The 56205-nt window shown below is 72.2% G+C and carries 45 protein-coding genes (1 of these 45 only partly in view); 22 read left to right on the top strand and 23 right to left on the bottom strand.

What is annotated here, in order from left to right; all coding sequences use genetic code 11:
* Window positions 1-1818, top strand: partial view of a sensor domain-containing protein gene (locus tag HNQ58_RS00225; RefSeq protein WP_183946771.1) — the 3' portion only. The gene continues 942 nt to the left of window position 1, outside the view; the window shows 1818 of its 2760 coding nt (coding positions 943-2760); its start codon lies off the left edge, out of view; its stop codon occupies window positions 1816-1818.
* A gap of 12 nt (window positions 1819-1830) precedes the next feature.
* Here HNQ58_RS00225 and HNQ58_RS00220 read toward each other — a convergent pair whose 3' ends face one another.
* Window positions 1831-2046: a hypothetical protein gene (locus HNQ58_RS00220; RefSeq protein ID WP_183946770.1), complete on the bottom strand. Its 216-nt coding sequence runs from the start codon at window positions 2044-2046 to the stop codon at window positions 1831-1833.
* 89 nt (window positions 2047-2135) lie between these two features.
* The gene (locus tag HNQ58_RS00215; RefSeq protein ID WP_183946769.1) at window positions 2136-4082 is read right to left on the bottom strand and encodes a S9 family peptidase; all 1947 of its coding nucleotides are present in this window, start codon (window positions 4080-4082) and stop codon (window positions 2136-2138) included.
* A gap of 95 nt (window positions 4083-4177) precedes the next feature.
* Between HNQ58_RS00215 and ubiA the strand changes: the two genes are divergently transcribed.
* The gene (gene ubiA, locus HNQ58_RS00210) at window positions 4178-5098 is read left to right on the top strand and encodes a 4-hydroxybenzoate octaprenyltransferase (RefSeq protein ID WP_183946976.1); all 921 of its coding nucleotides are present in this window, start codon (window positions 4178-4180) and stop codon (window positions 5096-5098) included.
* Between the two features lie 234 nt (window positions 5099-5332).
* Here ubiA and HNQ58_RS00205 read toward each other — a convergent pair whose 3' ends face one another.
* Window positions 5333-6067, bottom strand: a complete 735-nt coding sequence (locus HNQ58_RS00205; protein ID WP_183946768.1) for a ComF family protein — start codon at window positions 6065-6067, stop codon at window positions 5333-5335.
* An 89-nt stretch (window positions 6068-6156) separates the two neighbouring features.
* Between HNQ58_RS00205 and bioB the strand changes: the two genes are divergently transcribed.
* The 5 genes from bioB to HNQ58_RS00180 all read left to right on the top strand — a co-directional run bounded on the left by bioB (window position 6157) and on the right by HNQ58_RS00180 (window position 10706).
* A complete protein-coding gene (bioB, locus tag HNQ58_RS00200; protein ID WP_183946767.1) occupies window positions 6157-7206 on the top strand; it encodes a biotin synthase BioB in 1050 nt (349 codons plus the stop codon).
* Window positions 7207-7213: 7 nt separating this feature from the next.
* Window positions 7214-8386: an 8-amino-7-oxononanoate synthase gene (gene bioF, locus HNQ58_RS00195; protein WP_183946766.1), complete on the top strand. Its 1173-nt coding sequence runs from the start codon at window positions 7214-7216 to the stop codon at window positions 8384-8386.
* Between the two features lie 4 nt (window positions 8387-8390).
* Window positions 8391-9158 (top strand): pimeloyl-ACP methyl ester esterase BioH, encoded by a 768-nt coding sequence (gene bioH / locus HNQ58_RS00190; protein ID WP_183946765.1) that lies wholly within the window; start codon window positions 8391-8393, stop codon window positions 9156-9158.
* Window positions 9159-9353: 195 nt separating this feature from the next.
* Entirely contained in the window at window positions 9354-10232 is an 879-nt protein-coding gene (gene bioC / locus HNQ58_RS00185; protein WP_183946764.1) for a malonyl-ACP O-methyltransferase BioC, read from the top strand.
* Window positions 10233-10247: 15 nt separating this feature from the next.
* Window positions 10248-10706, top strand: a complete 459-nt coding sequence (locus HNQ58_RS00180; protein ID WP_183946763.1) for an isochorismatase — start codon at window positions 10248-10250, stop codon at window positions 10704-10706.
* Window positions 10707-10713: 7 nt separating this feature from the next.
* Here HNQ58_RS00180 and HNQ58_RS00175 read toward each other — a convergent pair whose 3' ends face one another.
* Window positions 10714-11688, bottom strand: coding sequence for a pyridoxal-phosphate dependent enzyme (locus HNQ58_RS00175; protein WP_183946762.1), 975 nt, complete (start codon window positions 11686-11688; stop codon window positions 10714-10716).
* 201 nt (window positions 11689-11889) lie between these two features.
* Between HNQ58_RS00175 and pepN the strand changes: the two genes are divergently transcribed.
* Window positions 11890-14499 carry an aminopeptidase N gene (pepN, locus tag HNQ58_RS00170; RefSeq protein ID WP_183946761.1) on the top strand — a complete coding sequence of 870 codons (2610 nt, stop codon included), beginning with the start codon at window positions 11890-11892 and terminating at the stop codon, window positions 14497-14499.
* A 24-nt stretch (window positions 14500-14523) separates the two neighbouring features.
* Here the strand turns inward: pepN and HNQ58_RS00165 are convergent, their stop codons facing one another.
* Window positions 14524-15456 (bottom strand): DMT family transporter, encoded by a 933-nt coding sequence (locus HNQ58_RS00165; protein WP_183946760.1) that lies wholly within the window; start codon window positions 15454-15456, stop codon window positions 14524-14526.
* 167 nt (window positions 15457-15623) lie between these two features.
* Here HNQ58_RS00165 and HNQ58_RS00160 point away from each other — a divergent pair, with 167 nt between their 5' ends.
* The 5 genes from HNQ58_RS00160 (at window position 15624) to HNQ58_RS00140 (ending at window position 23852) form a co-directional block, all read left to right on the top strand.
* Window positions 15624-16520: a hypothetical protein gene (locus HNQ58_RS00160; protein ID WP_183946759.1), complete on the top strand. Its 897-nt coding sequence runs from the start codon at window positions 15624-15626 to the stop codon at window positions 16518-16520.
* Window positions 16521-17229: 709 nt separating this feature from the next.
* On the top strand, window positions 17230-19107 hold the full coding sequence (mnmG, locus tag HNQ58_RS00155; protein ID WP_183946758.1) for a tRNA uridine-5-carboxymethylaminomethyl(34) synthesis enzyme MnmG: 1878 nt from the start codon (window positions 17230-17232) through the stop codon (window positions 19105-19107).
* A gap of 242 nt (window positions 19108-19349) precedes the next feature.
* Window positions 19350-21680 carry a Tex family protein gene (locus HNQ58_RS00150; RefSeq protein WP_183946757.1) on the top strand — a complete coding sequence of 777 codons (2331 nt, stop codon included), beginning with the start codon at window positions 19350-19352 and terminating at the stop codon, window positions 21678-21680.
* A gap of 152 nt (window positions 21681-21832) precedes the next feature.
* Complete coding sequence (locus HNQ58_RS00145) at window positions 21833-22420, top strand: DUF2062 domain-containing protein (protein WP_183946756.1); 588 nt, start codon at window positions 21833-21835, stop codon at window positions 22418-22420.
* A gap of 193 nt (window positions 22421-22613) precedes the next feature.
* Complete coding sequence (locus HNQ58_RS00140; protein ID WP_183946755.1) at window positions 22614-23852, top strand: sialidase family protein; 1239 nt, start codon at window positions 22614-22616, stop codon at window positions 23850-23852.
* Between the two features lie 27 nt (window positions 23853-23879).
* On the opposite strand, the gene HNQ58_RS13580 is transcribed toward HNQ58_RS00140, so the two are convergent.
* The 5 genes from HNQ58_RS13580 to glyQ form a co-directional block, all read right to left on the bottom strand.
* Complete coding sequence (locus HNQ58_RS13580; protein ID WP_183946754.1) at window positions 23880-27578, bottom strand: translocation/assembly module TamB domain-containing protein; 3699 nt, start codon at window positions 27576-27578, stop codon at window positions 23880-23882.
* On the bottom strand, window positions 27575-29332 hold the full coding sequence (locus HNQ58_RS00130; RefSeq protein WP_183946753.1) for an autotransporter assembly complex protein TamA: 1758 nt from the start codon (window positions 29330-29332) through the stop codon (window positions 27575-27577). The genes HNQ58_RS13580 and HNQ58_RS00130 overlap by 4 nt, the downstream gene beginning before the upstream one ends.
* 112 nt (window positions 29333-29444) lie before the next feature.
* Window positions 29445-31529: a glycine--tRNA ligase subunit beta gene (glyS, locus tag HNQ58_RS00125; RefSeq protein WP_183946752.1), complete on the bottom strand. Its 2085-nt coding sequence runs from the start codon at window positions 31527-31529 to the stop codon at window positions 29445-29447.
* On the bottom strand, window positions 31526-32194 hold the full coding sequence (locus HNQ58_RS00120; RefSeq protein ID WP_183946751.1) for an NYN domain-containing protein: 669 nt from the start codon (window positions 32192-32194) through the stop codon (window positions 31526-31528). Before HNQ58_RS00120 ends, glyS begins: the two co-directional genes overlap by 4 nt.
* Before the next feature lie 135 nt (window positions 32195-32329).
* Window positions 32330-33223 (bottom strand): glycine--tRNA ligase subunit alpha, encoded by an 894-nt coding sequence (gene glyQ, locus HNQ58_RS00115; protein ID WP_183946750.1) that lies wholly within the window; start codon window positions 33221-33223, stop codon window positions 32330-32332.
* A gap of 246 nt (window positions 33224-33469) precedes the next feature.
* On the opposite strand from glyQ, the gene HNQ58_RS00110 reads away from it, so the two are divergent.
* Both HNQ58_RS00110 and HNQ58_RS00105 read left to right on the top strand, forming a co-directional pair.
* Window positions 33470-34189 carry a glutamine amidotransferase gene (locus HNQ58_RS00110; protein ID WP_183946749.1) on the top strand — a complete coding sequence of 240 codons (720 nt, stop codon included), beginning with the start codon at window positions 33470-33472 and terminating at the stop codon, window positions 34187-34189.
* A 14-nt stretch (window positions 34190-34203) separates the two neighbouring features.
* The gene (locus HNQ58_RS00105; RefSeq protein WP_183946748.1) at window positions 34204-35010 is read left to right on the top strand and encodes a BPSS1780 family membrane protein; all 807 of its coding nucleotides are present in this window, start codon (window positions 34204-34206) and stop codon (window positions 35008-35010) included.
* A gap of 22 nt (window positions 35011-35032) precedes the next feature.
* On the opposite strand, the gene tatC is transcribed toward HNQ58_RS00105, so the two are convergent.
* The 4 genes from tatC to HNQ58_RS00085 all read right to left on the bottom strand — a co-directional run bounded on the left by tatC (window position 35033) and on the right by HNQ58_RS00085 (window position 37155).
* The gene (gene tatC / locus HNQ58_RS00100; protein ID WP_183946747.1) at window positions 35033-35782 is read right to left on the bottom strand and encodes a twin-arginine translocase subunit TatC; all 750 of its coding nucleotides are present in this window, start codon (window positions 35780-35782) and stop codon (window positions 35033-35035) included.
* On the bottom strand, window positions 35779-36120 hold the full coding sequence (gene tatB, locus HNQ58_RS13275; RefSeq protein WP_183946746.1) for a Sec-independent protein translocase protein TatB: 342 nt from the start codon (window positions 36118-36120) through the stop codon (window positions 35779-35781). Before tatB ends, tatC begins: the two co-directional genes overlap by 4 nt.
* Before the next feature lie 19 nt (window positions 36121-36139).
* A complete protein-coding gene (gene tatA, locus HNQ58_RS00090) occupies window positions 36140-36373 on the bottom strand; it encodes a Sec-independent protein translocase subunit TatA (RefSeq protein WP_183946745.1) in 234 nt (77 codons plus the stop codon).
* A 104-nt stretch (window positions 36374-36477) separates the two neighbouring features.
* Window positions 36478-37155, bottom strand: coding sequence for a lipid-binding SYLF domain-containing protein (locus tag HNQ58_RS00085; protein ID WP_183946744.1), 678 nt, complete (start codon window positions 37153-37155; stop codon window positions 36478-36480).
* 143 nt (window positions 37156-37298) lie between these two features.
* On the opposite strand from HNQ58_RS00085, the gene hemH reads away from it, so the two are divergent.
* Together hemH and HNQ58_RS00075 are read left to right on the top strand one after the other, a co-directional pair.
* Window positions 37299-38300, top strand: a complete 1002-nt coding sequence (hemH, locus tag HNQ58_RS00080) for a ferrochelatase (protein WP_183946743.1) — start codon at window positions 37299-37301, stop codon at window positions 38298-38300.
* Window positions 38300-39142 carry an alpha/beta fold hydrolase gene (locus tag HNQ58_RS00075; RefSeq protein WP_183946742.1) on the top strand — a complete coding sequence of 281 codons (843 nt, stop codon included), beginning with the start codon at window positions 38300-38302 and terminating at the stop codon, window positions 39140-39142. The genes hemH and HNQ58_RS00075 overlap by 1 nt, the downstream gene beginning before the upstream one ends.
* Before the next feature lie 16 nt (window positions 39143-39158).
* Here HNQ58_RS00075 and HNQ58_RS00070 read toward each other — a convergent pair whose 3' ends face one another.
* The 3 genes from HNQ58_RS00070 to ttcA all read right to left on the bottom strand — a co-directional run bounded on the left by HNQ58_RS00070 (window position 39159) and on the right by ttcA (window position 41889).
* Window positions 39159-39935 (bottom strand): M48 family metallopeptidase, encoded by a 777-nt coding sequence (locus tag HNQ58_RS00070; RefSeq protein WP_183946741.1) that lies wholly within the window; start codon window positions 39933-39935, stop codon window positions 39159-39161.
* Between the two features lie 65 nt (window positions 39936-40000).
* Window positions 40001-40912 carry a recombination-associated protein RdgC gene (locus HNQ58_RS00065; protein ID WP_183946740.1) on the bottom strand — a complete coding sequence of 304 codons (912 nt, stop codon included), beginning with the start codon at window positions 40910-40912 and terminating at the stop codon, window positions 40001-40003.
* 83 nt (window positions 40913-40995) lie between these two features.
* The gene (gene ttcA, locus HNQ58_RS00060; RefSeq protein ID WP_183946739.1) at window positions 40996-41889 is read right to left on the bottom strand and encodes a tRNA 2-thiocytidine(32) synthetase TtcA; all 894 of its coding nucleotides are present in this window, start codon (window positions 41887-41889) and stop codon (window positions 40996-40998) included.
* An 89-nt stretch (window positions 41890-41978) separates the two neighbouring features.
* Between ttcA and HNQ58_RS00055 the strand changes: the two genes are divergently transcribed.
* On the top strand, window positions 41979-42188 hold the full coding sequence (locus tag HNQ58_RS00055) for a YdcH family protein (protein WP_183946738.1): 210 nt from the start codon (window positions 41979-41981) through the stop codon (window positions 42186-42188).
* 36 nt (window positions 42189-42224) lie between these two features.
* Here HNQ58_RS00055 and plsB read toward each other — a convergent pair whose 3' ends face one another.
* The 3 genes from plsB to HNQ58_RS00040 all read right to left on the bottom strand — a co-directional run bounded on the left by plsB (window position 42225) and on the right by HNQ58_RS00040 (window position 48184).
* Window positions 42225-44744: a glycerol-3-phosphate 1-O-acyltransferase PlsB gene (plsB, locus tag HNQ58_RS00050; RefSeq protein WP_183946737.1), complete on the bottom strand. Its 2520-nt coding sequence runs from the start codon at window positions 44742-44744 to the stop codon at window positions 42225-42227.
* Between the two features lie 25 nt (window positions 44745-44769).
* Window positions 44770-45696 carry a hypothetical protein gene (locus tag HNQ58_RS00045; protein WP_183946736.1) on the bottom strand — a complete coding sequence of 309 codons (927 nt, stop codon included), beginning with the start codon at window positions 45694-45696 and terminating at the stop codon, window positions 44770-44772.
* Window positions 45697-46204: 508 nt separating this feature from the next.
* A complete protein-coding gene (locus HNQ58_RS00040; RefSeq protein WP_183946735.1) occupies window positions 46205-48184 on the bottom strand; it encodes a UvrD-helicase domain-containing protein in 1980 nt (659 codons plus the stop codon).
* A 197-nt stretch (window positions 48185-48381) separates the two neighbouring features.
* On the opposite strand from HNQ58_RS00040, the gene HNQ58_RS00035 reads away from it, so the two are divergent.
* Window positions 48382-49023, top strand: a complete 642-nt coding sequence (locus HNQ58_RS00035; protein WP_183946734.1) for a thymidine kinase — start codon at window positions 48382-48384, stop codon at window positions 49021-49023.
* On the opposite strand, the gene HNQ58_RS00030 is transcribed toward HNQ58_RS00035, so the two are convergent.
* The 3 genes from HNQ58_RS00030 to mutM all read right to left on the bottom strand — a co-directional run bounded on the left by HNQ58_RS00030 (window position 49024) and on the right by mutM (window position 53510).
* Window positions 49024-51873: a serine/threonine-protein kinase gene (locus tag HNQ58_RS00030; protein ID WP_183946733.1), complete on the bottom strand. Its 2850-nt coding sequence runs from the start codon at window positions 51871-51873 to the stop codon at window positions 49024-49026.
* Window positions 51874-51891: 18 nt separating this feature from the next.
* Complete coding sequence (locus HNQ58_RS00025) at window positions 51892-52455, bottom strand: ECF-type sigma factor (protein WP_183946732.1); 564 nt, start codon at window positions 52453-52455, stop codon at window positions 51892-51894.
* A gap of 242 nt (window positions 52456-52697) precedes the next feature.
* A complete protein-coding gene (mutM, locus tag HNQ58_RS00020; protein ID WP_183946731.1) occupies window positions 52698-53510 on the bottom strand; it encodes a bifunctional DNA-formamidopyrimidine glycosylase/DNA-(apurinic or apyrimidinic site) lyase in 813 nt (270 codons plus the stop codon).
* A gap of 169 nt (window positions 53511-53679) precedes the next feature.
* On the opposite strand from mutM, the gene HNQ58_RS00015 reads away from it, so the two are divergent.
* The 3 genes from HNQ58_RS00015 to HNQ58_RS00005 all read left to right on the top strand — a co-directional run bounded on the left by HNQ58_RS00015 (window position 53680) and on the right by HNQ58_RS00005 (window position 55608).
* Entirely contained in the window at window positions 53680-54879 is a 1200-nt protein-coding gene (locus tag HNQ58_RS00015) for a DesA family fatty acid desaturase (protein ID WP_183946730.1), read from the top strand.
* Between the two features lie 109 nt (window positions 54880-54988).
* Window positions 54989-55255, top strand: a complete 267-nt coding sequence (locus HNQ58_RS00010; protein ID WP_183946729.1) for a ribosomal protein L7/L12 — start codon at window positions 54989-54991, stop codon at window positions 55253-55255.
* Window positions 55255-55608 (top strand): EF-hand domain-containing protein, encoded by a 354-nt coding sequence (locus tag HNQ58_RS00005; protein ID WP_183946728.1) that lies wholly within the window; start codon window positions 55255-55257, stop codon window positions 55606-55608. Before HNQ58_RS00010 ends, HNQ58_RS00005 begins: the two co-directional genes overlap by 1 nt.
* Window positions 55609-56205 lie beyond the last annotated feature (597 nt).

Raw genomic sequence — 56205 nt, 5'->3', positions numbered from 1 at the left:
CCCTGCGATCTCGAGCTCGACCTGCACCGCGGCGATGGCGAGCTGCGGCAGCTGGTGGTGCGCGCCGAGCGCCTGTGCGATGCCGGCGGGCGGGTGGTGCGCCTGCTCGGCGTGGTGCAGGACGTGACCGAACAGCGCCGCGCCCACGAAGCGATGCGCTGGCAGAGCGAGCTGCTCAACCGCATTTCGGCGATGGGCCGGATCGGCGGTTTCGAGTTCGATCTCGATTCGGGCCTGGTGCATTTCACCGACCAGGCCTGCCGCATCCACGGCCTGCCTGCCGGTGAGGCCATCGCGCTGGAACAGCTCCGTGCGCTCTACGACCCCAACACCCGAGAGGCGATCGATGGCGCGATCCGTGCGTTCCGCGAACCGGGCCAGAGCATCGAGCTCAGCGGCGCGCTGACCACGCCCGACGGCCGCCGCGTCTGGGTGCAGGTCGTCGGCGAGCTGGAGCATCGCGACGGCCGCCCGCGGCGGATCACCGGCCTGATCCGCGACATCACCGTCGAGCGCGAGGCCGACGAGCGCATCCGGCGGCTGGCGCATTACGACAGCCTGACCGGCCTGCCCACCCGCGCCGCGTTCCGCCAGCAGGCGCTGGAGGCGGTGGCCGCCAGCGAGGACGGGCTGGCCCTGCTGTTCATCGACCTGGACCGCTTCAAGCTGGTCAACGAGGCGATGGGGCACCTGGTCGGCGACGAGCTGCTGCAGGCCATGGCCGAGCGCCTGCGCGGCTGCGTGCCCGGCAGCGGCATGATCGGTCGCCACGGCGGCGACGAATTTCTCGTGCTGCTGCGCGGCATCCAGCAGCCGGATGACGCCGCCGCCGTGGCGCAGCGGATCATCGACGCGCTCAGTCAGCCGCTGACCGTCGCCGGCCACGAGCTGCAGGTCGGCTGCAGCGTCGGCATCGCCCTGTCCGGCCCGCGCGGCGCCGACCTCGACGAGCTGCTACGCGCTGCCGACGCGGCGATGTCCCGCGCCAAGGACGCCGGCCGCAACACCTATCAGTTCCACGACGTCGCCCAGTTCGAGCGCGTGCAGCGGCGCATCCGCATCGAGCGCCAGCTACGCGGCGCGCTCGAGCGTGGCGAGTTCTCGCTGGCCTATCAGCCGGCGGTCAGCCTGCGCGACGGCCGCGTGCTCGGCATCGAGGCGCTGCTGCGCTGGCGGCCTGCGGGCGGGCTGCGCTGCGGGCCGGACGAGTTCGTCCCGATCGCCGAGGAAACCGGCGAGATCGTGCGCATCGGCGACTGGGTGCTGGCCGAGGCCTGTCGCCAGGCGCGCGCCTGGGACCGCGCCGGCCTGCGCTTCGGCCACCTCGCGGTCAATGCCTCGGCGGTGCAGATGCGCGATCCGCAGTTCGCCGCGCGGGTGATCGCGCTCTGCGCCGAGGCCGGCTGGCCGACCGAGCGGCTGGAGCTGGAGATCACCGAGTCCTCGATGATGATCGACAGCGAGGCCCTGCGCAGCGGTCTGGCCCTGCTCGAATCGCACGGCGTGCGGCTGGCGGTGGACGACTTCGGCACCGGTTTCTCCAACCTGCAGTACCTGCACCGTTTTCCAGTCAGCCACCTGAAGATCGACCGCGCCTTCACCTGGTCGATGCTGGAGGATCCGGCGGTGGCCGAGCTGACCCAGGCCATCGTCACCCTCGGCCACGCCCTCGGCCTGCGGGTGGTCGGCGAGGGCGTGGAGACCGAGGCCATGGCCGAGCTGCTGCGCGGCCAGGGCTGCGACGAGGCGCAGGGCTATCTCTATGCCCGGCCGCTGTCGGCCGACGCGCTGACCGCCTGGCTGCGCGAGCGCGGCTGAACGCCGGCGGGTTCAGCGGCGCGGGCGGTACAGCGCCGCGTCAATGCAGGCGATCAGGTTGCCCAGCCAGCCGAGCAGGGTGAAGGTGACCAGCCAGAGCACGCCGGCCAACAGCAAATAGAAGATCGCCGCCAGGATGCGGCCCTGCACCAGTTGCCCCAGCCCCGGAATGAACAGGCTGCACAGCGCGGCGATCACGTTGCCGGCGGAACCGGGTCCTGCGCTCATCGGTGTTTCTCCTTCGGGGCGGCCGTGGGCTTGTGCCCGATACTACCGGCCATGCGCCCGTTCCCGCACGGGAACGGGCGCGGCCATCGTCACGGCGTCGCCGGCTTGTGCTTCAGATGGGTGTCGAGAAAGGCCAGGATCGCGCCGTAGCCCGCGATCTGGTTCTTCTTCTTGGTGAAGCCGTGGCCCTCGTCGTCGAACACGACGTACTCCACCGGCACCTCGTTCCTGCGTACCGCCGCCACGATGTCGTCGCTCTCGGCCTGGATCACGCGCGGGTCGTTGGCGCCCTGCAGCACGATCAGCGGCTTGACGATGTTGTCGGCGTGGAACAGCGGCGAGGTGGCGATCAGGAACTCGCGGTCCTTCTCCGGGTGGCCGATCTCGGCGTACAGCGCCTGGCGGAAGCTCTCCCACCACGGCGGAATGCTCTCCAGCGTGCGGATCCAGTTGCTGACGCCGAAGATGTTCACGCCGACGTCGAATTCCTCCGGATGGAAGGCCAGCGCGCTCAGCACCATGTAACCGCCGTAGCTGCCGCCGATGATGCCGATGCGCTCGGGATCGACATAGTCCAGCGACTGCAGGTACTTCTTCGCCTCGATGGTGTCCCACAGCGGCTCGCGGCCGTGCTTGCGGTCGTCGGCGGCGAAGAAGGTCTTGCCGTAGCCGGAACTGCCGCGGTTGTTGATGCCGAGCACCACGTAGCCGTGGTTGGCCAGGTACTGGATCACCGCCGAATGCGCGCGGGTGGTCTGCCCGCCCGGGCCGCCGTGCACCCACACCAGCGCCGGCGCCTTGTTCTCCGCCGTGGCCTGGTGCGGCTTCCACAGGATGTTGGGGATCTCCATCCCGTCGAAACTGGTGAAGCGCACCACCTGCGAATCGACCAGATCGGCCGGGTCGATGGCCGGATTGAGCGAACGGGTGAGCTGCTTCGGCGCGCCGCCGAACTCCAGCACGTACAGGTCGTTGGGCTGGCGGTCGCCATTGAGATAGAAGGCCAGGCGCGCTTCCGAGCGCGCCAGCGTGGCGCCGCGGATCTCGCCGGCCGGCAGCGCCGGCAGCGGCAGGCGCTCGCCGCTGGCGGCGTCGTACAGGCGCACGCTGGTGCTGCCGTCCTCGTTGATCGCGGCGATGCGGTAGCGGCCGTTGTGCGAGTAGTGGCTGTAGACGATGTCCCAGTCCTCGACCTGGACGTCGGCGTGTTCGCCGCTGGCGAGGTCGTAGCGGCGCAGGCGGAAGAACTCGCTGCCGTCGTTGCTGGTGTACAGCAGGTGCGAGCCGTCCGGCGCGAAATCCTGGATCGCGAACTGCGCCGCACCCTGGTGCGGGCTCAGGTGTGTCAGCGCACCGCTCTGGCGGTCGAACAGGTAGATGTCGTTGTTGACCGTGGTGTCGGGCTTGGACAGGCCGATCCAGCGGCCGTCGCCGGAGATCGGTCCGGGCTGGTAGCCGGCCTCGTTGGTGTAGATGCGCTCGCGCGCGTAGGTCGTCGCGTCGTAGGCGTAGACATCGAAGTAGCGCGGGTCGCGCTCGTTGCTCAGCACGAAGAAGCGGCTGCCGTCGTGGCTGAAGCCGGCGAACATGGCCTTGAGTTTTTCGCCCGGCGTCAGGTCGCGCTCGCTGCCGTCGGTTTCGATGACGTACAGGTGGTTGAGCTCGTTGCCGCCCTGGTCGCGGGTGACCAGCACGCGGTCGTCGTGCGGGAAGTAGGCCACCGCGTAGTTGTTGTCGGTGCTGGAAGCGGTGACCGCCGTCCACTCGCCGCCGGTGACCGGCATCGAGTAGACGTTCCAGATGCCCGAGCGGTTCGACGAGAACAGGATTCTCGACTCGTCGGCCGAGAACGAGGCGCCGCTGACGCCGATCGACTCGACGAACTCCTCGATGCCGTACTGGCGGCTGGGCCGTGCGACTTCGGCCTGGGAGGCGGTGGCGGCCGGCGCGCCATCCTGGCGCGAACAGGCGGCCAGGCCGCCGGCGAGGCTGGCGGCGACGAGAAGCGCCAGCGCGGTGCGTGCGGTCGGTGTCATGCGGTGTCTCCCCGGGGTGGAGCGCCGATGATGCGCCGTCCGGGGGCGGCGTGGATAGGGCGAAGGTCATGGCCGCCCTGCTAACCTTCCGCCCCATGCCTTACGAGCGTTACGTCTCCGAGCAGCCCCGGCCGCCGGGCCCAGCCGTCCCGCGCTGGCGCGAACGTCTCGGCCAGTACTGGAAACTGGTCCGCGGCGATCGCCCGATCGGCGTGCTGCTGCTGCTGTGGCCGACCTGGTGGGGCCTGTGGCTGGCGGCCGAAGGCTTCCCGCCCTGGCACCTGTTCGCCATTTTCACTGCCGGCGTCTGGTTGACCCGCTCGGCCGGCTGCGTGATCAACGACTACGCCGACCGCTGGCTGGACCCGCAGGTCGAGCGCACCAAGGGGCGCCCGCTGGCCACCGGCGCGGTGAGCGGGCGCGAGGCGCTGGCCTTGTTCGCGGTGCTGATGCTGGCCGCCTTCGCGCTGGTGCTGCTGACCAACCGGCTCACCGTGTACCTGAGCGTCGTCGGCGTGTTCCTCGCGTCGAGCTATCCCTACCTCAAGCGCCACACCTACCTGCCGCAGGTGTATCTGGGCGTCGCCTTCGGCTGGGCGATCCCGATGGCCTTCGCCGCCGTGCAGGGCACGGTGCCGCCGATCGCCTGGCTGCTGTTCCTCGCCAACGTGCTGTGGGCCACCGCCTACGACACCTGGTACGCCATGGTCGACCGCGAGGACGACCTTGCCGCCGGCGCCAAGTCCACCGCCATCCTGTTCGGCGAGGCCGACCTGATCGCGCTGGCCGTGCTCTACACCGGGTTCCTTGCCGCGCTGGCGCTGCTGGGCCTGCGCGCCGGCCTCGGCGGCTGGTATTACGCCGGCCTCGCCGTGGCCGCGCTGCTGGTGCTGTGGCAGTTCCGGCATGCCCGCGACCGCTCGCGGCAGCGCTGTTTCGAGGCCTTCCTGCACAACAACTGGGTCGGCATGGCGGTGTTCGCCGGGCTGGCCTTCGATCTGCTGCTGCGCGCCTGATCCGGCAGCGGCGGCGGGCTTTCGTCGCGCCAGCGGCACGGCCTGGCGCGGACATGACTGCCGGCCGGCGGGGGCGCGGCGGGGGTGCGCTACAGCGCGCTCCCTTTCCGGAGCGTCCCCATGCGCCTGCCGATCGCCTGTCTCGCCCTGCCGGCACCCCGGTGCAGAGGCGGAAGGCGGTGATCGGCTCCGGGCGCGATCCGAAGGCCGACATTCCCAGGCCCGCGCAGTGAGTCAGCGCCGCGCCGGCGCGCGCGCCGCCACCCACACGTCCACCCGCGCCACCCCGGCGCGGCGCAGCGCGGCCGCGCATTCGGCGAGGGTGGCGCCGGTGGTCATCACGTCGTCCACCAGGGCGACGTGCGGCGGCAGTGTGCCGGCGCGGACTTCGAACGCGCGCCGCACGTTGCGCCGTCGCGCCAGCGCGCCGAGTTCGGTTTGCGCGGCGGTTTCGCGCACCCGTGCCAGCGCGTCGCCGCGCAGCGCAATCCCGAGCGCCCGGCCGACCGGCCGGGCCAGTTCCAGTGCCTGGTTGTAGCCGCGCTCGCGCAGCCGGCGCGGGTGCAGCGGCACCGGGATCAGCGCCTGCGGGCGGTCGGCGTGGCGGGCCATGTCGAGCAGCCCGCGCGCCAGTGCGCGGCCGGCAGCGAGGTCGCCGTGGAACTTGAAGCGCGGCAGCAGCCGGTCCACCGGAAAGCCGTAGGCGAAGGCGGCCACCGTGGCGGCGAACGGCGGCGGTTTCTTCAGACAGCGCCCGCAGGCCGGCGCCGGGGCCGGCAGGGGCAGCGCGCAGCAGGGGCAGGCGACCCGGTTCCAGGGCAGGGTTTCGGCGCAGATGGCGCAGATATCGCGGCCGTTGGTGCCAGATTCGCCGCAGATCAGACAGCGCGGCGGCAGCAGCCAGCGGCCGAGGCGGTCACCGAGGCGGGCACCGAGGCGGGCACCGAGGCGGGCGATGCGGAGGGTCATCGGCCGTCAACTCCATCCGTGGGCGTTCGGTTGACAGGGGGGCGTCCCCTTCCCAGACTTGCCGCACTTTATCCGCCGCCGAGGCCGTCATGGCAACCGCCGCCGTTCCCGAGCTCCGCCACGACTGGCGCCGCGAGGAAGTCCTCGCCCTGTTCGAGCTGCCCTTCACCGAGCTGCTGCACCGCGCCGCCTCGGTGCACCGCGCGCATTTCGACCCGGCCGAGGTGCAGGTGTCCACGCTGCTGTCGATCAAGACCGGCGGCTGCCCGGAGGACTGCGGCTACTGCCCGCAGGCGGCGCGCTACCACACCGGCGTGCAGGCGCAGAAGCTGATGGACGCCGAGGCCGTCATCGAGAAGGCCAGGGCCGCCAAGGCCGCCGGCGCCACCCGTTTCTGCATGGGTGCGGCCTGGCGCTCGCCCAAGGACCGGGACATCCCCAAGCTCGCGGCCATGATCGCCGGGGTGAAGGCGCTGGGGCTGGAGACCTGCGCCACCCTGGGCATGCTCAGCGGCGAGCAGGCGCGCGCGCTGCGCGCGGCGGGCCTGGACTACTACAACCACAACCTCGACACCGCGCCCGAGTTCTACGGCGAGATCATCCACACCCGCGAGTACCAGGATCGCCTGGACACGCTCGGCCACGTCCGCGAGGCCGGCCTGAAGACCTGCTGTGGCGGCATCGTCGGCATGGGCGAGTCGCGCGGCCAGCGCGCCGGCCTGTTGCAGGCGCTGGCCAACCTGCCGGCGCACCCCGACTCGGTGCCGATCAACCGGCTGGTGCAGGTCGAGGGCACGCCGCTGCATGGCACGGCCGAGCTCGACCCGTTCGAGTTCGTCCGCACCATCGCGGTGGCGCGCATCCTGATGCCGAAGTCGATGGTGCGGCTGTCGGCCGGGCGCGAGACGATGAGCGACGAGCTGCAGGCGCTGTGCTTCCTCGCCGGCGCCAACTCGATCTTCTACGGCGAGAAGCTGCTGACCACCGGCAACCCCGACGTCGAGCGCGACCAGGCGCTGTTCGCCCGCCTCGGCCTCAGGCCGATGGCGGTGACGCAGGAGAGCGGCACCGTCCACGCCGACCTGCTTGCCGACGCGCCGGCCGGCGGTTGCGGCGGCGGCTGCGCCTGCGCCGCCTGATCGCGCCATGCCGCGGGTGTCGCCGGGCGAACGCCTCGCCGCCGCCGCACGCGAGCGCGTGGCGCGCGACGCGGTGCGCCGCCTGCACACGGTGAGCCGGCGCGAGGGCGCGCGCATCGAGATCGACGGCCGCCGGCTGCTCGACTTCAGCGGCAACGACTACCTCGGCCTGGCGGCGAATCCCGCCGCCGTCGCCGCGCTGCGCGAGGCCGCCGCGGCGCACGGCGTCGGCGGCGTCGCCTCGCACCTGGTCTGCGGCCACCACGCCGAACACGCCGCGCTCGAGCGCGAACTGGCCGACTGGCTCGGCTGGCCGCGTGCGCTGGTGCTCGGCAGCGGTTTCGCCGCCAACCTCGCCGTCCTCCAGAGCCTGCTCGGGCGCGACGACCTCTGCCTGCAGGACAGGCTCAACCACGCCAGCCTGATCGACGGCGCGCGCCTGGCCGGCTGCGTGCTGCGCCGCTACCCGCATGGCGACATCGAAACCGCCGCGCGCCTGCTCGCCGCGCACGAGCGCGGACTGGCGCTGCTCGCCAGCGACGGCGTGTTCAGCATGGACGGCGACGTCGCGCCGCTGCGCGAACTGGCCGCCCTCGCCGCGCGCGAGGACGCGCTGCTGTACATCGACGATGCCCACGGCGTCGGCGTGCTCGGCGAGCGCGGGCGCGGCAGCGTCGCCGCCGCCGGCCTCGGCCCGCGCGAGGTGCCGCTGCTGCTGGTCACCTTCGGCAAGGCGCTCGGCGGCTACGGCGCCGCGCTGCTCGGCAGCGACGCGCTCATCGACCATTTGCTGCAGACCGCGCGCCCCTACATCTACACCACCGCCACCCCGCCGGCGCTGGCCGCCGCGATGCGCGCCAACCTGCGCGCCGCCCGCGACGACGGCTGGCGGCGCGAAAAACTGCGCGCCCACATCGCCCGCTTCCGCGAGGGCGCGGCGCGGCGCGGCCTGCCGCTGCTGCCGTCGGATACGCCGATCCAGCCGCTCGTGCTCGGCGACAACGCCCGCACGCTGGCCGCCTCCGCCGCGCTCGACGTCGCCGGCTTCCGCGTCGCCGCGATCCGCCCGCCGAGCGTGCCCGAGGGCAGCGCGCGGCTGCGCATCACGCTCTCGGCCGCGCACGCGGAGGCCGATATCGACGCGCTGCTCGTGGCGCTGGCCGGCATCGTGGAGCACTGAGCGCATGCATATCGAAACCCGCGGCCATGGCCCCGCGCTGGTGCTGATCCACGGCTGGGCGATGCATTCGGGCATCTTCGCGCCGCTGGCCGAGCGGCTGGCGGCGCGCTTCACCCTGCATCTGGTCGACCTGCCCGGCCACGGCCGCAGCCCCGAGCGCGAGGGCCGGCTCGACCTCGCCGACATCGCGCGACGCATCGCCGCTGCCACGCCGCCGGCGCTGTGGCTGGGCTGGTCGCTGGGCGGGCTGGTCGCGCTGCAGGCGGCGCTGGCGCAGCCGTGGCAGGCGCGCGGGCTGGTCATGCTCTGCGCCAGTCCGCGCTTCGTCGCCGGCCCCGACTGGCCGCAGGGCGTGGATGGGTCGGTGTTCCGCCAGTTCGGCGACGGCCTGCGCGCCGATTACCACGCCACCATCGACCGCTTCCTCGCACTCGAAGCGCATGGCTCCGACCATATGCGCGAGGAGCTGCGCCGCCTGCGCGAGCACGTCTTCGAGCGCGGCGAGCCGGCCCCGCAGGTGCTGCATGAAGGCCTGCGCCTGCTCGACGAATGCGACCTGCGCGAGCGCCTGCCGGAGCTCGCCGTGCCCAGTCTGTGGATCGCCGGCCGCCGCGACCGGCTGGTGCACTGGCAGGCGATGCAGGCGGCCGCCACACTGGCCGCCGACGCCCGCTTCCTGCGCATCGACGGCGGCGGCCACGCGCCCTTCCTCACCCATCAGGACCAGATCGCCATGGCGATCGAGTCCTTCGCCGCGGAGTTCGCGCCGTGAGCGCACGCGCTTCTTCCTCCCCCTCAGGGGGAGGGCCCACGCGCTTCTCCCTCCCCCTCAGGGGGAGGGCCGGGGTGGGGGTGGTGGAGGCCGTGCCGCACGGGAGCGTAAACACCATCCCCACCCAGCCCTCCCCTTGAAGGGGAGGGCTTCAAAGCACAGCGTCCTCACGCCGGCTCCAGCCTTCAGCCACCCATGCCCACCTTCGACCTCCGCCACCTCAAGCACGCCTTCGGCCGCGCCGCGCCGAGCTACGAGGCCGCCGCCGCCCTGCAGAAGGAGGTCGAATCGCGCCTGCTCGAATCGCTCGACTACCTCGACGGGCGCGTACCGCAGGTGGTGCTCGACATCGGTGCCGGCCCGGGTCGCGCCTCGGCCGCGATGAAGAAGCGCTGGCCAAAGGCGCAGGTGGTCGCGCTCGACCTCGCCCTGCCGATGCTGCGCCAGGCGAAGAAAAAATCCGCCTGGTGGCGGCCGTTCCGGCGCGTGTGCGCCGATGCCGCGGCGCTGCCGCTCGCCGACGCCAGCGTGGACCTGATCTTCTCCAGCCTCTGCCTGCAATGGGTGGACGACCTGCCGGCGACGCTGGCCGGCTTCCGCCGCGTGCTCAAGCCGGGCGGGCTGCTGCTGTTCTCCACCTTCGGCCCGCGCACGCTGGGCGAATTGCGTGAGGCCTTCGCCGCCGCCGACCAGGTGCCGCACGTCAGCCCGTTCGCGCACATCCAACAGGTCGGCGACGCGCTGATCCAGGCCGGCTTCCGTGACCCGGTGCTCGACCAGGACCGCTTCACCCTCACCTATCCCGACCTGCCGGCGCTGATGCGCGAGCTGCGCGCCATCGGCGCCACCAACGCGCTCGCCGGCCGCCGCCGCACGCTCACCGGCAAGGCCCGCTTCGCCCGCGCCGCCGCCGCCTACGAGCCGTTGCGTCGCGACGGCGCGCTGCCGAGCACCTGGGAGGTGATCTACGCCCAGGCCTGGGGCCCTGCGCCCGGCGCCCCGCGCCGCGAGGCCGGCGCCGACATCGCCGCCGTGCCGCTGTCGGCGATTCCGATCCGTCGCAAACCGGGTTGAGGCAGAATCCCCCTCATGCACGCCTACCGGCCCCGTCCGCGCCGCTGCCTGGGTCTTCGCGACCTCGGTGGCTGGATGCTCAAGCACTACGAGATCAGCGTCGACGGCCTCTGGCCGGACGAGGCCGGCTTCGGCACCGCGCTGGCGCTGGCCGAGGCGGCGCTGCCGCAGCCGCCGCTGGCCCCGGGCCGGCTGGGGGTGGGCTTTCTGATCCTGCATCGCGGCCGCGACTGCGATTACCTCGTGTTGGCCTGGTGGGACCGCGAGAACGAGCTGCCGCTGCGTGTCTTCGTGCGCCCACACGGTGGCGGCGACTGGCGCGCCGCGCGCGACGGCGAGTCGTTCTGCGTCTGGGATCTGGAAGTGATCGGCTTCGAGCGCGACGCCTACGTCGCCACCGTGCTCAGCGCCAGCGATGCCGACCTGGCCCGCGCCGACTATCTGGTGCGGCTGCTGCCCGACGCCGCCGGCTGAAGCCGGCTCAGCCGGCGCGCGCGAACAGCGCCGGCAGCGCGTCCAGATCGACGTTGCCGCCGGACAGGATCACGCCGACGCGGCGGCCGCGGAACCGCTCGGGGTTTTTCAGGATCGTCGCCAGCGGCACCGCCGCGCTCGGCTCGATCACCAGCTTCAGCCGGTCCCAGACCAGCCGCATGGCGGCGATGATCTCGGCCTCGCCGGCGAGCAGGATGTCCTCGACGTGCTCGCGCAGGATGCGGAAGGTGAGCGGGCCGAGCTCGGCCCGCAGACCGTCGCAGACGGTGTCGGCGACGCGGCCGGTGATGCGCTCGCCGGCTGCGAGCGAATCGTGGGCGTCGCGCGCGCCTTCCGGTTCGGCGCCGAGCACGCGGATGCCCGACTCGATGCCGTGCGCCGCCAGCGCCGTGCCCGAGAGCAGGCCGCCGCCGCTGACCGGCGCGATCAGCGTGTCCAGCCCGGGCGCGTGATGCAGCAGCTCCAGCGTGGCGGTGCCTTGCCCGGCGATCACGCGGGCGTCGTTGAACGGATGGATCAGGCGGCCGCCGGTCTCGGCCAGCACCTGCGCGGTGGCGGCGTCGCGTGCGGCCTGGTTCACCTCGCAGGGCACGATGCGGGCGCCGAACGCGTGGATCGCCGCCAACTTGATCCTCGGCGCGTTGTGCGGCACCACCACCGTTGCGGGAATGCCGCGCAGTCGGCAGGCCAACGCGACCGCCGCGCCGTGGTTGCCGGAGCTCTGCGTGACCACGCCGCGCGCGGCTTCCTCGTCGCTCAGCGAGAACACCGCATTGACCGCCCCGCGGAACTTGAAGGCGCCGACTCGCTGCAGGTTCTCGCACTTGAAATGCAGCTCGCAGCCGGCCAGCGCGTCCAAGGAGCGCGAGCGCAGCACCGGGGTGAGCTGCGCGTGCGGCGCGATGCGCGCGGCGGCGGCGTGGATGTCGTCGAGAGTGGGGCGGTGGGTGGTGGGGTCCATGGGTCGGGCGTTGGGGTCGAAAGGCCTTCGAAGCATAGTCGTCATTCCCGCGAAAGCGGGAATCCCGTGCTTATCGGTGACCGGGAAAGTCACCGGGTCCGCGCTTTCGCGGGGACGAGGATCCTGTGCTCGCGCGATTCCCGCGATCCCGAAACCCCGCTTGAGTTAGCCTTGACGGCTCACGCCACGCACTCGCCGACCATGACCGAAGACGCCCGCATCGTCCGCCTCGCCGACTACCGCCCGCCCGCCTGGCGCATCGTCCGCACCGAGCTGGCCTTCGACCTCGACCTGGACGACACCGTGGTCGCGGCGCGGCTGGAACTGACGCCCGGCGAGTCATACGCGCCGGGCGCGCCGCTGCGGCTGGACGGCGAGGAGCTGGCGCTGCTGGACATCGCGGTGGATGGCCAGCCGCTGCCACCGGCACGCTATGCGCTCGATGGCGAGAGCCTCACCGTGCACGGCCTCGTCGGCCCTTGCGTGCTGGAAACGCGGGCGCGCATCCATCCGGCGCGCAACACCCGGCTGGAGGGTCTGTACGCCAGCCGCGGCCTGCTGATCACCCAATGCGAGGCCGAGGGCTTCCGCCGCATCACCTGGTTTCTCGACCGGCCCGACGTGATGTCGGCCTGGCGCGTCACCCTGCGCGCCGACCGCGCGCGCTTCCCGGTGCTGCTGGCCAACGGCAACCCGGTCGAGCGCGGCACGCTCGACGACGGCCGCCACTACGCCGTGTGGGAAAACCCGCACGCCACGCCCTGCTATCTGTTCGCGCTGGTGGCGGGCCGGCTCGAAGGCATCCACCGCGACCTGGTCACCGCCGAAGGGCGCGCGGTGCGGCTGGCCGTGTGGGCGGCGCCGGAGGACATCGGCCGCTGCGGTTTCGCGCTCGACGCCATCGAGCGTGCGCTGCGCTGGGACGAGCAGCGCTTCGGCCGCACCTACGATCTGGACGTGTTCAACATCGTCGCCGTGCAGGATTTCACCATGGGCGCGATGGAGAACAAGGGCCTGAACATCTTCAACGCCCGCTACATCCTCGCCGACCCGGACACCGCCACCGATGCCGACTACCTCGCGGTCGAATCGGTGATCGGCCACGAGTATTTCCACAACTGGTCGGGCAACCGCGTCACCCTGCGCGACTGGTTCCAGCTCGCGCTTAAGGAAGGGCTCACCGTCTTCCGCGACCAGGAGTTCACCGCCGACCTGCACTCGCGCGCGGTCAAGCGCATCGAGGACGTGCGCCTGCTGCGCGGACGCCAGTTCGCTGAGGACGCCGGCGCGCTGGCGCATCCGGTGCGGCCGGTGCAGTACCGCGAGATCAACAACTTCTACACGCTCACGGTGTACGAGAAAGGCGCGGAGATCGTGCGCATGCTGCACACCCTGCTCGGCGAGGAAACCTTCCGTGCCGGCATGGACCGCTACTTCGCCGACAACGACGGCCGCGCCGCCACCGTGGAGGATTTCCTCGCCGCCCACGCCGCCGTGTCCGGCCGCGACCTGGCGCAGTTCGCGCGCTGGTATGCGCAGGCCGGCACCCCGCAACTGCGCATCGACGACGAATACGACGCCATGCGCGGCCGCTACACCCTGCGCATCCGCCAGCACACCCCGCCGACGCCGGGCCAGCCGGACAAGCAGGCCCTGCTGATTCCGCTGCGCTTCGCGCTCTACGGCCCCGACGGCGAGCCGGTCGCGGCCGCCGCCGAAGGCGACGCCGTGGTGCGCGACGACCTGATCGAACTGACCGCCGACGTCCACGAAATCCACTTCGACGGCCTGCCGGCCAAGCCGTTGCCGGCGTTCAACCAGGGCTTCGCCGCCCCGGTGCGGCTCGATTACGCCTACACCCCGGCCCAGCTCGGCCGGCTGGCGCGCATCGAGCGCGACGCCTTCAACCGCTGGGAGGCGCTGCAGCGGCTGGCCACCGGCGTGATGCTGCGCACCTTCGCCGATCCGCGCGCCGCGCAGGCGGCCTTGAGCGACGCGCTCGGCGACCTGCTCGACGACGATGCCGCCGATCCCGCCTTCGTCGCCGAATGCCTCGCCCTGCCGGACTTCGACACCCTGGCCGACCAGGTGCCGCAGATCGACGTCGACGCCCTGCTCGCCGCCCGCGAGGAGCTGCTCGACCTTCTCGCCGAGGATCACGCCGACCGGCTGGAACGGCGCTACCACGCGCTCGCCGACCTCGCCGCCGGCGGCCTCGACGGCCCGGCGATGGCCGCGCGCACGCTGCGCAACGCCTGCCTGGGCTGGCTGGCGCGGCTCGACCCGCATGAAGCCCTGGCGCAGCGGCAGTTCGACACCGCGACGGTGATGACCGACCGGCTCGGCGCGCTGCGCTGCCTGGTGCGCTTCGACGCGCCGGGCAAGGACGCCGCCCTCGCCGCCTTCCGCGAACGCTACCGTCACGACCCGCTGGTGACCGACAAGTGGCTGACCCTGGTCGCCGCGCGTCCGCAGCCCGAGGCGGTCGAGGACGTGCGCGCGCTGCTCGCCAGCGACTGGTGGACGCCGACCAACCCCAACCGCGTGCGCGCCATCCTCGGCAGCTTCGCGCGGATGAACCCGGTCGCCTTCCACCGCGCCGACGGCGCCGGCTACGCCCTGCTGGCGGCGCAGTTGCCCGGGCTCGACGCGATCAACCCGCAGGTCGCCGCGCGCCTGCTCGGCAGTTTCGAATCCTGGCAGCGCCTGGCCGGCCCGCGCCGCGCGCTGGCGCACGACACCCTGCGCGGCCTCGACGGCAAGCTCACCTCGCGCGACTGCGCCGACCTGCTCGCCCGTCTGCTGGCCTGACGCCGCGCCTGTGCAGGGGCGGCGTCAGGCGGCCTTGCGCTGTCCCAGCAGGCTGGTCAGCGTCGAGCCGAGCACCACCAGGCCGGCGCCGGCGAAGCCCAGCCAGGAGATCGCTTCGGGGCGGATCAGCGTCGGCCACAGCGCGTGCACGAGAAACACCACGCCGATGCACAGCAGCGGCGTGGTGGCGAGGATCGCCGAGACGCGCGAGGCCTCCCAGTGCGCCAGCGCTTCGGCGAAGCAGCCGTAGGCACCCAGCGTGTTGAGCGCGCAGTAGACGAGCAGGCCCCAGTGCAGCGCGTCGAGCTGGAGCAGCGCCGTCGGCCGCGCCAGTGGCCACAGCAGCAGGCTCGCCGCCGCGTAGATCACCAGCAGGATCAGCGGCGAGGACAGCCGCAGCAGCAGTTGTTTCTGCGCCAGTGCGTACACGGCCCAGACCACGGCGGCGGCGATCACCAGCGTCGAGCCCCACACGTAGCGCCCGGCCGGCAGCGTGTCGTGGCCGAGCTGGTCGGCGAAGAACAACGCCAGCCCGCCGACGATCACCGCCAGTCCCAGCCACTGCCCGGTGGCGAAACGCTCGCGGAACACGAAGATCCCGCCCAGCGCCATCAGCAGCGGCGCGAGCTGGATCAGCAGCTGCGCATTGCCCGGCGAGGTGTGCTGCACGCCCAGCAGGTAGAAGACGTAATTGCCGATCAGGCCGAGCGCCGCCACCGCCAGCAGCGCGCGGTGCCGGTGCGTCAGCCCGCGCAGCGGCGCCAGCCCGCCGCGCGCCGCCAGCCAGGCGAACATCAGCACGAAGGCGACCAGGAAGCGGAACCAGGTCAGCGTGTACGGGTCGAGCTGTTCGAGCGTGATCTTCAGCGCCACCGGCAGGGTCGACCAGAAGCCGGCAGTGGCCAGCGCGAGCGCGAGTCCGAGTTTCCAGCGGCCGGAGGCCTGGTGCAGAGCCATGGGAGCGACGGGCGGGGAGGGTGGCGCACGGTAGCATCGCCCCGCGCGGGCGCGGAAGCGCGGCGGCGCGCGCGCGACGGGATACTGCGTCGCGCCGTCGCGGGCCGGCTTCAGGGCGAATTCACCGCGCGGGGCCGAGACTGCCGCAGTACCCGAGGGATTCCGTCATGCGCCGCACGCTTGCCCTTGCCGCCATCGCCGTTCTGCTCGCCGGCTGCGCCACCTACGACGGCAGCTACCGCGAGCGTTACGTCTATCGCGACGGCAGCTACTACTACCCCTACGACGACGGCCGCGGCGACTACTACGTCGGCCGCCACGACGGCGCAGCCAGCGGCTACGTCAGGCTGCACTACGGCTATGGCTACGACCCGTTCTGGTGGGGCGGCTGGTGGGGGCCGTTCCATCCCTACCCGTACCGCAGCGCGTACAGCTTCCACTACGGCTACGTCCGCCCGCCGTGGTTCTACGGCTACAGCCATGGCTGGCCCCCGTACCACTACTGGCCTTACTGGTACTGGCCGTACTACGGCCATGCCCCGCGGCCGCCGCGCGAGCACGGCCCGCCGCGCGAGCGGCGCGGCGGCTTCCACGATGTCTACCGGCGCGCCCGCGAGGCCGCGCTGCGGGAGGACGAGGCGGAGGCTGGCACGCCCGGGACGGAATGGCGCGAGCGGCGGCGACTGGCCGACGGCGAACCCGGCTGGCGACAGCACGAAGAACGCCGCCGGCCGGACTGGCGTGAGCACGGACGGCAGCCCGACCGGCGCTTTCCGTCCGCCGAGGGTGGCGAGGTGGACCAGCGGTCGACGCGGCCGTGGCCGGGACGCGAAGGCGAGCCGCCGCCGTGGCGAGAGCGGCGCCGCGGCGACGGGGCCGGCTGGCGCGACGAATCGCAGGCACCCGCGCGACGGATGCCGCAGACTCCGCCGCCGGCCGCGGCGACGGCCGTCGAGCCCAGGCGCAGTGGCGGCTTCATCCGTGCCGCCGTGCCGGCAGCGCGCGGCGCCGGACGCGAGGAGGCGGGGCGGCGTGCCGGGGTGAGCGAGGACGAGCCGCGTTGAGGCACTTGCTTTGGCGGCGGCGGGAGCGCATTCTGAGCGCCCTGTGACCTTGGGCGTCGGTTTCTGACCTTGCGCGGCGCGCGCAGACAGACCGCACCCCCACCTGTCCGGCGTCCGGCCTACGGTCCCCTGGATTCCCCCTGTTCCATGACCTGCCGGGCGCCGGCTTTACTCCGGCGCCGCCGCTCCTGGCGGACGTTCCCGCAGCACCCGGAACGAAAAAAGGCCGGGAACCTCCCCCAAGGTTCCCGGCCTGGCATCCCCGCGCCACGCAGCACCGGCCCCTGTTCCTCCACCGGCGGACGCCTCTCCGGCGCCCTTGCTGTCGCGGGTGCCAGAACTGTGGAGCAGGAAGCGTGCCAAGTCCAGCGCTACACTGCCGGCCGATGACGGCCGCCCGCGCGGAGCGCGGTGAACGACTTGGCCGTGCCCGCATCGAGGCCGGGAAGGCCGAGGCTAGAAACCGACGTGGCCGCCTCCAAGCCATGACGAATCAACGGAAACCAGCGACATGCACAGCTATGACGTGATCGTGGTCGGTGGCGGGCGAACCGGGGCTGTCGCGGACTGCCTTGAATGGCAGTCCGCGCCGGTGAGCGCCCGCGCCATGGAAGGCGCGGGCCGGGTTTCTTGGCGAGGCCGGGAAGGCCGAGGCTAGAAACCGACGTGGCCGCCTCCAAGCCATGACGAACTGACGGAAACCAGCGACATGCACAGCTATGACGTGATCGTGGTGGGTGGCGGCCACGCCGGCACCGAGGCCGCCCTCGCCGCGGCCCGCGCCGGCGCGCGCACCCTGCTGCTCACCCACGCCATCGAGACGGTCGGCCAGATGAGCTGCAACCCCGCCATCGGCGGCATCGGCAAGGGTCATCTGGTGAAGGAGATCGACGCCCTCGGCGGCGTCATGGCGCAGGCCGCCGATCGCGCCGGCATCCAGTGGCGCACGCTCAACGCCCGCAAGGGCCCGGCCGTGCGCGCCACCCGCTGTCAGGCCGACCGCGCGTTGTACAAGGCCGCCATCCGCCGTCGCGTCGAGACGCAGGAGCGCCTCACCCTGTTCCAGGCCGCGGTGGACGACATCCTGATCGCCGGCGGCCGCGTCACCGGCGTGCTCACCCAGATCGGCCTGCGCTTCGACGCGCCCTGCGTGGTGCTCACCGCCGGCACCTTCCTCGCCGGCAGGATCCACATCGGCCAGAGCCAGCACGCCGGCGGCCGCGCCGGCGATCCGCCCGCGGTGACGCTGGCGCAGCGCCTGCGCGAAGGTCCGTTCACCGTCGCCCGGCTCAAGACCGGCACCCCGCCGCGCATCGACGGCCGCACGCTCGACTATTCGGTGATGGAGGAGCAGCCCGGCGACGACCCGCGCCCGGTCTTTTCCTTCATCGGCTCGCACGCCGACCACCCGCGTCAGGTGAGCTGCTGGATCACCCACACCTCCGCGCGCACCCACGACATCATCCGCGCCGCGCTCGACCGCTCGCCGCTGTACACCGGCGCCATCGAGGGCATCGGCCCGCGCTACTGCCCCTCGATCGAGGACAAGGTGGTGCGCTTCGCCGACAAGGACGCGCACCAGGTGTTCGTCGAGCCCGAAGGCCTCGACACCTTCGAGATCTACCCCAACGGCATCTCCACCTCGCTGCCGTTCGACGTTCAGCTCGAACTGGTGCGCAGCATCCGCGGCTTCGAGCGCGCCCACATCACCCGCCCCGGCTACGCCATCGAGTACGACTTCTTCGATCCGCGCGGCCTCAAGGCCTCGCTGGAGACCAAGGCCGTCGCCGGCCTGTTCTTCGCCGGCCAGATCAACGGCACCACCGGCTACGAGGAAGCCGCCGCCCAGGGCCTGATCGCCGGCCTCAACGCCGCCCGCCTCGTGCAGCAGCGCGAGCCTTGGACGCCACGCCGCGACGAGGCCTACATCGGCGTGCTGATCGACGACCTCATCACCCACGGCACCAGCGAGCCCTACCGCATGTTCACCTCGCGCGCCGAATACCGGCTGCAACTGCGCGAGGACAACGCCGACCTGCGCCTGACCGAAAAAGGCCGCGAACTCGGCCTGGTGGACGACGCCCGCTGGGCCGCCTTCGCCGCCAAGCGCGACGCCATCGCGGCCGAGCGCGAGCGCCTGCGCGGCCTCTGGGCCGCCCCCGGCAACGCCCTGGGCCGTGACATCGAGCGCGTGCTGGGCATCGCCGTCAGTCGCGAAACCAGCGCGCTCGACCTGCTCAGGCGCCCCGAACTCGACTACCAGAAACTGATGGCCGTGCCCGCCCTCGGCCCCGGGGTCGGCGACGCCCGCGTCGCCGAACAGGTCGAGATCGACGTGAAATATTCCGGCTACCTCGACCGCCAGCGCGACGAAATCGCCCGCCAGCGACGCCACGAACACACCGCCATCCCCGCCGACTTCGACTACGCCGCCGTCACCGGCCTCTCCGCCGAAGTCCGCCAGAAACTCACCGCCGTCAGACCCGAATCCATCGGCCAGGCCGCCCGCATCCCCGGCATCACCCCCGCCGCCATCTCGCTGCTGCTGGTGCATCTGACGCGACGCGAGCGCAGCCGGGTGGCGTGAGGCGCTGCTGAGCAAGCCCGCCTCTGCCGGCCCGTCGCGCGAAAGCGGCAGCCCAGTGTCTGTGCGTCCAAGGGCTTGAAGTCGCTGGATCCCCGCCTCCGCCGGGATGGCGGCACTCGCGCAGACCTTGCCTGAAGCCAGGCGCGCGCCAGCGAGAACAGCACCCGCCGCCTGCCGCAAGCTGTCGGCACGGGCGGGCGGCTGCGACAATCGGCGGCCCGTTTCCAGCCGTCGGACAGCGCATGCAGAAGATCGCCCAGACCATCGCCGCCGAGATCGGCGCCAAGGCCGAGCAGGTGGCCGCCGCCGTGGCCCTGCTGGACGGGGGCGCGACCGTGCCCTTCATCGCGCGCTACCGCAAGGAGGCCACGGGCGGTCTCGACGACACGCAGTTGCGCACGCTGGAGGTGCGGCTGACCTATCTGCGCGAACTGGAAGAGCGGCGGGCGGCGATCCTGGCCAGCATCGACGAGCAGGGCAAGCTCACCGACGAGCTGCGCGCGCAGATCGAAGTCGCCGACAGCAAGGCGCGGCTGGAAGACCTCTACCTGCCCTACAAGCCCAAGCGCCGCACCCGCGCGCAGATCGCCCGCGAGGCGGGGCTGGAGCCGCTGGCGCAGGGGCTGCTGGACGATCCGGCGCGCACGCCGCTCGAATTCGCGGCGGAATTCGTCGATGCCGACAAGGGCGTGGCCGATGCCGCCGCGGCGCTCGACGGCGCGCGCGCCATCCTGATCGAGCGCTGGGGCGAGGACGCGGCGCTGATCGGCGAGCTGCGTGCCTGGCTCGACGACGTCGGCCAGATCCGTTCGCGGGTGGTCGAGGGCAAGGAGGCCGAGGGCGCGAAGTACCGCGACTACTTCGACCACGTCGAGCCGTTGAAGACCATCCCCTCGCATCGGCTGCTGGCCTTGTTCCGCGCCCGCCGCGAGGGCATCGTGTCGCTCGATCTGGACCCGGGCGGCGATGCCGAGGCCGGTCACGCGCAGGGTGCCGCGCGCGTCGCCGCGCATGCCGGCATCGCCGCGCGCGGCCGTCCGGCCGACGCCTGGCTGCTGGAGAGCGCGCGGCTGGCGTGGAAGGTGAAGCTGCACATGCACCTGATGCTCGACCTGTTCGGCCAGGCCCGCGAGCGCGCCGAGGACGAGGCCATCCGCGTGTTCGGCGACAACCTCAAGGATCTGCTGCTGGCCGCGCCGGCCGGCCCGCGCGCGGTGCTGGGCCTGGACCCGGGCCTGCGCACCGGCGTGAAGGCGGCGGTGGTGGACCGCACCGGCAAGCTGGTGGACACCGCCACGCTCTACCCGCACGCGCCGCAGAACCGCTGGGACGAATCGATCCAGCAGTTGCGCCTGCTGTGCGCCAGGCACGCGGTGGAGCTGGTCGCCATCGGCAACGGCACCGCCTCGCGCGAGACCGACAAGCTGGCCGGCGAGCTGATCAGGCGCCATCCCGAGCTGCGCCTGCAGAAGCTGGTGGTCAGCGAGGCCGGTGCCTCGGTGTACTCGGCCTCGGAGCTGGCGGCGCGCGAGTTCCCCGACCTGGACGTGTCGTTGCGCGGCGCGGTGTCGATCGCCCGCCGCCTGCAGGATCCGCTGGCCGAGCTGGTCAAGATCGAGCCCAAGTCGATCGGCGTCGGCCAGTACCAGCACGACGTCGATCAGTACCGCCTCGCCCGCGCGCTCGACGCCCGCGTGGAGGACTGCGTGAACGCGGTCGGCGTGTACGTGAACACGGCATCCGCACCGCTGCTGGCACGGGTGGCCGGCCTGTCGGCCGCGGTGGCCGAGAACATCGTCCGCTTCCGCGACGAGCACGGCCCGTTCCGTACCCGCCGCGAGCTGCTGAAGGTGCCGCGGCTGGGCGAGAAGACCTTCGAGCAGTGCGCGGGCTTCCTGCGCATCGCCGACGGCGACGAGCCGCTGGATGCCTCCGCGGTACACCCGGAGGCCTACCCGGTGGTCGAACGCATCGTCAAGCACTGCGGCCGCGAGGTGAAGCAGCTGATCGGCGACGGTGGCTTCCTGCGCGGGCTCAAGGCCGAGCAGTTCACCGACGACAAGTTCGGCCTGCCCACCGTGCGCGACATCCTCCGGGAGCTGGAAAAGCCCGGCCGCGACCCGCGCCCGGAATTCCGCACCGCGCGCTTCGCCGACGGCGTGGAAGACCTGAAGGACCTCACGCCCGGCATGGTGCTGGAGGGCGTGGTCTCGAACGTCGCCGCCTTCGGCGCCTTCGTCGACATCGGCGTGCACCAGGACGGGCTGGTGCACGTCTCGGCGCTGGCCAACCGCTTCGTCAAGGATCCGCGCGAGGTGGTGAAGGCCGGCGACGTGGTCAAGGTGAAGGTGCTGGAGGTGGACATCCCGCGCAAGCGCATCGCCCTGACCATGCGCCTGGACGACGGCCCCGAGGCCCGGCCGCCGCGCCGCGACCCGGCGCGCCCGCGCGACGAACGCCCGCGCGGCGACGGCCGCCGCGACGCGCGCCCGCCGCGCCAGGACCGCCCGGCCGCCGCAGCGGCCGGCAACGCGCTGGCCGAAGCCTTCGCCCGTGCCCGCAAGGGCGGCTGATTGGCGTTTGCTCTTGCAGGAGCATGCGGGAGCATGCAGGAGCCGTGGCGGCACGATCCGTGCAACGCACTGTCCGTGCGAAGCGTGCGCTGCGGCATCTTCCCGTTCAGACGCGCTCCGTAGAATTGGCGCCTCACCCTCGGCCACGTGCCATGCAGGACGAACTCGACCGCCACCACCGCAGCCTGTTCGAACGCCGCCGCCGGCTTCGCAAGCTGCTGCGGCCGTTGCCGCGCCGGGCCAACGTGCGCCGCTACCCGGTGATCAAGTGGTTCGCCGAGCACGCCAACCGCCGGCCCTACCTGTGGTCGTTCAAGCGCGCCCACGTCATCCCGGCGCTGTACTTCGGCGCGGTGCTGGCGCTGCTGCCGCTGTACGGCCTGCAGGCCGGCCTGGCCTTCGCCGCCGCCCTGCTGGTGCGCGGCAACCTGACGGTGATGGTCGGCCTGCAGTTCATCACCAACCCGCTGACCATCGGCCCGATCTACTACTTCACCTACCGCGTCGGCATGTGGCTGATCTCCACCACCGGCCTGGGCGAGGGCATGGCCGGCTGGGGCACGCGGGTCAACGCGCTGTTCCTGGGCGGCATCGTGGTCGGCCTGGCGGTGGCGCTGATGGTGGACCTGATCTGGCGCTTCGCCTCGTGGGAGGCCCGGCAGTTCCGTCACCGCCTGGCGCAGCTGCGCGCGGCTGACGATGCCCGCCGCCGGCAGGAGTTCGGGGCTTCCGGGCCCTAAGGTCAACGCCGGACCGGGCAGCCGGGCGCGCGACGCGCCTTTCGGCCCGCCCCTCCGGTCGTGCGCGGAGCGCACGCTACCCGGGCCGCGCGGCGATACGTAACGTGCGCTCCGCGCACGGCCCCCTCGCCCCGATACGGCATCCAGCCACATGGCGCAGGCGGCGGATCATCGCCGTGGCTATCATCGGCGGATGAACCGACCGCGCTGCGCCCGTTTTCTGCCCTGCCTGCTGCTGGCCTTCGCCGCCGGCAGTGCCGCCGCCTTCGACGTCGCCCCCTGGCCGCCGCCCGCGCCGGAGGGTTCGGCCCAGCCCAACCTCACGCTCGCGCCCGACGGCCGGCTGTGGCTGAGCTGGATCGAGCGCCGCGACGGCGGCGGCCACCGCCTGCGGCTGGCGGCCTACGATGCGGCTGGCGAATGGCGCGCGCCCGCCACCGTGGCCGAAGGGCGGGACTGGTTCGTCAACTGGGCCGATTTCCCGGCCGTGGCCGCGCTGCCCGACGGCTCGCTGTGGGCGCACACGCTGGTCAAGAGCGCGGAGGCCACCTACGCCTACGACGTCAAGCTGCACCGCTCCGCCGACGGTGGCGCGAGCTGGTCGGGACCGGTCACCGTGCACGACGACGGCACCCACACCGAGCATGGCTTCGTCAGCCTGTGGCCGTGGTCGCACGACCGCATCGCCGTTGCCTGGCTGGATGGCCGCGCCACCGCCGGCGGCCACCAGCACAATCACCCCGCCACCGCCGGTGGCGGCGGCGCGATGCAGCTGCGCGCAGCGGTATTCGACGCGGACCTGAGCAAGCGCGTGGAGTGGCCGCTCGACCTGAGCACCTGCGACTGCTGCCAGACCGCCGCCGCGGTCACCGCGCGCGGCCCGGTGCTGGCCTACCGCGGTCGTGCCCAGGGCGAGGTGCGCGACATCCTCGTCACCCGCCACGAGGATGGCGACTGGACCACGCCGGCCAAGGTCCATGACGACGGCTGGGTGATGCCGGCCTGCCCGGTCAACGGCCCGGCGCTGGCGGCGCGCGGCGAGGACGTGTGGGTGGCCTGGTACACCGCCGCCGGCGGCCCGCCGGCGATCCGTCTGGCCCACTCGCGCGATGCCGGCGACCGCTTCGGCCCGATGCGCGAGGTCGCCCGCGGCGGCGAGGTGCTCGGCCGGGTCGCGCTGGCCGCCGCCGCCGACGGCGTGTGGCTGGCGTGGCTGCAGGAGCAGCACGGCCGGCAGACACTGTGGCTGGCGCGCTTCTCCGCCGACCTCACGCGCGAACTGGCACGCGGGAAGATCGCCGACGTCGCCGGCCGTGGCCGCGGCACCGGCTTTCCGCGGCTGGCGCTGCGCGAGGGCGTGGCGCATCTGGTCTGGACCGAGATCGTCGACGGCGTACCGCGCCTGCGCGGCGCACGCGTCCGCGCCGACTGAGCGCGCCGCGCGTGCCCGCAAGGACGCTCAGCGCTCGGTGCGCCAGTTGATCGAGGCGCGGCTCTCGGTGCCGGACTCGATGCGCAGGTCGAAGCCGCGCGCCAGCAGGTACTTGAGCGTGAGCACCTGGCCGGTGCCGAGCAGCGACACGCCGTAGCTGACGAACAGGCGCGGCGAGAGGTATTTGCCGACCGTGAAGGCGGCGCCGCCGAGCGCGCGCGATTCGGCCACGCCGACCTCGTCCAGCCCCAGCCGCGCGCCGACCTGCTGGGCCAGCAGGTTGCCGCCGGCACCGAGCGCGAAGGCGGCGGCGCCGAGCTGTTCGGCCTCGCCACTGCCGGCGGCGCGCAGCGGCCGGCCCAGCACCAGCCAGCTCAAGGCCTCGCTGCTGTCCATCGCCGGCTCGGAGAAGATCTCGCTGTGCGGGCGCAGCGCACTGCCGCGCACCTGCAGGCCGACGGTGACGCTGTCGACGCGGCGCTGGGCGCGGATGTCGAGCGTCGGATTGTCGAGCGCGGTATTGGCCCAGCTGAGCCGGCCGCGGACGATCTCCAGCTCGCGGCCGTAGGCGCGGTAACGGCCGCCGACGTCGAGCGCACCGCTGGCGGTGGCGGCCTGGCCGTGGCGGTCGCGCACTTGCAGCCGGCCGGCGAGGCGGCCGTCGAGGCCGAAGCCGATCAGACGCACGTTTTCGCCCAGGCTCACCACCACCTGGGTGTCCACCGCGAGCCGCTCGCCGCGCGCGGGGTCGATCGGGTCGAGCACGACCACGTCGGGCGAGGGCCGGGTGGTGGTGTCGAGGCGTTCGAGGTCGATGCGCGCGCGCGGCACGTGCACGCGGCCACGCACGCGCAGGTGGTCGCCGGCGTACTGCAGGTCGAGTTCGGGTGAGATGGTCGCCTGCAGGTCGGGGGTGTCGGCGATGCGCAGGTCGTCGCCGCGCAGGGCGAGGTCGAGCCGTGGCCGGCCGTCGACCGTGTGCAGACGGCCCTCGGCGACCAGCACGCCGTCGCCGGCGCGCAGCCGGCCGTCGAGACGGGCGCGGTCGAGGTCCTCGGCGATCAGCGTCGCTTCGCCTTCGTCGAGCGTGATGCCGAGCGCCGGCAGCTCGACGATGAAACCGCTCAACTGCGCGTCGCCGCTCAAGCGCGGCGCGGCGCGGGTGCCGCGCAGGCGCAGCGTGCCGTCGAGGCGGCCGCGTGGGGCGGCGATCTCGGTGGACAGCAGCTCCAGCCAGGTCAGTTCGCGCAGGGCCAGGTGCAGGTCGGCGCTGAGCGGGCTGTCGGGGGCCAGCCCGGTGTCGAGCTGGCCGTCGAGGCGGCCGCCCTCGCTCAGCGTGGCGTCGAGCGTGACCACCAGTTGGCCGCGGGCGAGCCGCGCGTCCACGTCCAGGGCTTCGTAGCCGATCACGTCGCGGCGCGCCTGCGGATCCAGCCGCAGGCCGCCGCGCTGCGAACGCAGCCGCGCCTCGCCGCTGCCGTCGCCGCGCCAGCGGGCGTCGAGTTCGACCGTGCCGTGCGCCACCAGCGGGATCTCGCCGTCGGCCAGCCACGGGTCGAGCAGGCCGAGCGGCAGGCCGCGGCCTTCCAGCGTCGCCTCGCCGGGCCAGGCGGCCTGCGCGCACAGCGACGCGGCGCCGGCATCCAGACACAGCGGATCGAGGCGGCCGCGCGCGCCGTCCCAGGCGAAGCCGGCCGGCGCGCGCAGATCGAGGGCGGGGCCGTGCGGCGGGCGGTAGCGCAGCGCGTCGATGCGGCCGCGCCAGCCCTCGCGCGGGCGGGCGAGGTCGGCGGCGAGATCGAGCCGACCGGCTTGCGCCGAGTCGATGCGCGCGTCGGCGCGCAGGGCGTCGAGGCTGCCGGCGAGTGCGAGCGTCGCGCTGTCGATTTGCACGCCGGCGGTTTCGACCTCGCGCAGGTCGAGCACGAGTTCGCCGCCTTGACCGCGCGCCGGCAGTTCGCCGCGTGCGCCGAGGCTGCCGATGCGCTGGCCGTCCAAGCGCAGTGCCTCGCCGTCGAGCCGCAACCGCAGTGATGGCATCGAGGCCGCGCCGTGCAGCGCCAGTTCGCCGCGGAGCGTGCCGCCGGTCCCGGGCAGCAGGTCGTCCAGATGCAGCGGCGCGAGCGTGGCACGCAGGCCCAGGCGTGCGCCGAATGTGCCGCCAGCCTCGACGCGGCTGTCGCCGAGCCGCAGCGCCAGCTCGCCATCGCCGGCGTCGCCATGCCAGTCGGCGCGCAGCCGCGCCTGCAACGGACGGCCGCGCAGCGTGCCCGAGAGCGCCGGCGCATCGACGTGCGCGGCGACGCCGTCGTCGCCGCGCGCTTCGCCGTGGCTGGCGATCTCGCCGCGGATCGCGCCGTCCCAGCCGGGCGCGAGCCAGCCGGGGTCGAGGTCGCGCAGGACGGCCCGCGTGCGCCAGGCCAGCCGTGGCGACCAGCGCAGCTCGCCGTCGCCGGCCAGTTCGCCGCCGGGCGTGGCGAGGCGGTAGCTGTCGAGCACGAGGCGCTCGCGGTCGCCCGCGCCGCGCAAGCGCAGCGTCGCCGTCTCGTCGTCGCGGCGCAAGGTGGCCTCGCCGGTCACGGCCCAGGCGTCTGGCGTGCCTTGCAGCGTGAGGTCGCCATCGGCGCGCAGGTCCGGCGCGGCGTCCGTGCCCGGCCAGCGCAGGCTGCGCGCCTTGGCGACGAGCTCGGCGCGTGGCGTGTCGTCGAATGCGATTTCGCCATCGAGGTCGAGCGCGCCGCCCTGCAGACGCAGCGACAGCGGCTGCAGGGCGAGCGTGCCGTCGCGCCAGGCGAGCCGCGAGGGCGCGATGGCGACGGCGAACGCGTCGATGCCGAGCTCGCCGTCGATGGCCGCGTCGGCGCCCTCGCCTTCGGCCCGCAGGGCGATGCGCAGCGGCGCGGCGGTGGCGAGGCCGAAGCGCTCGGGCTCGACGCGCGCGGCGTCGGTGTCGAGTCGCCAGCGTGGGGCGGCGCCGCGAGCCTCGTCGATGCTCAGGCGCAGCGAGAGCGGCCCGGGCGCGTGGCCGTCGAGCGCGAGTTCGAGCGCGTCGAGGTCGCCGTGGCTGCGCAGCGCGAGGGTCGCGGGGGCGTCGTCGGTCGCTGCGATCCAGTCCGCCGCGAGCGTGTGCCGCCAGTCGTCCCGGGTGTCGAGCCAGCCGTGCAGTCTCAGCGCGCCGGAATCGCTGGCGAGTTCGAAACGGTCGATGGCGAGCCGGCCGTGTGCGAGCTCGGCGACGGCGTCGAGTCGTTCGGCATGCAGCAGCGGCTCGTCGCCGCGCGACAGGTGGAAGCCGGTAACGGCGAGCGCGTCGAGCCGGATCGCCAGCGGCAGGTCCAGCACCGGCAGCGCGCGCGGCCAGCGCGGCGGCGTGGCATCGTCGCTGTCGGCGACGGCCAGCCGCAGCGCGGCATCGTCGATGCGCAGTGCACGCACCTGCAGGCGTCGCGCGGCGAGCGCGCCCGGCGCGAGCCGCAGCTCGACCCGCGCGGCGTCGAACTCGCTGCCGTCGGCGCCGCGCCAGCGCAGGTCGTGGAAGACCAGTCGCCGGCCGAGCGCGCCTTCGACGCGCGCCCAGTGCAGGCTGCCTTCGGGCAGGGCGGCGGCGATGCGCGTCAACACCGCGTCGCGTCCGGATTCGCTGCGCAGCAGCCACCACGCGGCGGCGGACAGCAGCGCCAGCGACGCGGCGACGGCGAGCAGCAGGTGGCGGATGCGCCGGCTCACAGATCCGGTCCCATGCTCAGGTGGATGCGGATCGACCGGTCGCGGTTGTCGATGCCATGCGCCACGTCCACGCGCACCGGGCCGACCGGCGAGCGCCAGCGCAGGCCGAGGCCGACACCGACGCGGGCGTCGAATTCGTCGCGGCGCCTGAAGGCATCGCCGGCATCGACGAACAGTGCGCCGCCCCAGCGTGCGCTGAACATCCGTTCCAGCTCGACGCTGCCCGTCAGCAGCCGTGTGCCGCCGACCACCACCTCGTCCACGCGCGGGCCGATCTCACGGTAGCCGTAGCCGCGCACGCTGCGGTCGCCGCCGGCGTAGAAGCGCAGCGAGGGCGGGAAGCGGTCGAAGTCGTCCACCCGCGTGTAGCCGGCCTCGCCGCGCAGCAGCAGGCGATGGCGGCGGCCGAAGCTGGTCACGTAACGGCCCTGCGCATGGGCCTGGGCGAAGCCGAGATCCGAGCCGACCCACGCGCCGCCGCCGCGCAGCTCGGCGATCAGGCCCCAGCCGCGCGTCGGGTACAGCGGATCGTCGCCGCGGCTGGCCTGCGCGCGCAGGGCCGGATAGACCAGCGAGGTGTAGTCGCTGAAGTCGCCGCCGGTGCCGAAGCGCTCGCGTTGCGCGTGCAGCGAGGCGGTGAGGTTCCACAGGCCGAGCCGGCCGCTGCGGCTGGCGACCAGTTCGGCGCGCTGGCTTTCCAGTCCGTCGAATTCCTCGTTGAGCAGATTGAGCGCGCCGGTGTACCAGCCGTCCAGCCAGGCGAACGCCGGCACGCGGTATTGCGTGGTCAGCAGTTGCCGCCGCTGCGCCCAGTCCAGGTTGGCCAGCGCCTTGTGTCCGCGGGTGTTGACCCAGCGCCGCTCCCAGCCGAGGTTGAGGCCGGCGCCGGTGTCGGTGCCGTAGCTCAGGCCGGCGCTGTAGATGCTGCGCCTGGCCGGGGCGAGGTCGATGCGGATCGGCACTTGCCGGGAGTCCGGGTCGGTGGCGTCGAGGTCGGGCCGGATGTCGATGGCGCTGAAGTAGTCCAGGTCGGCCAGCGAGCGTTGCAGCGCGATCAGGCGTGCCTGGTCGTAGGGCTCGCCTGGCGTCCAGCGCACGAGTTTGTCGAGCAGGCCGGGGCGGAAGCCGTGCTCGCCGAACACCGCCTCGCCGAAGGCGTGGCGCGGGCCGCTGTCCCAGAGCAGATGGATGTCGGCGCGCCGTTCGGCGCGGCTGACCTCGACCCGCGCGGTCTGCGGCCGGGCATCGAAGTAGCCGCGCTCGGCGAGGCGGCGCTCGACCTCGGCCTTGCTGCGCTCGTAACGGCGATGGTCGAACACCTCGCCCGGCAGTGGTTCGAAGCTGCCGAGCACGGCACCGATGCGGCTGTCGTCGGCCGCCTCGCCCTGCATGCGGATGCGGCGGTCGCCGACCCGCACCGGCTCGCCGGGGTCGATGTCGATGATCACCGTGGCCGCGCCGTCGCCATCACGCTCGATACGGATGGCGATCGTCGGCGAGTAATGGCCGTAGGGCTCCAGCGCGCGCCGCACTTCGGCCGGCGTGCGCCGCAGCAGGTAATCGAGCCGGCTCGCGCTGAGCGCCGCGCGGCGCTGCGGGTCGAGCCGCTCGATCGCCAGCGCACCGCGCACGTTGTCGAGCGCATCGCCGGACAGGCCGCGGACCTCGACGCGTGCCAGCCCACCGTCCTGCGCCGTCACCGGCGACGCGGCGAACAGGCAGCACAGCAGCAGGCGCAGGCGCGGACGGGTCATGGCATGGCCCAGCATAGCGGCCCGTCCGCGCGCGGATGTGAGCGTGCCGTGTACGGGCTTGCGCCCGGTGTCGCCAACACCATCCCAGCCCTGCCGACCAGGCGCGGACGGCTCAGGCGTTCGACAGCAGCCCGATCTCCGCCACCGCCGAGAAGCGGTCGGCGAGGCGCTTGAGCAGCGCCAACCGGTTTTCGCGCAAGGCCGGGTCCTCGGCCATCACCATCACGCCGTCGAAGAAGGCATCGACCGGCGCGCGCAGCCAGGCCAGGCGCTTGAGCACGGCGATGTAGTCGTGCGCGGCGAGCACGTCGTCGGTTTCGCGGATGGCGGCCTCGACCGACTCGGCCAGCGCCTGCTCGGCCGGCTCGATCAGGCGCGAGCGGGCGACGTGATCGGGGATCTCGTCGCCGGCCTTCTTCAGGATGTTGCGGATGCGCTTGTTGGCCGCCGCCAGCGCCTCGGCCTCGGGCAGGCGCGCGAATTCGCCGATGGCCTTGAGGCGGCGGTCGAAGTCGAGCAGCGAGGCCGGCCGCACCGCCGCGACCGCCTCGAAGTGCGCGCCGGGCACGCCCTGGTCGGCGAAGTAGCCGCGCAGGCGGTCGAGGATGAAGTCGTAAAGCTCGGTCACGCGCACCTCGGCGGCATCCATGGCGGTGGTGCCGTCGTTGGCGTGCACGGCGCGGCGCAGTTCGTGCGGCAGGTCCAGATCCAGCCCGCCCTCGATCAGCGTGCGCGCCAGCCCCAGCGCGTTGCGGCGCAGCGCGAACGGGTCCTTGTTGCCGGTCGGCTTGAGGCCGGCGGCGAAGCCGCCCGCCAGCGTGTCCAGGCGCTCGGCCACGGCCAGCACGCGGCCAAGCGGCGAGGGCGCGATGGCGTCGCCGGCGAAGCGCGGCATGTAGGCCTCGTCGATGGCGGCGGCGACCTCGGCCGGCTCGCCCTCGGCGGCGGCGTAGTAGCGGCCGGCGATGCCCTGCAGCTCGGGGAACTCGCCGACCAGGCGCGACTGCAGGTCGGCCTTGGCCAGTTCGGCGGCGCGGCGCGCCAGGGCGGCATCGACGCCGACCTGCGGCGCGATCGCCTCGGCCAGCGCGGCCACACGCGCGACCTTGTCGGCGTAGCTGCCGAGTTTCTGCTGGTAGGTGACGGTCTTCAGGCCCGCGTTCATCGCGGCCAGGCCCTGCTTGCGGTCCTCGTCGAAGAAGAACTTGGCGTCGGCGAAGCGCGGCCGGATGACGCGCTCGTAGCCACGGCGCACCTCGGCCTCGTCCCTGGACTCGATGTTGGCGACGCCGACGAAGCGCTCGGTGAGGCGGCCGTCGCCGTCGAGCACGGGGAAGAACTTCTGGTTCGCCTCCATGGTGGCGATCAGCGCCTCCTGCGGCACGGCGAGGAACTCGCGCTCGAAGCCGCAAAGGATCGCCTTGGGCCACTCGACCAGGCCGTTGACCTCTTCGAGGATGCCCGGCTCGATGCGGGCGACGCCGCCGGCGGCCTGCGCCGCGGCTTCGACCTCGGCGCGGATGCGGGCGCGGCGCTCGTCGGGGTCGACCAGCACCTTGGCCTGCCGCAGTGCCTCGACGTAATCGTCCGCCGAGCCGATCCACACCGCCTTGTCGTGGTGGAAGCGGTGGCCGCGGCTCATGCGGTTGGCGGCGAGGCCGAACAGCGAGCCGTCCACCACCTGGTCGCCGAGCAGCATCACCAGCCAGTGCACCGGGCGGGCGAAGCCGTACTCGTGCGCGCCCCAGCGCATCGGCTTGGGGATCGGCATGGCCTTGATCGCCTCGGCGAGGATCTCGGGCAGCAATTCGGCGGTGGCCGCGCCCGGCTTGGTGGCGCGGTGGACGAAGCGTTCGCCCTTGTTGTCGGTGGTGCGTGCCAGCCGGGTCCAGTCGATGCCGTTCTTCTGCGCGAAGCCGAGCAGGGCCGGGGTCGGCCGGCCCTCGGCGTCGAGCGCGATGTTGAGGTAGGGGCCGAGCAGTTCGCTGTGCTGTTCGGGCTGCTGCAGCGCCACGCCGGCCACGTGCACGGCGAGCCGGCGCGGCGTGTACAGCGCGCGCGCCGCGCCGTGGGCGAGGCCGCGCCTGTCCAGGCCGGCGACGACACCCTCGGCGAAGGTGCGCGCCAGCTCGGGCAGCGCCTTGACCGGCAGTTCCTCGGTGCCGAGTTCGATCAGGAGAGGGCGATGGTCGGTCATCGGCGTGTGCTGCTCATTTCGAGGCCAAGGGAGGTTGCGGACGCGTCCAGGACGAGGTCGGCGTGCGCCTTGAGGTCTCTGCGGACACCGTGTCCGAGCGTGGCGAGAATGACGCGCAGGCCTTCACGACGCACGAACTTGAAAGCCGGGATGAGATCGCTGTCGCCGGTGACCACGATCACCGTGTCGACGAGTCCGCGCAAGGCCAGACGGGCCAGATCGAGGCCGAGGCGAAGGTCGACCCCCTTCTGGCTGATGTTCGGAACCAGGTCGCGTGCATGGACCGGGCGGGGCTCGGCGAGCATCGATTCCATCGCTTTGGAGCCGATGCGCCAGTCGTTGACCGTGGTTTCGCCGAGTCGAACGGCGAAGCTCGCCTTCAATTCCAGCGAGTCCAGCAGACTTTCGTGCAAACGAAAGACCGGCGTGTCGGCCAGATTCGTCGATTCCCCGCTCAGCGGGTTGGTCACTTCGGCCGATGCCGGTCTGGCGTGGTAGAAGTAGGCCCGCAGGAGCTCCGACTCTTTCGCGGCGCCCGCCAGGCAGATGCGATGAGCGAGTTGCTCGACGAGGTCGGCGTTTGGAAAGGTGCGCGCCTGGGCTTGAAGCTTCTTAATAACGAAACCGCCATCCATGAGGATGGCGTGTCGGCGCGTCGGGATCATGCTGATCCTTGGATAAGGGACCGGAACCCGCTCGTGATGCCTCGCGGCATGCTTGGATCAGGGACGAACGGGTCGGTCGGCTTCTATCAGTGGCCGCATCCTATGTCAGAGCGACCGCGTGCGCAATGTGGGCGTTCAGGCCGGTTTCACCCCCGGGAAGCCGAGCTTCTCGCGCTGGGCGTGGTAAGCCTCGGCCACCGCACGCGCGAGGTTGCGCACGCGCAGGATGTAGCGCTGGCGTTCGGTCACCGAGATGGCGCGGCGGGCGTCGAGCAGGTTGAAGCTGTGCGAGGCCTTGCAGACCTGGTCGTAGGCCGGCAGCGGCAGGCCGAGTTCGACCAGCTTGAGTGCCTCCTTCTCGCAGGCGTCGAAGCGGTGAAAGAGTTCGGCGACGTCGGCGTGCTCGAAGTTGTAGGCGCTCTGCTCGACTTCGTTCTGGTGATAGACGTCGCGGTAGGTCACCACACCCTGCGGGCCGCGCGTCCAGACCAGATCGAAGACGTTGTCGACGTTCTGCAGGTACATGCACAGGCGCTCGAGGCCGTAGGTGATCTCGCCGAGCACCGGCCGGCACTCCAGGCCGCCGGCCTGCTGGAAGTAGGTGAACTGGGTGACTTCCATGCCGTTGAGCCAGACCTCCCAGCCCAGGCCCCAGGCGCCGAGCGTGGGCGACTCCCAGTTGTCCTCGACCAGGCGCAGGTCGTGCACCAGCGGGTCGATGCCCAGTGCCTTCAACGAGCCGAAGTAGCGCTCGACGATGTCGTCCGGGCTGGGCTTCATCACCACCTGGTACTGGTAGTAGCGCTGCAGGCGGTTGGGGTTGTCGCCGTAGCGGCCGTCGGTGGGACGGCGGCAGGGCTGCACGTAGGCGGCGTTCCACGGTTCGGGGCCGAGCGCGCGCAGGAAGGTGGCGGGATGGAAGGTGCCGGCGCCGACCTCGAGGTCGAGCGGCTGGATCAGCACGCAGCCTTGCCCGGCCCAGTAGGCGTTGAGGGTCTGGATCAGTTCCTGGAAGGTCGGCGCGGCCATGGGTGTCCGTGCTCGCGGGAGCGTTGCGGAAAGCGCGCTAGTATAGCGGCCGGCCAGCGGCTGGCCGGCCGCTGGTCGGAAATCGGAAATCGGAAATCGGTTGCGCGGCGGTGCCGCGCTCGAGCGGAAAGGCGTACCGGAGCTTTTCCGGTTTCCGACCCGGTTTCCGACCGGGTTTCCGACTGAGCTGCCGCAGGCAGCGGCCGGTTTCCGGTTCCCGAGATTCCCCGTTTCCGTCCTCAATCCATGCCCCGTCCCTTCCTGATCCTCGAAACCGGCCAGCCGGTGCCCTCGATGCGTCGTCACGGCAGCTTCGCGCACTGGATCCGCGTGGCCGCCGCGCTGCCTGCGGACGAGGCGGTGGTGTGCCGGGTGGCCGTGGGCGAGCCGCTGCCGCGCCGCGACGGCTTCGCCGGCGTGCTGGTCAGCGGCTCGGGGGCGATGGTCACCGAGCGTCACGACTGGAGCGAGCGCAGCGCCGAATGGCTGGCGAAGGCGGCCGGCCAGGGCGTGCCGCTGTTCGGCATCTGCTACGGCCACCAGCTGATCGCCCATGCGCTGGGCGGCAAGGTGGACTGGAATCCGCACGGCCGCCAGATGGGCACGCTGCCGGTCGAGCTGCACCCGGAAGCCGCGCGGGATCCGCTGTTCGCCGGCCTGCCGGCGGTGATCCATGCCCAGCTCACCCACCGCCAGCGGGTGATCGACCCGCCGGCCGGCGCGGTGGTGCTGGCCAGCACCGCGGGCGACCCGTACCAGGCCTTCCGCGTCGGCGAGCAGGTCTGGGGCGTGCAGTTCCACCCCGAATTCAGCGCCGCGCACATGCGCGGCTACATCCACGCCCGCCGTCAGGCGTTGGCCGAAGAGGGCCACTGCCCGCGCACGCTGCTGCAGGGCGTGCGCGCGGCCCCGAAGGCGCGCGAGGTGCTGCGCCGCTTCGTGCGGCGGGCGCGGCGGCACCGTTGAGGAAAGGAGAGAACATGCAGTACCGGAAGGTCGAGGCGGGACGCGGTGCGGAATGGCTCAAGGGCGCGATCCGCCTGTATGGCGAGCATCCCGGCCCGCTGGCGGCGATGGGCGCGCTGATTGGCCTGATCGGTCTGCTGCCGGTACTGGGCTCGGTCGTGCTGACCCTGTTCTATCCGGCACTGCTGGCCGGGCTGATGTTCGCCGCCCGCGAGGCGCAGGCCGGCCGGCGCATCGAGGTGGTGCAGCTGTTCCAGGCCTTCCGCCTGCCCGGCCGTCTGCCGGCGCTGGTGGTGCTGGCCTTGCCGGGCATCCTGGCCGGCCTGCTGTCGATCTGGCTGATCGTCGACCTGTTCGGGCTGGAGACGCTCGCGCAGCTGGCCTCGGGCGCCACCAGCCCGGACAAGGTGCAGCCCGCCGAAGGCCGCAGCCTCGGCGGCGTGCTGATCAAGATGATCGCGGCGGCGCTGGTGGTCTTCGCGCTGGTGTTCTTCGCGGTGCCGCTGGTGATGTTCGGCGGCGGCTCGCCGTGGGCGGCGATGGGCGCCAGCCTGCGCGCCTGCGGCGGCAACCTCGGCGCGTTGGTGCTGTACCTGGCACTGCTGATCGCCGTGGTGCTGGTGCTGTCGATCGCGATCGGCATCGTCGGCATGCTCTTGGCGGCGCTGGGCCAGCTCGGCCAGGTGCTGGTGCATTTGGCCTTGTTCGCGGTGCTGCTGCCGCTCACTGCGATCGGCAACCTGCTGGCCTGGCAGGCGGTGTTCGGCGATGCCGGTGCGCCGCCGGCGACACGGGAAGATCAGGCGGTGGCGGAGCTGTGATTGTCGGAAGCGGTGCCCGGCCTCACCCCTCGGCGTCCGGCGCCTTGTCCCTCGCCAGCACCCGCGCCGCCACGATGCCCAGCTCGTAGAGCAGGCACATCGGGATCGCCAGCATCAGCTGCGAGATCACGTCCGGCGGGGTGATGATGGCGGCGATCACGAAGGCGCCGACGATCACGTACGAGCGCGCCGCCTTGAGCTGCTCGACGCTGACCCAGCCGAGCACGGCCAGGATCACCACCGCCACCGGCACCTCGAAGCTGAAGCCGAAGGCGAGGAAGATCACCAGCACGAAGTCCAGGTAGCGGCTGATGTCGGTCATCATCGCCACACCCTCGGGCGTGACCGCGGCGAGGAAGCCGAACACGACCGGCAGCACCAGGAACCAGGCGAAGGCGCAGCCCAGGTAGAACAGCGCCGTGGCCGAGACCAGCAGCGGCACCGCCAGCCGCTTCTCGTGGCGGTACAGGCCGGGCGCGACGAAGGCCCACAGCTGGTACAGCACCATCGGCATCGCCAGCATCGCCGCCAGCACGAAGGCCAGCTTGATCGGCACGAAGAACGGGCTGGCCACGTCGATGGCGATGATCTGCCCGCCGGCCGGCAGTTTGGCCAGCAGCGGCTGGGCGAACGCACTGTAGATCGTCTGCGCGAACGGCAGCAGCAGCACGAACACCGCCAGCACCGCCAGCACCGCGCGCATCAGCCGGTTGCGCAGCTCCACCAGGTGCGAGAGGACGCTCTCCTCCTGCGGCTCGGGGGCGACGCTCATGGCGTGCCGGCTCCGGGCTTGTCGTCGTCGCGGTCATCGCGCGCGGGCGTGGCCGCGTCGGTGCGGTCGGCGCGACCGCCCGACACGGGGGGACGCAGGCCGTCGCGCAGCGCGTCGCCGGCCTCGTGCAGTTCGCGGGCGGCGTCCTTGAGGCTGCGCTTGAGTTCCTCGTCGGCCAGCTCGCGTTCCAGCTCGGCCTTCACCGAATACCAGCTCGCCTTGGCCCGGCGCACCCACAGCCCGGCCATCCTGGCCGCGCGCGGCAAGCGCTCGGGGCCCAGCACCAGCAGGGCCACCAGCGCCAGGACCAGCAGCTCGGTGAAGCCGATGTCGAACATGCGCGCGCGACGGCCGCGCTCAGTGCTTGGAGTCGTCGCGCTGGCGGTCGGCGGACGAGGCGTCCTCGGACTGGCCCTTGCCCAGCTTGCCCGGTGCGCTGCCCTCGCCCTCGTCGCCCTCCTGCATGCCCTTGCGGAAGCTGCGGATGGCCGCGCCGAGGTCGGAGCCGACGTTGCGCAGCTTCTTGGTGCCGAACAGCAGCACCACCACTGCGAGCACGACCAGCCAGTGCCAGATGCTGAAGCTGCCCATGATGGAATCCGGTGAAGGGTGGGAGGCGCTCAGGATAGCGCAGCCGCGCGGGCGTCGCCCTGCGGCGGACGTCGGGGCCGGGGCGGGCGCCCGACCGCCGCCGGTCAGCGGGCGGTGTATTCCTCCAGCCGGTCGCGGAAGTCCACCAGCGCGTCGCTGGCACCGCTGACCCGGCCTTCGAAGATCGCGCGCGGCGTGGTGTTGGCGCCATACACGCGCTGGTTGGCGCGGTGGTCGATCGACAGCACCGCGCCATCCAGCGCCACGCCGGCGAACAGGCCGCGGCTGCGCGAATAGGAATAGATCTCGGCCTTGAGCTGGGCGTCGGTCGAGGCCTCGGCGCGGCGGCCGAGCGGGCCGGCGGCCACCGCGGCGTCGGCGCCGAGGGTGAACTTGCCGTGGACGATGTTGTCCACGCCGCGCTGGGTGCGGAACACCAGGATCACGTCGGTGCTCTGCACGCCGGCCTGGAAGCCGACGCTGCCGCCGGTGAGCGTGATGAAGCTGGGATAGCTCCAGGTGCCGTCGGCGCCGCGCACCGAGATCAGGCCGCGGCCATGGCGACCGCCGACCACCAGGCCGGCCTTGACCACGCCGGGGATGACGGCGACGGCGTAGGCGTCGCGCAGCAGCCGCTCGGGAATGGACTGTTCGGGCACGAGCATGAGCTGGTCGAGCACCTTGACCGCTTCGGCCGCGCGCTGGTTCTCGACGGCGCCGGCGTGGGCGGGCGCGGCGGACAGCGCGGCGAGCAGGGTGAGGGCGGCGAGGATCGGACGCATGGACGTGACTCCGCGGGGCACATGAGGATCGCGGCCAGTATCGGCCGGGGCAATGAACCGCGCGTGAGCCGCGCGTCGACATCGGCAATGATACGGTTCGCGCCCAGCCTGTCGAATGCGGCCCCGCCGCCGGAACGCCCGCCATGCCCATCCGTTACCGCCCCGGCCCCACCACCCCGGCCGACCCCGCCCGCACCGCCGTGCTGCTGGTCAACCTCGGCACCCCCGACGCACCGACCCCGGCGGCGGTGCGGCGTTACCTGGCGGAGTTCCTGCACGACTGGCGGGTGGTCGACCTGAGCCGCTGGCTGTGGTGCCCGGCGCTGCACGGCGTGATCCTGCCATGGCGCGCACGGAAGGTGGCCAGGACCTATGCCGCGATCTGGGGCGAGGACGGCTCGCCGCTGCTGGCCCTGTCGCGCAAGCTGGCCGACGGTCTGCAGGCGGCGCTGCCGGAGGTCACCGTGCGGCTGGCGATGCGCTACGGCAACCCCTCGCTGCCGATGGTGCTGCGCGAGCTGCACGATGCCGGCCTCGGCCGGCTGATCGTGCTGCCGCTGTATCCGCAGTATTCGGCCACCACCAGCGCCTCGGTGTTCGACGCGGTGGCGAAGGAATTGGCCGGCTGGCGGTGCGTGCCGGCGCTGGACTTCGTCGCCGACTACCACCGCGACGCCGGCTGGGTGGCGGCGGTGGCGGCGTCGATCCGCGCCCATCGCGCCGCACATGGCAGCGGCGAAAAGCTGCTGTTCTCCTTCCACGGCATTCCGCAGCGCTACGCCGACGCCGGCGACCCGTACCCGGCACAGTGCCTGGCAAGCGCCAAGGCCATCGCCGCCGCGCTCGGTCTGCGCGACGACCAGTGGCGGCTGGCCTACCAGTCGCGCTTCGGTCGCGAACCGTGGCTGCAGCCCTACACCGACCACACGCTGGAGGCGTTGGCGCGCGACGGCGTGAAGCGCGTCGACGTGGTCTGCCCCGGCTTCGCGGTGGACTGCATCGAGACGCTGGAGGAAATCGCCGTGGAGAACGCGGACATCTTCCGCCGGGCCGGCGGTGAGACGCTGGGCTACATCCCCTGCCTCAACGACGAGCCGGCCCACGTCGATGCGTTGGCGGCGCTGCTGAAGCCGCGCTTGCGCTGATGCGCGAGATCCTGCTCGACACCCCGCGCGGCCGCCTCGCCGCGCTGCGCCACGGCCCGGCCGGCGCGCCGCCGGTGCTCGCCCTGCACGGCTGGCTGGACAACGCCGCCAGCTTTCTCCCGCTGCTGCCGCACCTGCCGGACATCGACCTGGTCGCGCTCGACCTGCCCGGGCACGGACACTCCTACCACCGCCCGCCCGGTGCCGAGTACGGGCTGATCGACTACCTGCTCGACATCGACGCCGCGTTCGACGCGCTGGGCTGGGCGCGCGGCCGTCTGCTCGGGCACTCGCTGGGCGGCGCGTTGGCGACGCTGTATGCCGCCGCCGCGCCCGAGCGGGTCGAGCGGCTGGCGCTGATCGAGGCGCTGGGGCCGCTGGCCGGCACGCCCGGCGGCGCGCTGTCGCGGCTGCGCGAGGCGCTGCTGCAGCGGCGCGGGCCGGTGGGGCGGAGTCTGCGCGTGTTTCCCGACCCGGCCGCGGCGGTCCGCGCGCGGATGCAGGCCAACGGCCTGAGCGAACCGGCGGCGCGGCTGCTGGTCGAGCGCGGCATCGCGCCGGTGGAAGGCGGCTTCGTCTGGCGCAGCGACCCGCGCCTGCGCCTGACCTCGGCGCTGCGTGCCGACGAGGGCACCGTGCGCGAGTGGCTGGCCGGTGTCGAATGCCCGGTAAGGCTGATCGCCGCGGCGCAGTCGCCGCCCTACTTCGGCGCCGAGCTGCGCCAGGCGCGGCTGGCCTGCCTGCGCGACGGCAGCGCCGTGGTCCTGCCGGGCGGGCACCACCTGCACATGGAGACGCCCGCGCCGGTGGCGCGGGAGTTGGCTGCCTTCCTCGCCGGCTGAGCGGCGACCGCCACCGTCAAGGCGTGGTCAGCGCCCGCAGCTGCGCTTTCAGCGCCGGCCCCTCGCCGTGCAGGTAGTCGCGCTCCTCGCGCCAGTCGCCGAAGCGCGCTTCGACCTCGCGCCAGAACGCGTGCGAATGGTTCGGCTGGATCAGATGGCACAGCTCGTGCACCAGCACGTACTCGAACGCGCGCGGCCGGCCCAGCACCAGCGCCAGGTCCAGCGACAGCGCGTCGGACGGGCTGAGCGAGCCCCACAGCGAGCGCAGGGGGCGGATGCGCAGCGTCCGCGGCGGGCGCGGCAGCGTCGGCAGGTACTTCGGCAGCCAGCGGCCGAGGTCGGCGCGCGCCTGGGCGAGGTAGAACTCCTGCAGCGCGCGGCGCAGGCCGGTGCCGGCCGTCTGCGGCGGGCACTGGATGCGCAGCAGCGCACCGTCCTGTGCGACGCGGACGTAGCGGCCCTCCTGCCAGCGCACCGGCCAGGACTCCCCGCGCAGCGGCAAGACGGCGGTCTGGTGCGGTTGCAGCGACGGTGCGTCGCCGGCCGCGACCGCGAAGCGCGGCAACTGCGCGGTCAGCCAGTCGCGCTGTGTGGCGAGAAAATCGTGCGCGGCGCGCAGGCTGACGCCGTGCGGCACGGTCAGCCGCACGCCGCGCGCGTTCACCACCAGCCGGATCCGCCGCGCGCGCGGATCGCGCACCTGCTGCACCTCCAGCGCGCGGCCGTCCGGCAACGACAGCGTCAGCGTCTGGCGTTCGAGCGTGCGGGACGGTCGGCGCTTGAGCTGGGGCATGCGGCGAGCTTGGCGGGCGGCACGCCGCGAAGCAAGACCCGGACGGCAGGGCCTTGCCGCGTGGCTCACCCCTCCGCGCGGCTGAGCTTGAGCGCGGCTTCGAGGGTGGCGAACAGGCGCTTGAGTTCGCCGCTCATCAGGGCGAAGCGGGCGTCCATCTCGGCGTGGAGGGAGTCGCGCTCGGTGTTTTCCAGCGATTCGACGGCGCCGTCGAGGAACTTGAGCTTGCGCACGATCAGGTCCTCGCCGAGGACGAAGCCGACGTGATCGTCGAGGATCAGGGCGAGCTTGGAGCACTGCTTGCCGGCTTCCAGATGCTTGGCGATCTCGTCGCCGACCAGCTCCTGCCGCTGGCAGCGCACCACCGCGCCCTTGTCCAGGCCGTCCTTGAGCTCGCACTCGTCGCCGAGTGTCAGTCCGTCGGGCAGCGCCTCGCCGGCGATCCAGCCGGTGAGCACGGCGCGCGGCGCGACCTCGGCGTTGAGCGGCAGCGCCGGGAACGAGCCGAGCGCGTGGCGTACCTCCGACACCACCGCCTCGGCCTGCTTGCGCGAGGAGGTGTCGACGGCGATGAAGCCGTGCTCCAGGTCGAGGTAGGCATTGGTGCGCACCGGCCGCACGAAGGCCTTGGGCAGCAGCTCGTGCAGCACCTCGTCCTTGAGCCGCTTGCGGGCACGGCCGCCGAGCTTGCGGCCGTCGCGCTCCTCCAGCTCCGCAGCCTTGCGCGCGACCACGTCGTTGACCACCGCCGCCGGCAGGATCTTGTCCTCGCCGCCGACGGTGAGCCAGATGCAGTCGCCGACGCGGTGGGTCAGCGCCGGCTCGTCGCGGCCGAACGGCGAGACGAAGCCGCGCGAGCTCATTTCCAGCGGGCCGACCGGCTTGAGCCGGCAGTCCTCCAGGCGCGCGTCGAGTTCGTCGAGCGCCTTGGCGAGCGAGGGGGGGAAGCGGAAGAAGGTGAGGTTGCGGAAGAACATCGGTCAGAAAACAGTGAGGAGGAGTGAGAAACGAGGGAAGCCCCCGCCTGCGATGTGGTTGGCTGTGGTTCTTGCCTCGTTTCTCACGCCTCCTCACGCGCTTCTGGTCTCGCCGGCTCGCCGGCCAGCCAGGCATGCGCGTCGGGCACGGCGCCGCCGCGGGCGCCGAGGGCCAGGAAGTCGAACAGCTTCGGGTCGGCCAGCTGCGAGGGGCGCACGTCGCCGAGCGCGCGGGCGATCTGCTCGATGCGGCCCGGGAACTGCCGCTCCCAGTCGGCCAGCATGCGGCCGACCTGTTTGCGCTGCAGGTTCTCCTGCGAGCCGCACAGGTTGCAGGGGATGATCGGGAAGGCCTTCCACTGCGCGTAGGCGGCGATGTCGCTTTCCTTGCAATAGGCGAGCGGTCGGATCACCACGTGCTTGCCGTCGTCGCTGAGCAGCTTGGGCGGCATGCCGCTGAGCTTGGCGTGGTGGAAGAGGTTCATGAAGAACGTCGCCACCATGTCGTCGCGGTGGTGGCCGAGCGCGATCTTGGTGAAGCCCTGCTCCTCGGCGTAGCGGTACAGCGCGCCGCGACGCAGGCGCGAGCACAGCGAGCACATCGTCTTGCCCTCGGGCAGGACGCGCTTGACCACCGAATAGGTGTCCTGCTCGAGGATGTGGAAATCCACGCCGATGCTGCGCAGGTAGTCCGGCAGCACGTGCTCGGGAAAGCCGGGCTGCTTCTGGTCGAGATTGACCGCGGTGAGCGTGAAGCGCACCGGCGCCTTCTTCTGCAGCTGCCGCAGGATGTCGAGCAGGGTGTAGCTGTCCTTGCCGCCGGACAGGCAGACCATGACCTTGTCGCCGTCCTCGATCATCCCGTAGTCGGCGATGGCCTGGCCGACCTGGCGGCGCAGGCGCTTGGCGAGCTTGTTCAGCTCGTACGGGTCGGCGGCCGGCGCGGGCGCGACGGCGGGGAGCGGGGTGAGGTTCATCGGTAGGGATGGCCCGGACATCGGCCGGTCATTCTACCGGTGTCGTCGCGCCGACGCCGGGAGTAAGCTGGCGGTTCCGGGAGGACCGCATGCAGCCACCTGAAGATCCGGCCGAAATCGCGCGCAAGCTGACCGAGCTCAAGATCGAGCATCGCGACCTGGATGCGGCCATCGCCCGGTTCTCGGCCGACCCCGGCGCCGACGAGCTGCAGATCAAGCGGCTGAAGAAGCGCAAGCTGCAGCTCAAGGATGTGATCGCGCGGCTGGAGAGCCGGCTGATTCCCGACCTGGATGCCTGAGCGGCCGGGACCGGGGCCGCGGGACCCGGGAAAAACTCACCCCCCCTGGTCCGCCGCCGCCGCGCGCGCGGTCTCCGGGGAGATCTTCATGATCGTGTGGCGCAGTTCGCGGCCCAGGATCAGCTTGGCATCCTTGGCCCAGGCCTCGAGTTGGTCGCCGAAGACCAGCTTGGTTTCGGCATCGGTCCACACCAGCTGCATCTCGCGCAGGCGCTGGATGAAGCCGCGGAACAGGGCGCGGTCGAAGAATTCCGGCGCCGCCGGCGCGTAGAGCAGGCTCAGCCGCTGCGCGGTGAGGTGGCAGAGGTTTTCCAGCTCACCGGCGCTGAGCGTGCCGGGGCCGTTCTTCACCAGGATGGCGATGGCGATGTAGTAGCGCTCGAAGGCCTGTTGCAGGCTGTGGGCGATGGCGCGCAGGCGGAAGACTTCATCGGTCTGGCCCTGGCTGCGGCTGAGCCAGGCGTCGTCGCCGTCGCCAGTCTGGCTCAGCAGCCCTTCCTCGATGAAGACGGCGAGTGTCGCCTCCAGCCGGGAGGCGAATCCGTCCTGGCTCCAGGGCAGGAACAGTTCGCCCTGGATGAACGGGTAGACCGCGCGGCCCAGTTGCAGCACGCCGGCACGGCTCAGGCGGCGGTTGTTCTGGAAGCAGCAGGCGATCCAGGCCGGCGCGGTGAACAGATGCAGGATGTTGTTGCGGTAGTAGGCCTGCAGCACCGCCGTCTCGCCCTCGACCGAGAGCACGTCGCCGAGCGGATGACGGATGCGGGTCAACACGCCGATGCGCTCGCCGTAGGCGATGATCTGCTCGGGCGAGAGCGCGGTGACGGTGACGCGGTCGGAGTACGGCACCGCCGCCAGCAGCCGTTTCGACAGCGCCAGCTGGGCGAGCAGGTCGCTCTCGCTCATCGCGTGCTTGGGCGTGGACAGCAGCACCAGCGCCAGCAGGTTGACCGGGTTGACGTCGGCGGCGCGGTTGATGTTGACCTGGATGCGGTGGGCGAGGTCGTCCACCGCCGCGGCCAGCCAGGCCGGCTTGTCTTCCGGCGCGATCGCCTGCGCGCGCCAGTCCGGGGCGTGCTCGGCGAGGATGTCGTCGAGCCGGATCGGCTCGCCGAAGCTCACCGCCACCTTGCCGTAGTGCTGGCGCAGGATGCCGGCGGCGGCGCGCAGCAGCGCCCAGACGGTTTCCTTCTGTTTGGGCTGGCCGGTGAGTTCGTCGAGGTAGCTCTTGCCCTCGATCAGCTTCTCGTAGCCGATGTAGACCGGCTGAAACACCACCGGCCGGCGCGGCTGGCGCAGGTAGGCGCGCACGGTCATCGCCAGCATTCCGCCCTTGGGCTCCAGCAGGCGGCCGGTGCGCGAGCGCCCGCCCTCGATGAAGTATTCCAGCGAGAAACCCTCGCCGAGCAGCTGCGCCACGTACTCGCTGAACACGGCCGAGTACAGCGCGTTGGCGCGGAAACTGCGGCGCAGGAAGAACGCGCCACCGCGGCGCAGGATCGGCCCGATCACCGGCAGGTTGAGGTTGACGCCGGCCGCGATGTGCGGCGGCACGATGCCGTGCTGGTAGAGCAGGAAACTCAGCAGCAGGTAGTCGATGTGGCTGCGGTGGCAGGGCACATAGACCACCACGTGTCCCGGTGCCACCCGCTTGATGGTGTCCAGGTGATGGACGGTGATGCCATCGTAGATGCGGTTCCAGAACGGGGTCAGCACGAAGCTGGCCGAGCGCACCACCGGGTGCGAGTAGTCGGCGGCGATTTCGAGCGCCATGGCATGCGCCTTGCGCCAGGCGTCGGCGTAGCTGCTGCCGTCGCGGCGGGCCTGGTCGGCGATCGCGCGGCGCACCGGCTCGGCGTCGAGCACGCGGCTGACCAGCAGGCGGCGGTGCGACAGATCCGGGCCGATGACGGCGGTACGGATGCGGCGGAAGTGCACGCGCAGCAGCCGGCTGAGCTTGCGCAGGGTGCGTTCCGGCGGCAGCCCCTCGGCGAGCACGTCGCGCAGCGCCACCGGCGGCGAGAACTGCACCAGGGTGTTGCGGCCGTTGAGCAGGATGGCGAGCAGGCGGCGGAAGCGGCCGACCAGCGCCCAGTTCTCGGAGAACAGCACCCGGAACCAGCCGCTCTGCCGGTCCGGCGCGCGGCCGACGAAGATCGACACCGGCACCAGCAGGGTGTCGGCGTCGGGCCGGTCGCGGTGGCTCTCCAGCAGCCGGGCCAGGCTGTCGGAATGCGTGCGGGTCCGCGGGCGGCCGACCACCGAGCTGCGCCGGCGCGACAGCGCGACGTAGGCGCGGTTGCGGCCGAGCGGGTCGCCCGGCAGCGGCAGCAGCGGCGAGGGCAGGCCGGCCTCGCGGCAGGCGCGTTCCAGGATCAGCGCATTCGACAGGCCGTAGCGCTCCAGTACGTAGCAGACCGGGCGGCCGGCCGGGATCTGGGCGGCGATGTCGGCCGGATCGCAGCGCAGCGCGATCCACGGTTCCAGCAGCTTGCCGGCCAGGCGCGCCCACAGCGGGGGGCGCACATGGCGCGGGTTGGGGGTGGCGGTGTCCATGCGCGACGGTCGGGCCGGCCGGGCGTCAGTCGGCGGCGTTCCCGTCGGTCTCGTCCCTGGCAAAGGCTTGCTCGTCGTCCTCGAACAGCGGCGCGTCGAGCTGCGCCCGGGTGCCGGCGACGGCGTCGGCGCTGTACCAGCCACCGTCGATGCGGACCATCTCGACCTCGAAGCTCATCGGCTTGTCGAACAGCGTGTAGTGCACCCGCACGCGGGCCCGGTCGCCGTTCTCGGACACCGGCTCGACGCGCACGCTGTCGAGCGCGCGGTCGATGTCGAAGCCGTACAGCGCCATCAGCCGCTTGCCGCCGCCGAGCAGGGTGCCGCCGCGGACCAGGGTTTCCTCGAAGCTGAACTCGCGCATCCGGTCGAGGCTGTCCAGCTCCAGCCGGCGGGCGGTGTCGACGACCACGCCGACGGCCTGGCGGGCCTTCTGGCGGTCGCCCAGCGGCAGCGCCGAGGCCCAGCCGGCGAGCGCGCCGATCACCTCGTTGGCGTGCTGCTTCTGGGCGTCGGAGAGGGTGTCGCTCTGCTGCACCGAGGCGCTGATGAAGCCGCTGCCCATCGCCACCATCAGCGGCAGCTGGGCGGCCACCTCGCTCTCGAAACGGGCCAGGCTCGGCTCCAGCTCCGCGTACAGCCGCTCCTCGGCATCGGCGTCGGTGAAGCGGGCCAGGGTCTGGGCGAATTCCTCGCGTTCCTCGTCGCTGGGGGCGGGCTGCTGTGCCTGTTGCTCGCGCCAGCGCGCTTCCAGGCGGGCGTACATCGCCGGCGGCACCGACAGCTTCGAGAACCGGACCAGGTCGTTCTCGCGCAGGCTGCCGGCCAGGGCCTCGACGGCGGCGGCGGGCGAATCCGGGGCGGCCGGCCCCTCCTCGCGCTTGCAGGCGGCGAGCAGCAGGGCGGCGGCGGTCAGGCCGATGAAGGCCAGGGTGTGGCGGCGGAGGATCATGCAGGCTCCTGCGGCGGGACGTGGCGGGGCGGCGCTTTCCGGCGGCCGGGCTTCGGACTCTAGCAGGCTGTTGAAAAACGCACATCCAGTGCGTTTTTCAAGTCGCGAGTCCGGCGCCTGTCCGGACTCGCTTCCGACGAATCAATCGCTTGCAGCGATTGATTCGCGATGCGAGCCATCCTCGGCTCGCCCGCCAGGCTGTCTTTCGACAGCCTGCCGGAGGCAGCCGGGTGACCGAAACAGGCACGGGAGCGGGCGCCGTGCTGCCGGCCATGGCCGGCAGAGGGGCGGCGGAGGCTCCCGGCCGGCGGGGGCGGCATCTTCGCGCGGGCGCTATGCTGCGTCAACACGGCATGTTTGCGGCGCAACGAATTGTCAACAAAAAAGAAAATCGTCCGAGCGGCGCGCGTGACTCCCGCTCCGGGCGAGTGGAGAGATGCGAAGAAAACCAGCACCTTTGGCTGCTGTTCGCAGGAAGTTGCCGGCGTTTGTGGCGCTGGCCCCGCGCTCAGTCGGCCAGCATGGCGGCGATCGCGCCGAGCCGGGTCCGGGTGCGCTCGCGCCTGGCCTCGGCGTCGCGCTCGGGGTCGGCGCCGTCGCGGTGCAGGTCGCCGGCCGGCAGTTCGGCGAGGAAGCGGCTGGGCTGCAGGCGCAGGGTCTCGCCCCAGCGCCTGGCTTCGCGGCTGTAGGACAGCCACAGCGCCTCCTTGGCGCGGGTGATGCCGACGTACATCAGCCGGCGCTCCTCCTCCAGTGAACCCTCCTCCAGCGCGGCTTCGTGCGGCAGGTTGCCATCCTCGACGCCGACGATGAACACGTACCTGAACTCCAGGCCCTTGCTGGCGTGCAGGCTCATCAGCCGCACCGCGTTGCCCGGTTCGCTGCGGTCGGCGTGGGTGAGCAGGGCGAGCTGGGCGGCCAGCTCGCCCGGACCGGCGCCCTTGCCGCCCTCGAACCATTCGGCCAGTTCGTCGAGGTTGCCGCGGCGGCGCTGGAAGCTCGCCTCGTCCCTGCACTGGGCACGGAGGGCGGCGAGCTGGCCGGTCTGCTCGACCAGCCGGCGTACCAGCTCGCCCGGCGGCAGCCGCCCGGCCTCTTCGCGCAGGCGGCGCAGGATGCCGGTGAATTCGTTCAGGCCGGCGGCTGCGCGCGGGGTGAGCTGCTTGAGCAGCGTCATCGACTCGGCGGCGCGCGACAGCGGCAGGCCGGCCTGCTGCGCCAGCTCCGCCAGCTTCGCCAGCGAGGCCGCGCCGACCTCGCGCTTGGGCGCGGCGATGGCGCGCAGGAAGGCGGCATCGTCCTCGGGATTGGCCAGCACGCGCAGCCAGGCCAGCGCGTCCTTGACCTCGCCGCGGTCGAGAAAGGCGGTGCCGCCGGTCAGGTGGTAGGGGATGCGCAGCATCTGCAGCGCCTTCTCCAGGGGCCGCGACTGGTGGTTGCCGCGGAACAGGATGGCGATGTCGCCCCAGGCCGCCTTGTCCGACTGCTTGAGATAGGAAATCTCGGCGGCGACGCGCTCGGCCTCGTGTTCGCCGTTGCGGCACTCCCAGACGCGGATCGGCGCGCCGTCGCCGTGGGTGCTCCACAGTTGCTTGGGGTGCGCGTGCGGGTTGTTGGCGATCAGCCTGTTGGCGGCGCGCAGGATGCGCGCGCTGCAGCGGTAGTTCTGCTCGAGCTTGATGACGCGCAGGTTCGGGTAGTCCTTCGCCAGCAGGTCGAGGTTCTCGGGGTTGGCGCCGCGCCAGGCGTAGATCGACTGGTCGTCGTCGCCCACGCAGGTGAAGGCGCCGCGCGGGCCGGCGAGCTGGCGCAGCAGGCGGTACTGGGCGCCGTTGGTGTCCTGGCATTCGTCCACCAGCAGGTAGCGCAGGCGCTCGCGCCAGGCGGCGGCGAGCCCGGCGTCGGCCTCCAGCAGCATCAGCGGCAGGCGGATCAGGTCGTCGAAGTCGACCGCGTTGAACGCGGCCAGGCGCTGCTGATATTTGGCGTAGATCGCCGCCGCCTCGCGCTCGCGCGGGCTGCTCGCCAGTTCGGCGGCCTGCTCCGGCGACAGCGCCTCGTTCTTGGCGCGCGAGACGAGCTGGCGCATCGCCTCGGCGGCGTCCGGCCTGCTGCCGGAGGGCAGCAGGTCCTTGATCAGGGCGAGCTGGTCGTCACTGTCGAAGATCGAGAAGCCGCGGCGCAGGCCGGCGCGGGCATGCTCGATCTGCAGGAACTTCAGCCCCAGCGCGTGGAAGGTGCAGACGGTCAGCCCCTCGGCCTGCTCGCCGGGCAGCAGCTTGCCGACGCGCTCGCGCATCTCGCGCGCGGCCTTGTTGGTGAAGGTGATCGCGCCGATGTGGCGGGCGGCCTGGCGGCCGGTCTTCACCAGGTGGGCGATCTTCTCGGTGATGACGCGGGTCTTGCCGCTGCCGGCGCCGGCGAGCACGAGCAGGGGGCCATCGCAGTAGGCGACCGCTTCGCGTTGCTGGGGGTTGAGTCCGGTCATGGCGCGGCGGGGCAAAGGGCCGCGCATTCTAGCAACCTTGCCGCGGGCCGCCCGGGATCGGCGGCACAGGTAAGCTATGCGGTCCCCGGCGTCGTCCCCGCGCAAGCGGGGATCCGGTGACTTTCGGTAGCTGCCCGAAGGCGCTGGATTCCCGCTTCCGCGGGAATGGCGAGTTCGAAGACGACCACGGTGCGCGCATGGCCAAGCTCTACTTCTACTACTCGGCGATGAACGCCGGAAAGACCACCACGCTGCTGCAGAGCGCGCACAACTACCACGAGCGCGGCATGCGCACGCTGATCCTGACGCCGCGGCTGGACGACCGTTACGGCGAGGGCGTGGTGGCCTCGCGCATCGGCCTGCGGGCGCCGGGCACGATCTTCGACCGCGACGACGACCTGGAAGCCGCCGTGCGCGCCGACATCGCCGCGCGCGGGCCGCTGCACTGCGTGCTGGTGGACGAGGCGCAGTTCCTGAGCAAGCGCCAGGTCTGGCAGCTGACCGAGATCGTCGATGCATTGGGCATCCCGGTGCTCGCCTATGGCCTGCGCACCGACTTCCGCGGCGAGCTGTTCGAGGGCAGCCAGTACCTGCTGGCCTGGGCCGATTCGATCAGCGAGATCAAGACCATTTGCCACAGTGGCCGCAAGGCGACGATGGTGGTGCGCGTCGACGAGCAGGGCCGCGCGGTCACCTCCGGGCCGCAGGTGGAGATCGGCGGCAACGAACGCTACGTCTCGGTCAGTCGCGCCGAATTCAAGAAGATCACCGCCGGCGAGGGCCGCATCGAACTGCAGCAGCCGCTGCTGCCACTGGATGCGATGCCGGCAGGGGATTGATCAGGCACCGGGCAGGCGCTGGGTCAGGCCGATCGGCAGGCAGATGCCGTGCAAGTGTTCGACGCTGCGGCGCAGCGCGCCCTGCGGCCATTCGCCGCTCATGTCGGCCAGCACGTCCTCCAGCGCCAGCCGGCCCTGCGCGTGCTGGCCGCTGCGGCACAGCGCCTCGGCGCGCAGTGCGCGTGCCCACCACAGCAGCTTGCGGCGTTCGCCGTCCTCGGGTTGGAATCGCCGCTCCACCGACTGCGTCAGCGCGATCGCCTGGCTGGCCGAACGGGTGCGCCAGAGTTGGCGCGCCAGGCTGAGTTCGGCCTGGCCGGTCTGCGGGTGGTCGGGGCCGTAATCGCGGCGCAGGATGTCGACCGCCGCACGCAATTCCTCCAGCGCGGCGGCCTCCTGCCCGAGTGCGGCGCGCACCTCGCCGATCAGGCGGCGGGTGTTGCCGACCAGGGCGTGGCCGGCGCCGTACTGCTGCACACGCAGGCGCAAGGCTTCGTCCAGACTGGCGATGGCGGCTTCGTGATCGCCGGCGGCATGCTGGACCATGCCGAGGTTGTACAGCGCGCCCGGCAGCCGGCCGGCGCCGGCGGTCTGCCGCCAGATCGCCACCGCGCGCGCCAGTTCGCGCTGCGCCTCGTCGAGCCGGCCGCGCTCGTAGGCGATGATGCCGAGGCTGTTGTGGGTGGCGGCGATGTCCGGATGACGGTCGCCGAAGCGCTCGCGCAGCCGTGCGTGGGCCTCGCCGACCAGCCGCTCGCCCTCGTCGAGCCGGCCGAGGTCGACGAACAGCGCGCCGAGCAGGCGCTGGACCTCGATGGTGCTGGGATGCTGCGCCCCGAACAGGGTCAGCGAGGTGTCCAGCGCCTGCCGGAAGGCGCCCTCGGCCATGGCGACGTCGCCGCGCTCCCGGTACAGGCTGCCGAGGCTGCGCCAGATGTTCACCGCCAGCGGATGGCGCTCGCCGGTGGCGGCGCGCAGGCGGTCGAGCGCCTGGCGGAAGCCGGCGATGGCAGGGTCGACACGGGCGGCGTCGGCGTCCAGCGAGGCCAGGTCGGTCAGGCTCTCGGCCTCGTCGACGCCGGCGTTGGCGCCGCGGCGCAGCGTCAGCGCGCGCTCGAACAGCCGCCGCGCATCCTCGGCCTGGCCGAGCTGGCGGTGGCAGCGGCCGAGCTGGGAGTAGTACTCGGCGCTGTGCAGCGGGGCGATCAGGGTGTCGCGCTCGACCATGGCCAGGCGGTCGCGCATCACCTCGATGCACGACTGCGGCGCACCCAGCGCGCGCAGGGCGCGGCCGCGTTGCAGCAGCGATTCCAGCAGCAGGCCGGGCGGCGCCTGCTCGCCGAGCGCGCGCAGTGCCGACTGCTGGCGGTCGAGCGCCTGCAGCGCCTCGCGGTAGTCGCCCAGGCCGTTGCGCAGCCGGGCGATCAGGCCGAGCAGCTCGGCGCGCGGGCCGGGCTGGTCGTCGAGCTCGGTTTCGGCGCGGCGCACGCCGGCATCGAGCAGCAGGCGCACGTCCACGGTGCGGTCCTGGCCGGCGACGCCGCCGTGCTCGAACAGGCCGACCACGAAGTCCTGCATCGCCTGCGCGCGCGCCGCCTCGACCAGCACCCGTTCGTACTGCCAGCGCATGCCGAGCAGGCCGAGGCTGAGCAGCAACACCACGCCCAGCATCACGCTGACACCGGCGGCGTGGCGCTGCAGGTACTTGCGCAGGCGGTAGCCCAGCGACTGCGGCCGCGCCAGTACCGGCCGGCCCTCGATATGGCGGCGGATGTCCTGAGCCAGGGCGTCGACCGACGGATAACGCTGTTCCGGCGCCTTGCGCAGCGCGCGCAGCACGATGTTGTCCAGATCGCCGGCCAGCGCGCGCGCCAGCCGGCGGTCGGGAACCTCGACCGCGCCGCTTCCGCCAGCGTGGGGGCGGCCGACCACCAGCGAGGGCCGGACCGGCTCGCAGGTCAGGATCGCCTCCTCCCACTCGGCGTCGGTCTTGCGTTGCAGCCGGTAGGGCTGGTGTCCGGTGAGCAGTTCGTACAGCACCACGCCGAGCGAGTAGACGTCGGTCATGGTGGTGACCGGTTCGCCGCGGATCTGCTCGGGCGCGGCGTAGTGCAGGGTGAAGGCACGGGCGCCGACGCGGGTGATTTCGGTCTCGTCGCGCTCGCCGCGGTCGAGCAGCTTGGCGATGCCGAAGTCGAGCAGGCGCACGTCGCCGGCCGGCGTCACCAGGATGTTGTTCGGCTTGAGGTCGCGGTGCACGACCAGATTGGCGTGCGCGTGGCTGACCGCCTCGCAGACCTGCAGGAACAGCCGCAGACGCTCGGACACCGACAGCTTCAGCCGCTGCGCGTAGGCGGTGATCGCCTCGCCGTGGATGTACTCCAGCGCCAGGTAGGGCTGGCCGTCGGCGCTGACGCCGGCGTCGAGCAGGCGGGCGATGTGGGCGTGCGCCAGCCGGGCCAGGATCAGCCGCTCGCGGGTGAAGCGCGAGCGCAGGCCGTGGTCGGCATAGCCGGGGCGCAGCAGTTTGAGCGCCACCCGGCGCTCGTACAGGCCGTCGGCGCGCACCGCCTCCCAGACCTGGCCCATGCCGCCCTCGCCGAGCACGCGCACCAGCCGGTAGGGGCCGAGATCCTGGCCCGGCTGGTAGGCCGAGAGCACGCCCTCCATCACCGGTTCGGCGAGGAAGCCGGGCCGGTCCTCGTCGAGCGCGATCAGGCGCTCGACCTGGTCGGCCAGCCCGGGCGACTCGCTGCGCAGCTCCAGCAGGCGCAGCCGGCGGACCTCGTCGGGCAGATCCAGCAGCTCGTCGAGCAGCGGGGAGATCCGACTCCAGTCCTCGGGGCGCATCGGGCCCTCCGTCGTTGCTCAGCCGCCCTGCAGCGAGGCCAGCAGGTACATGCGCGCCTTCTGCCAGTCGCGGCGCACGCTGCGCTCGGAGCGCTGCAACAGGGCGGCGATCTCCAGCTCGGACAGGCCGCCGAAGTAGCGCAACTCGACCACCTGGGCCAGCCGCGCGTCGACGTCGGCCAGGCGGGTCAGGGCGGTGTCCAGCGCCAGCATGTCCTCGTCCAGACGCAGGCCGCCGGCGGCATCCTCGGGCAGTTCGGTGACGCGGTGCAGGTCGCCACCGCGCTTCTGCGCCAGGCGCTGGCGGGCGTAATCGACCACCACGCTGCGCATGGCGGAGGCGGCGTAGGCGAAGAAGTGGGCGCGATCGTCGAATTGCGCTTCGGCGCGGCCGATCAGCTTGAGGTAGGCCTCATGCACCAGCGCGGTGGCGTCGAGCGTGTGGCCGTGCTGGCCGCCGAGCTGGCGACGCGCCATCGCGTGCAGCTCCCGGTACAAGGTGGCCAGCACCTGATCGAGTGCACCGCGGTCGCCACTGCGCGCGCAGTTGAGCAGTTGCGTGATTTCGGCGGCTTCGGACATGCCCCAGTGCCCCCCTCTGGAATGCGAACTATAGCGCCGGCGGCGAGGGGGAAAGTGAAGCGTGCCGGTTTCCTGCGCCCGCCAGTGCCGGACTGCGTTCCGGGCCGCAGGGCGGGCGGCGCAGGCGCACCCGTGAATGCGGGAGCCCGGGGCCTTCCGCGCTGCGACGGGTCGCGAATGTCACCGGATTCCCGCCTGCGTGGGAGTGACGAGGATCCGGTGCTGCTTCCCGACTCCCGCCCTCAACGCTGGCAGCGCGGGCACCACACCGTGGCGCGCTGGCCGACCCGGGCCTGCCTGAGCGCCGTGCCGCAGGCCTTGCAGGTTTCGCCCTCGCGGCCGTACACCCACAGCTCCTGCTCGAAATAGCCGGGCGCGCCGTCGGGGGCGAGGAAGTCGCGCAGCGTGGTGCCGCCACGGGCGATGGCGTGGCCGAGGATGGCCCTCACCGCGTCGGCCAGCGCCGCGTAACGCGCCCGCGACACCGCGCCGGCCGCGCGCAGCGGATGGATGCCGGCGCGGAACAGGCTTTCGGCGGCGTAGATGTTGCCCACGCCGACCACCACCGCCTGGTCCATCAGGAAGGTCTTCACCGGTGCGCGGCGGCCGCGGCTGAGCGCGAACAGGTAGTCGCCGTCGAAGTCGTCGGACAAGGGCTCGGGACCGAGCCCGCGCAGCAGCGCGTGGGTCTCGCCGGCCGGTTGCCACAGCAGGCAGCCGAAGCGGCGCGGGTCGGTGAAGCGCAACACCCGGCCCGAATCGAGCGCCAGATCGACATGATCGTGCGGCCCGGGCGGCGAGGCTGCCGGCAGCACCCGCAGGCAGCCGGACATGCCCAGGTGCAGCAGCGCGCTGCCGGTCTGCGCCTCCAGCAGCAGATACTTCGCCCGTCGCCGCACCGCGCCGATGCGCTGGCCGGGCAGCTCGTCGCGGATCGCGGCCGGGATCGGCCAGCGCAGGTCGGGCCGGCGCAGGGTGGCGGCGAGCACGCGGCGGCCCTCCAGGTGCGGGGCGAGCCCGGCGCGGGTGGTCTCGACTTCTGGCAACTCGGGCATGGCGACTGGGCGATGTTGCGGTTGGCGACGGCGCCGGAATGTGAACCGCGCCTGGTGACCTCGACGCCGCACGGTGGCGGCGGGGGCCGGGGACAGGCATGATGGCGTGGGTCTGTCGGCATATCCAGGAAGGGTGGGCAGACCGCAAGTCGTCACCCGGAGTCCCTGAATGCTTTCCTCGATCCTCGCTTTCCTCGACGGCGGCCTGACCGGCGCCGGCCTCGGGGGCATGGCGCTGTACCTGCTCATCGTCACCCAGCTCACCATCTTCTCGGTGACGCTCTACCTGCACCGCAGCCAGGCGCACCGCGGCGTGGACTTCCACCCCGTGTTGTCGCACTTCTTCCGCTTCTGGGTCTGGCTGACCACCGCCATGCGGACCAGGGAATGGGTCGCGATCCACCGCAAGCACCATGCCCACTGCGAAACCGAGGAGGATCCGCACAGTCCGCAGTTCCATGGCATCGGCAAGGTGCTCTGGCGTGGCGTGGAGCTGTACCAGGACAGCGCCAGGGACCAGTCCATCATGGACAAGTACGGCCGCGGCACGCCGGAGGACTGGCTGGAACGCAGGCTCTACACTCCGCTCAATTCGCTCGGCCCGACCCTGATGTTCGTCATCAACTTCGCCCTGTTCGGCGCGGCCGGCATCGCCCTCTGGGCGATCCAGATGCTGTGGATCCCGTTCTGGGCCGCCGGCGTGGTCAACGGCCTGGGCCACTGGTGGGGCTATCGCAATTTCGAGACCGCCGACACCGCCACCAACCTCTCGCCGTGGGCGTTCTGGATCGGCGGCGAGGAGCTGCACAACAACCACCACACCTTCCCCAGCTCGGCGAAGTTCTCGCTGCGCAAGTGGGAGTTCGACATCGGCTGGGCGGCGATCCGCCTGTTCGAGAAGCTCGGCCTGGCCAGGGTGCTGAGGGTGGCGCCGGCGCTCGACGCGCGCCCGAACATCGCCATGCCCGACGCCGAGACGCTCAAGGCCATCCTCACCCATCGCTACCGGGTGATGACCGAGTACTACCGGGGCGTGCTGATCCCGGCCCTGCGCGAGGAGATGCATGCCGCCGGAGCCAGCCTGCGCGCGATCCCGCGCCGGTTGCGCAAGGGCCTGGCCGACGGCGGCCGCTGGCTCGATCACGAGGGCCGCGAGCGCCTGCATGCGCTGGTCGACAACCGCCCCACCCTGCGCACCGTGGTCGAGTACCGCCAGCGACTGGCGGCGGTGATGGAGCTGCGCGGTCCCGAGGCCATGCTGCAGGCGCTGCAGGAATGGGTACGCGAGGCCGAGGCCTCCGGCATCCGCGCACTGGAGGAGTTCTCCGCGCGGCTGAAGGGTTACGCGCTGGTGCCGGTGCGCGCCTGAGCGCACCGCCAGGCACGATGACGGAAGGGCGCTGCGGTGCCCTTCCGCTTTTTTCGCTGTGGCGATGGGCGCATCATCATGGTCGAGGCGACCACAACGGGAGCGCACCATGGGCAGCGAAAATTTCCTGCCGCCCGAGGCGATCGAGGCCTTGCAGCGCGGGCAGAAGATCGAGGCGATCAAGCGGCTGCGCGACTACAGCGGTCTGGACCTGAAGGAAGCCAGGGCGGCGGTCGAGGCCCACATCGGCCGCGACCCGGCCTTGAAGGCGAAAGTGGCGCAGGCGCAGGCCGCGTCGGCGCGCCGCGGCACGATCGGGCTGTTGATCTTCGCGGTGCTGGCGATCCTGGCTTACCGCTGGCTGGCCGGCGGCTGATGCCGGTGCGGCGGTTGGTCGTGTGTCTGGCGCTCGCGCTCGCGCCTGCTGCGGTGGGCGCGCAGTTCGCCGCCACCCCGGACGACTATCTCGCGCGGATGGACGTCGACGGCGACGGCCGCATCAGTCTGGCCGAATACCAGGCGTGGATGACGCGCGGCTTCCGCGCCATGGACCGCAACGGCGACGGCATCCTGCAGGACGACGAACTGCCGCCCGGCGTGATCCTGCGGCCCAGCCAGCCGCGCACGCTCGATGCCTTCCTCGCCAATCTCGCCCGCGCGTTCGAGCGGCTCGATCGCGACGGCGACGGCTTTCTCGACGCCGCGGAACTGGCGGCGCCGCCGCGCTGACTTCGCCGGTCGCGGCTGAAGCCGCTCTACAGGGTGTGGTTTGATCGCGACCTGGCCGGCGCTACGCGCCGGTTGTTCCGTTCGCCCGCCGGCGCCCGGGTTACTTTTCTTTGCTTGCCCAACGCGGCTTCGGACGGTGCCTCGCGAGCACACATCCCTGTGGCGCCCGCCGGCCAGCACATCCATGTGCTGGCGCTCGCCGGGGCGAAGCCGTGCTTCGCCTGATCCGGCTCGCCCCCGGAGCGGCGCCTTTCGGACTTCCTGTCCGAAAGGTACGCGGTCGCGCTGCGGGCGTTTGCGACGGCACATCCTGTGCCGGCGCAAACGTCGCCGGCATCCTTGCCGGCGACCCTTCGGGCTTTTCCTCCGCGCGCCCGCCGCCGCTCAGGGGCCCCGGGAAGAGCGGGCGGGCTCCTGCCCGCCCAAGAGCGGAGCGCGGGCAACCGAGGCGACGCTTCTGCTCTTGCCGTTGCTTCTGCGGGCAGGAAGCCCGCGCTCTTGATGGGGCCCCATGCGCAGCGGCGAGTGCCGCCGGATCAGGCCCGTCAGGGCGGCGTGCACGGATGCACGCCGTTTTTCGCCGCGGCAGGATGCCGC

Source organism: Rehaibacterium terrae, assembly GCF_014202935.1.
Lineage (GTDB): Bacteria > Pseudomonadota > Gammaproteobacteria > Xanthomonadales > Xanthomonadaceae > Rehaibacterium > Rehaibacterium terrae.
This window is presented reverse-complemented; position numbering and strand designations above follow the sequence as displayed.

What these genes read in the sequence shown, in the direction of transcription:
- HNQ58_RS00045 (WP_183946736.1), bottom strand. Translation starts at nt 45,696, where the DNA reads ATGATCCTCCGCCGCCACACCCTGGCCTTCATCGGCCTGACCGCCGCC.
- HNQ58_RS00035 (WP_183946734.1), top strand. Translation starts at nt 48,382, where the DNA reads ATGGCCAAGCTCTACTTCTACTACTCGGCGATGAACGCCGGAAAGACC.
- HNQ58_RS00005 (WP_183946728.1), top strand. Translation starts at nt 55,255, where the DNA reads ATGCCGGTGCGGCGGTTGGTCGTGTGTCTGGCGCTCGCGCTCGCGCCT.
- HNQ58_RS00130 (WP_183946753.1), bottom strand. Translation starts at nt 29,332, where the DNA reads ATGACCCGTCCGCGCCTGCGCCTGCTGCTGTGCTGCCTGTTCGCCGCG.
- HNQ58_RS00030 (WP_183946733.1), bottom strand. Translation starts at nt 51,873, where the DNA reads ATGCGCCCCGAGGACTGGAGTCGGATCTCCCCGCTGCTCGACGAGCTG.
- HNQ58_RS00215 (WP_183946769.1), bottom strand. Translation starts at nt 4,082, where the DNA reads ATGACACCGACCGCACGCACCGCGCTGGCGCTTCTCGTCGCCGCCAGC.
- HNQ58_RS00085 (WP_183946744.1), bottom strand. Translation starts at nt 37,155, where the DNA reads ATGCGTCCGATCCTCGCCGCCCTCACCCTGCTCGCCGCGCTGTCCGCC.
- HNQ58_RS00160 (WP_183946759.1), top strand. Translation starts at nt 15,624, where the DNA reads ATGCGCCGCACGCTTGCCCTTGCCGCCATCGCCGTTCTGCTCGCCGGC.
- HNQ58_RS00070 (WP_183946741.1), bottom strand. Translation starts at nt 39,935, where the DNA reads ATGCCCCAGCTCAAGCGCCGACCGTCCCGCACGCTCGAACGCCAGACG.
- ubiA (WP_183946976.1), top strand. Translation starts at nt 4,178, where the DNA reads ATGCCTTACGAGCGTTACGTCTCCGAGCAGCCCCGGCCGCCGGGCCCA.
- HNQ58_RS00010 (WP_183946729.1), top strand. Translation starts at nt 54,989, where the DNA reads ATGGGCAGCGAAAATTTCCTGCCGCCCGAGGCGATCGAGGCCTTGCAG.
- mnmG (WP_183946758.1), top strand. Translation starts at nt 17,230, where the DNA reads ATGCACAGCTATGACGTGATCGTGGTGGGTGGCGGCCACGCCGGCACC.
- glyS (WP_183946752.1), bottom strand. Translation starts at nt 31,529, where the DNA reads ATGACCGACCATCGCCCTCTCCTGATCGAACTCGGCACCGAGGAACTG.
- HNQ58_RS00055 (WP_183946738.1), top strand. Translation starts at nt 41,979, where the DNA reads ATGCAGCCACCTGAAGATCCGGCCGAAATCGCGCGCAAGCTGACCGAG.
- HNQ58_RS00075 (WP_183946742.1), top strand. Translation starts at nt 38,300, where the DNA reads ATGCGCGAGATCCTGCTCGACACCCCGCGCGGCCGCCTCGCCGCGCTG.
- plsB (WP_183946737.1), bottom strand. Translation starts at nt 44,744, where the DNA reads ATGGACACCGCCACCCCCAACCCGCGCCATGTGCGCCCCCCGCTGTGG.
- hemH (WP_183946743.1), top strand. Translation starts at nt 37,299, where the DNA reads ATGCCCATCCGTTACCGCCCCGGCCCCACCACCCCGGCCGACCCCGCC.
- HNQ58_RS00145 (WP_183946756.1), top strand. Translation starts at nt 21,833, where the DNA reads ATGCAGGACGAACTCGACCGCCACCACCGCAGCCTGTTCGAACGCCGC.
- HNQ58_RS00105 (WP_183946748.1), top strand. Translation starts at nt 34,204, where the DNA reads ATGCAGTACCGGAAGGTCGAGGCGGGACGCGGTGCGGAATGGCTCAAG.
- HNQ58_RS00150 (WP_183946757.1), top strand. Translation starts at nt 19,350, where the DNA reads ATGCAGAAGATCGCCCAGACCATCGCCGCCGAGATCGGCGCCAAGGCC.
- mutM (WP_183946731.1), bottom strand. Translation starts at nt 53,510, where the DNA reads ATGCCCGAGTTGCCAGAAGTCGAGACCACCCGCGCCGGGCTCGCCCCG.
- bioH (WP_183946765.1), top strand. Translation starts at nt 8,391, where the DNA reads ATGCATATCGAAACCCGCGGCCATGGCCCCGCGCTGGTGCTGATCCAC.
- glyQ (WP_183946750.1), bottom strand. Translation starts at nt 33,223, where the DNA reads ATGGCCGCGCCGACCTTCCAGGAACTGATCCAGACCCTCAACGCCTAC.
- HNQ58_RS00040 (WP_183946735.1), bottom strand. Translation starts at nt 48,184, where the DNA reads ATGACCGGACTCAACCCCCAGCAACGCGAAGCGGTCGCCTACTGCGAT.
- HNQ58_RS00065 (WP_183946740.1), bottom strand. Translation starts at nt 40,912, where the DNA reads ATGTTCTTCCGCAACCTCACCTTCTTCCGCTTCCCCCCCTCGCTCGCC.
- tatB (WP_183946746.1), bottom strand. Translation starts at nt 36,120, where the DNA reads ATGTTCGACATCGGCTTCACCGAGCTGCTGGTCCTGGCGCTGGTGGCC.
- tatC (WP_183946747.1), bottom strand. Translation starts at nt 35,782, where the DNA reads ATGAGCGTCGCCCCCGAGCCGCAGGAGGAGAGCGTCCTCTCGCACCTG.
- HNQ58_RS00205 (WP_183946768.1), bottom strand. Translation starts at nt 6,067, where the DNA reads ATGACCCTCCGCATCGCCCGCCTCGGTGCCCGCCTCGGTGCCCGCCTC.
- HNQ58_RS00165 (WP_183946760.1), bottom strand. Translation starts at nt 15,456, where the DNA reads ATGGCTCTGCACCAGGCCTCCGGCCGCTGGAAACTCGGACTCGCGCTC.
- bioB (WP_183946767.1), top strand. Translation starts at nt 6,157, where the DNA reads ATGGCAACCGCCGCCGTTCCCGAGCTCCGCCACGACTGGCGCCGCGAG.
- HNQ58_RS00110 (WP_183946749.1), top strand. Translation starts at nt 33,470, where the DNA reads ATGCCCCGTCCCTTCCTGATCCTCGAAACCGGCCAGCCGGTGCCCTCG.
- tatA (WP_183946745.1), bottom strand. Translation starts at nt 36,373, where the DNA reads ATGGGCAGCTTCAGCATCTGGCACTGGCTGGTCGTGCTCGCAGTGGTG.
- ttcA (WP_183946739.1), bottom strand. Translation starts at nt 41,889, where the DNA reads ATGAACCTCACCCCGCTCCCCGCCGTCGCGCCCGCGCCGGCCGCCGAC.
- HNQ58_RS00140 (WP_183946755.1), top strand. Translation starts at nt 22,614, where the DNA reads ATGAACCGACCGCGCTGCGCCCGTTTTCTGCCCTGCCTGCTGCTGGCC.
- HNQ58_RS00220 (WP_183946770.1), bottom strand. Translation starts at nt 2,046, where the DNA reads ATGAGCGCAGGACCCGGTTCCGCCGGCAACGTGATCGCCGCGCTGTGC.
- HNQ58_RS00180 (WP_183946763.1), top strand. Translation starts at nt 10,248, where the DNA reads ATGCACGCCTACCGGCCCCGTCCGCGCCGCTGCCTGGGTCTTCGCGAC.
- HNQ58_RS00175 (WP_183946762.1), bottom strand. Translation starts at nt 11,688, where the DNA reads ATGGACCCCACCACCCACCGCCCCACTCTCGACGACATCCACGCCGCC.
- pepN (WP_183946761.1), top strand. Translation starts at nt 11,890, where the DNA reads ATGACCGAAGACGCCCGCATCGTCCGCCTCGCCGACTACCGCCCGCCC.
- HNQ58_RS00025 (WP_183946732.1), bottom strand. Translation starts at nt 52,455, where the DNA reads ATGTCCGAAGCCGCCGAAATCACGCAACTGCTCAACTGCGCGCGCAGT.
- bioC (WP_183946764.1), top strand. Translation starts at nt 9,354, where the DNA reads ATGCCCACCTTCGACCTCCGCCACCTCAAGCACGCCTTCGGCCGCGCC.
- bioF (WP_183946766.1), top strand. Translation starts at nt 7,214, where the DNA reads ATGCCGCGGGTGTCGCCGGGCGAACGCCTCGCCGCCGCCGCACGCGAG.
- HNQ58_RS00015 (WP_183946730.1), top strand. Translation starts at nt 53,680, where the DNA reads ATGCTTTCCTCGATCCTCGCTTTCCTCGACGGCGGCCTGACCGGCGCC.
- HNQ58_RS00120 (WP_183946751.1), bottom strand. Translation starts at nt 32,194, where the DNA reads ATGATCCCGACGCGCCGACACGCCATCCTCATGGATGGCGGTTTCGTT.